Source organism: Aquitalea sp. FG25 (assembly GCF_057809375.1).
Genome location: NZ_JBMDJV010000006.1, coordinates 114,992 through 171,666, shown reverse-complemented (window position 1 = coordinate 171,666; position 56,675 = coordinate 114,992). Strand labels below are relative to the sequence as shown.

Sequence of the window (56,675 nt, the reverse complement as noted above, 5' to 3'; positions counted from 1 at the left end):
GGCCGCTTTGTGCGGTAAAGACGGCATCGGATAGTAAAAAAAGCTTGATGCGGCTGGGCTGCGCATGGCTGGCAAGCGCAAGTGTCAGTCGCAATGCGCTCAGGCTGCGCTCGCTGCCATAGGGGCTGGCATTCAGTATCAATAAAATATTCTGCACGGATATCCTGTCTCTACTACAAAGTGGATTGGCCTGTCAGGGGCGATGGTCTGCAGCGGCGGCAGGCCGGTACGTTGTGGCAATGCAACAGCTACAGGCTGTTGCGATGTGCCGAATAATAGGACAAGTCGCTTGATTTGCCTTGCTCTGCCGTTACCGCCAGGGTGTAAAACTTCAAGAATATTTTATATTGTCGAACAAAGAAAAATGCAATTGTATACAATAGGCAAATCTTAACCGGTATAAACCGGGCTGCGAACAAAATCGGGAGTTTTCCATGCAATTCGAGGTGTTTGCCCTAAACCAGAGCGCCCTGCGCGATGCCATTACATCCGCATACCGTCGCGATGAACAGGAATGTGTACAGGCCTTGTTGCCGCAAGCGGCTTTGCAGCCGGCACAGGTAACCGCTACCCAGGACCTGGCGCGCCGCCTGGTCAGCCAGGTGCGGCATGAGCGTACGCGCTCCAGCGGGGTGGATGCCCTGATGCATGAATTCTCGCTAGACAGTGCCGAAGGTATTGCGCTGATGTGTCTGGCGGAAGCCTTGCTGCGCATTCCGGACAAGGAAACTGCCGACAAGCTGATCCGCGACAAGATTTCCCGTGGTGACTGGAAAGCCCACCTGGGCAATAGTTCTTCTTTGTTTGTGAATGCCGCAGCCTGGGGCCTGGTGGTGACTGGCAAGCTGGTTTCCTCGCACAGTGAGCAAGGTCTGTCCTCTGCCATGACCCGCCTGATCGCCAAGGGTGGCGAGCCGCTGATCCGCAAGGGTGTGGACATGTCCATGCGCATGCTGGGCAAGCAGTTCGTGACCGGTGAAACCATCGAACAGGCACTCGAAAACGGCCGCGAGCGCGAAGCACGTGGCTATCGCTTCTCCTACGACATGCTGGGTGAAGCCGCCATGACCGAGGATGATGCCCAGCGTTACATGAAAGACTATGTGATGGCGATTCACGCCATCGGCAAGGAATCTGCCGGGCGTGGCGTTTACGATGGCCCGGGCATTTCGGTAAAACTGTCCGCCATTCACCCGCGTTACAGCCGTGCCAAGCGCGAACGCGTGATGACCGAGCTGTATGCCCGCCTGAAGGAACTGCTGGTTCTGGCCAAGCAATACAATATCGGCCTGAACATTGACGCCGAAGAAGCAGACCGCATGGAGCTGTCGCTGGACCTGCTGGAACAGCTGGCCTTCGACAAGGACCTGGCAGGCTGGAATGGTATTGGCCTGGTGGTGCAGGCTTACCAGAAGCGTTGCCCGTTCATCATTGATTATCTGGTGGATCTGGCGCGCCGCTCCGGCCACCGCTTTATGGTGCGTCTGGTGAAGGGCGCTTATTGGGATGCCGAAATCAAGCGCGCCCAGGTGGATGGCCTGCCGGGCTATCCGGTGTATACCCGCAAGGTGTATACCGATATTTCCTATCTGGCTTGCGCCAAGCGCCTGCTGGCGGCTCAAGATGCTATTTACCCGCAGTTTGCCACCCACAATGCCTACAGCCTGTCGGCCATCTATCAGCTGGGTCAGGGCCTGGATTACGAATTCCAGTGCCTGCACGGCATGGGTGAAACCCTGTACGACCAGGTGGTGGGCAAGGACAATCTGGGCAAGGCCTGCCGTATCTATGCGCCGGTGGGTTCGCACGAAACCCTGCTGGCCTACTTGGTACGCCGCCTGCTGGAAAACGGTGCTAACAGTTCCTTCGTCAACCGCATTGTCGACGAAAACGTGTCCATCGACGAATTGGTGACCGATCAGGTGGCTGAAGCCGCCAGCCATGCGGGCCTGCCGCATCACAAGATTGCCCTGCCGGTTTCCTTGTATGGCAGCGAGCGTCAGAATTCCAAAGGCCTGGACCTGTCCAGCGAGCATGTACTGGCTGCATTGCAAATTGGCCTGCAAGGCTCCGAGCAACAGCAATGGGCAGCCTTCCCGCTGTTGGGCGATGCCGATATCAGCGAAGGCGACAAGCTGCCGGTACGTAACCCGGCCGACCATGCCGACATCGTCGGTGAGGTGATTGAAGCCACAGCGGCGCATGTGGAACGTGCGCTGCAGCTGGCTGAATCCGCCGCTGCACGCTGGGCCAATACCCCGGTGGTGGACCGTGCGGCCTGCCTGAACCGCATGGCCGACCTGATGGAAGACCACATGCCTGCGCTGATGGGCCTGGCTGTGCGCGAAGCCGGCAAGACCCTGAGCAATGCCATTGCCGAAGTGCGTGAAGCGGTGGACTTCTGCCGTTATTACGCTGCCCAGATCGTGGCCAACTTTGACAATGCCACCCACCTGCCGCTGGGCCCGGTGGTGTGTATCAGCCCGTGGAACTTCCCGCTGGCCATTTTCATTGGCGAAGTGACTGCCTCGCTGGCCGCCGGTAACCCGGTACTGGCCAAACCGGCCGAGCAGACCAACCTGATTGCTGCCTATGCCGTGCGCCTGCTGCACGAAGCCGGTGTGCCGCGTGATGTGCTGCAACTGCTGCCGGGCCGTGGCGAGATTGTCGGCGCTGCGCTTACCAGCGATCCGCGCATCCAGGGCGTGATCTTTACCGGCTCCACCGAAGTGGCGCAAATCATCAACCGCACCCTGGCCAAGCGTGGCGAGGACGTGGTGCTGGTGGCCGAAACCGGTGGCCAGAACGCCATGATCGTGGACAGCTCGGCGCTGCCGGAACAAGTGGTGACCGATGTACTGAGCTCGGCTTTCGACTCTGCCGGTCAGCGCTGCTCCGCACTGCGCGTGCTGTATCTGCAAAGCGATATCGCCGACAAGGTGATCGCCATGATCAAGGGCGCGATGGCCGAACTGACCGTGGGTAACCCGGCCAAGCTGAATACCGATGTTGGCCCGGTGATTGATGCCGAAGCGCAGGCTGGCCTGCTGGCACACATCGACAAGATGAAGTCCCGCGCGCGCTGGAACTATCAGACCCCCTTGTCTGCTGAATGCCAACAAGGCACATTCGTCGCCCCGACGCTGTTTGAAATCGATAACCTGTCCGACCTGACCCGTGAAGTATTCGGCCCGGTATTGCATGTGCTGCGCTTTGAAGCCAACCAGCTGGACAAGGTGGTGGCCGAGATCAACAGCACCGGCTATGGTCTGACGCACGGCATTCACAGCCGTATCGACGAAACCATCAACAACATCGTCGACAAGATCAAAGTGGGCAATGTCTACGTCAACCGCAACATCGTGGGCGCGGTAGTGGGTGTGCAGCCTTTTGGTGGCGAAGGCAAGTCCGGTACCGGCCCCAAGGCTGGTGGCCCGTTCTACCTGTACCGTCTGACGCGTGCAGCCTGGGAACCGAAGCTGGCACTACAGCCGGTAGCCGCTAATCTGGCCGGGCTGTCCAAGCTGGCTGCCGTGGCGGACAGCCTGGGCGTGAGTGGCCTGAATGCACGTATCGATGCCGCACGTCGTGTCTCGCCGCTGACCCATCAGGTGAGCCTGCCCGGCCCGACCGGTGAAAAGAACACGCTCTGCTTTGCCGCACGCGGCAAGGTAGGGTGCGTGGCCAGCAGCAATGCCATGCTGGCCGAACAACTGGTGGCCGTACTGGCCACCGGTAATGTGGCAGTGCTGGCGGATTCGCCGGCCAATCGCCAGTTGGCCAGCACGCTGGGCAGCCATGTCGAGCTGACGCAAGATGTGCTGACCGCGTCGCTGGATGCTGTGCTGTACGAAGGGAATGATGCCGCCAAGGTGCGCCAGCAACTGGCGCAACGTGACGGCGCGCTGATTCCCCTGGTACTGGCCGGTAAAGATGGCTACAACCTGCATCGTCTGGTGGTGGAGCGCGCAGTCAGCGTTAACACCACGGCGGCAGGCGGTAATGCCAGCCTGATGAGTATTGGCGACTGATCATGGTCAGCCCCGGAGACTTCCTGCCGATTGGCGGGAATGGTCACAAACCGGGGCTGAACGATGTTATCTGTGCCAAGCTACTTGTCATGAGCTGGCGGCATTGGAATAATGCCGCCAGCGTTTTAACTTACAACAAGCTCGCTGCATGAGATCTGTCCGTCACAAGCGGACAGGAGAGACCGAAAGATAGAGGATTCAAGATGCAATTCACCAAGCTGACTACCGTTACCATCGCTGTAGCTGCCGCTCTGGCACTGTCCGCATGTGGCAAGAAAGACGACGCTGCTGCTCCGGCTGGCGCATCCGCACCGGCTGCTGCCGCTGCTGGCGACACCGTGAAAATCGGCTTTGCCGCTCCGCTGACCGGCCCGCAAGCCCACTATGGCGAAGAATACAAAAACGGCGTGACCCTGGCCATTGAAGATGCCAACGCCGAGAAGCCGACCATCGGTGGCAAGCCGGTAACTTTCGAACTGGAAGCCCAGGATGACCAGGCCGACCCGAAAACGGCTACCCAACTGGCCCAGAAGCTGGTGGACGACAAGGTTTCCGGCATCATCGGTCACTTCAACTCCGGTTGCGCCATCCCGGCCTCCAAGATCTACTCTGACGCCGGTATCCCGATGATCGCCATGGCGACTTCCCCGGTATTCACTGCGCAGGGCTTCAAGAACACCTTCCGCTCCATGACCTCCGATACCCAGCAAGGTAGCGTGATGGGCAAGTTTGTGGTGGACACCCTGAAGGCCAAGAAAATCGTCATCGTTGACGACCGTACCGCTTACGGCCAAGGCTTGGCTGACGAATTCGAAAAAGCCGTCAAGGCTTCCGGTGGCGAAGTGGCCAAGCGCGAATTCACCAATGACAAGGCAACCGATTTTGCTGCCATCCTGACCTCCATCAAGGGTGTGAACCCGGATGTGGTGTTCTACGGTGGTGCTGACGCCCAGTCCGCCCCGATGGCCAAGCAGATGAAGCGTCTGGGCCTGAAGGCACCGCTGATTTCCGGCGAAATGACCAAGACCCCGAACTTCCTGCAACTGGCTGGCAAGGACGCCGAAGGCTCTATCGCTTCGCTGGCTGGCCTGCCGCTGGAACAAATGCCCAAGGGCAAGGAATACGCCGACAAGTACAAGGCACGTTTCAAGGCCGACGTAGCCACTTACTCGCCGTACGGCTATGACGCTACCCGCGCCATGATCCAGGCCATGAAGGATGCCAACTCCACCGATCCCAAGGCTTATCTGCCGGTTCTGGCCAAGATCAAGTACTCCGGTGTGACTTCTGCCAACTGGACTTACGACGACAAGGGTGACCTGAAAGACGGCGGCATTACCGTTTACAAGGTTGAAGGCGGCCAATGGAAAGTGATGCAGACCATCGGTGGCGGTGCTGCTGCTCCGGCTGCTGCATCTGCAGCACAGTAATTCAGGCAGTAGTTGATACAGAAACGGCGCAGAGTCTGCGCCGTTTTTTCATACCTGCCGTTAGACAAATTCCCGCAGTAGCGGGACAGATGTGCATAATAATGCGGTAAATCGATAAAACCTTTGTGATTGTGTATGACTGAGTTGTTTGCCAGCCTGCCCGCCAACCAGAACGGACGGGATTTTGTCGTGGGTGATGTCCACGGCTGTTTTACCGAATTGCGCCAGTTACTGGAAAACGTGGTGTTCGATGGAAGTCGCGATCGCCTGTTTTCAGTGGGTGACCTGGTGGACCGGGGGCCGGAGTCCCGTCAGGTACTGGAGTGGCTGGCCAAGCCCTGGTTTTATGCCGTGCGTGGAAATCACGAGCAGATGGCGCTGGATTTCGATCTGGCGCAAACCGATGCCTGCGAGCGTTATCTGAATAATGGCGGTGGCTGGTTTATCTGTCTGGCGGAACGGGACAAGCAGGCCTACCGTACCGCATTCAAGCAACTGCCCTTGGCCATTGAAGTGGCATGCGAACACGGCCTGATCGGGCTGCTGCATGCTGACTGTCCGCTCGATGACTGGAATGGCCTGCGCGAACAGCTGGCCCTGCCTCAGCCCTGGGGGGAAGAAGGCGGCAAGCTGCTGCGGCAAATTACCTGGTGCCGTTTGCGCGCCAAGGGCATGGTACGCAAGCCGGTGGTGGGCGTTTTCATGCTCTGTGTCGGGCATACCCCCCAGGCCGGGGTGCGCAGCATTGATAATGTCTGGTATCTGGATACCGGTGGCGTGTATGGCCGCAGCCTGAGCATGCTGCAGCTTGATACCTTGCAGACGCATAGCGTCAAGGTAGGCGACAAAGGATATAGCAGTGATGTGATGGAAGGGTGAACTGCCGGCATGATGACGCTGGGTTTTATTTGCGCATGGACAAGTAAAATGCTTGTATCTGCATGCCATTTAACTGTCTTGTTATCATGCCGTATGATTTTTGGTATCTGGTCCCGCGTGCCGGGTTAGTACTATTCCCCTTGTAGCAGGTTGTCTATGTATCAAACGTGTCACATTTTTTGCAGGCCGGGATTGAGTCGCAGCACAATTGCGCAGTTCTTGTGCTCTGCGCCATCGGCTTTTTTCATGGTCGGGCCTGCAGTATGAAGCCGCCCATTCCATCACCATGCCAGCAGCGTTGCCAACTGGATGCCACCGGTGAGCATTGCCTTAGTTGCCGACGCTCCATCAAAGAAATTGCCAGCTGGCCTGGTTTCAGTGATTTCGAGAAAAAAGCGGTGTGGGATCGCCTGCTTGCCTTGCCAGCACAGGCCACAGCCAAGCAGTGCCAGCGTTGCGGCGACAGCTTTGGTTGCGGAGCCAATGGGCCGGCCAACAGCTGCTGGTGCACAAAGCTGCCTAATATCATGCCGTTGGGCGAGAATGGCACGGATTGCCTCTGTCCATCCTGCTTGCTGCTGGCCATTGCCAAGGCCGGGTCTAATGCGGCATCAGACCCGGATTAACCAGTCTTCAGGCTGACAGTAGTTTGCCAGTCTTGAATGCCTGCGCCGTGGCAACTTTGGCCACGGTCATTCCGGCTGTGGCATAGGGGTGCAGCTCATGGGCATACAGCATGCCGCCGTATGCGGAGCTGAGCACCGCCACCTTGTCTTGCAAGGGGTCGATGACTTCGGCCACCGGCTGCCCCGCCGTCACCACGCTGCCCGGCGGCAGTAAAAAGCTGATCACACCCGGATGGGGAGCGACCAGATTTTCCGACCCGGCCAGAGGCGTTGCCGGGTAGAGCAGTGCTGGTAAGGCTGCGGGCGCATCGCCCGTGATCAGCCCGCGCCAGCGCAGGAAATTCAGAATGGCCGCTGCATCCTGCGTGGCCAGTTGCCGGTTTACCTGATGCTGGCCACGCAATTCCACCGTTACCGACAGGCAGGCCATTTCGATGGGAACTTCCAGTCCATCTTGCTTGCACAGGGCCTGCAGTTCCCACCAGGTCTGGCTGCAGGCTTCGTCAAAGGGATAATCACCCGACTCGGTAGCCAGCAGCTGCGCATGCGATTGCAGATAGCGCGCCAGGGGTTCGCACTGCTCCCATAGCGGGGTGCCGGTATAGATATGCAGCGCTGCATGGCTGTCGCAATGCAGGTCCAACACGATGTCGGCATCGGCAGCCAGCAACATAAGTGTCTTGCGCAGGCTGACCAGCTCGGTCGGCTCGGTCAACTGACGCAGGTGCTGACGCATGGCCTGCCTGATACGGGCGGTATTGCTTTTTGCATCTGCACCCAGTTGGGTTTTTACGGCGGCATAAACCGCACTGGTGAGCTGCGGATAGTGGCGGTTAAAATTTTGTCCGCTGGCCAGATCGAAACGGCCCAACTGATAACCCTGTATCGATTGGGCATGCCCGATGGGGTTGGCTTGCGGAACCAGAATGATTTCCCCGGCAATCTTGCCTTGTTGTTCCAGTTCCTGCAGCCGCTGCTTCAGTTCCCAGGCGGTCAGCATGCCGGGGAGTTCATCCGCATGCAGCGAGGCCTGGATATAGGCTTTGCCAGCAGGGCTGCCCGGCTGACCAAAGTGAAAGCTGGATAGCTGGCGCTGTGTTCCCAGGCAGCTGGAAGTAAGAGGGTGGTGGTGGTGGATCATGCATGCTCCGTCTCTGGCCACTGCATTGTTCTGGCCTTATTGCCATCAGACTGCAATGTAACGCGTTGTGCCTGGGATGTCTCTGCAATGTTTATGTGTGCTGTCTGCAGCCCGGATGCGACACATCTGCGGCATTTACCGTGTCGATTGGCGAGCTATGCGTTGACCTTTTGCATGATCAGAAATTTCTTATTGTTTGTTGAGAAATAACCCGGATAGTGATGCCGTTCCCCTTTCTAAGCTTAAAGAGCTTCTTGCATAAGCCCGACAAGTGGATGAAGAGGTGGGAGTGTCCGGATAATCAAAACAGGTGTCAGTGTCATGTCAAACAATCAGTTTTTTTCAATGATGCAACGCATCAGCAGCAGGCCGCAGAGCGCTGTGTCTGAATCTGGTCCCGGTGCATATGGCGCACCGGACAGCCAGGTGCAGCCTGCAGCCGGCCTCTGGGCCGAAGGCCTGCAGCCACGGGTATTGGTGGCTGAGGACAATCTGGCCAATCTGTTTTTGCTCAACAGCCAGTTGCAACGGCTGGGGTGCGAGGTGGTTGGTGTCGGCAACGGACTGGAGGCGCTGAATCAATGGCGGCAGCAGCAGTTTGACTGCCTGCTGACCGACTTGGGCATGCCACAGCTGGATGGTTTTTGCCTGGTGCGGCAACTGCGCAGCGATGGCGATATGCGTCCGGTCATTGGCATATCCGCAGACCCCGGTGAGAAAGAGCGGCAACGGGCAGAGGAGGCCGGTTTCAATATCCTGCTGAGCAAGCCGGTGACCTTGCCGGTGCTGCATACCACCTTGTTGCGCTTCAGCTTGGCAGGCAGCATGCAGCGACTGCCGGTTTATGTGAATGACAGCCTGTCCACCCTGTTTGATGGCGATGTGGTGTTGATGAAGAAATTTGTGTGCAAGTTGCTGGACAGCAACCGGCAGGACCTGGCGGAGGCATTTGCCTTGTATGGCCGGCAGCAGTGGGTGGATCTGGCGCAGGTGCTGCACAAGATCAAGGGCGCTGCCCGCTTGATTGATGCGCAGCAAGTAGCGCGGGATTGCGAACAGATGGAAAAAGCCTGCAAGGCGGGTCATGCCGAGCAGGTGGGTATTCTGCTGGAGGATCTGCGTCATCGCCTGCAAACGCTGGAGCAGCAGCTGCAAGCCATAGCGTGATGGTCTTGGAGTGCTTCAGGGGCGGCGTGGCCGCGCCTGAAGCCGTTGAGGCACTTGACGCTGGCTAGTGCTGGCGGATGATGCCCTGCAGTATGTTTTTCAGTGCCGATACCTGTTCTGCATCGAAGCTTCCCAGTAGTTCTTCCTGTTGCTGTTCTGCCAGATCGTGCAAGGCTTCTGCTTGCAAACGGCCCTGTTCGGTCAGCCTGTAGTGTTGCTCCTGCAGGCAGATCAGCTCCTTGCGCAGCAGTATTGCCACGGCCTGCTCCACCTCCCGCTCCGGCATGTTGACTGCGCCATGCAGTGCCGCCAGATCAAGCCCGTCTTCCAGCACCAGCAGCATGCGTGCTTCGCTGGTGCGCAGCCCGGTGGCCAGTTGGCGTGGCAGGTAGTGGTTTTGGTAAGTGCGCACGGCCTGGGTCAACAGATAATAGATATTGCCGTCCAGGCGCTTTTGCAGGCGGCTGCATGCCTGCGTCGGCAGCGCCTTTTTCTGCTGCAGGTTGTGCGGCAGGGCCATGGCGTAGCTGCCCTGGTGGTAGATCAGCGGGGCGCGGCCAAAGTCGTCCAGTGCCACTACCTTGCCCAGCATGATCCAGTGGTCGCCACCGTCATGGATAGCATGACGTTCGCACTGGAAGCGTGCGGCGCAGTCCTCCAGCAGCGGCGCGCCACCGGCACCCTGGGTGTGTGGCACCCCGGCAAAGCGGTCGTCACTGGGGCGGGCAAAGCGGTTGGACAGGCTGACCTGGTCTGCCGCCAGAATGTTGACGGCAAAATGGCTGGCAGCGGCAAATACTGGGTAGCTGCCGGAGCGCTTGTCTATGCTCCACAAAATCAGTGGTGGGTCCAGCGATACCGAGTTGAAGCTGTTGGCAGTAACGCCTACGTGCTGCCCGTCCGGACTGCAAGCCGTCATTACGGTAACCCCGGTGGCAAAATTGCCCAGCGCGCGGCGGAACAGGCGCGGGTCGTCCACGCCGCTGGATGGCTTGGTATTCATCCTTGTCTCCTTGGTTCTTGTCGTTCTGGCAGATGGGCTCAGACCATGCTCGGGTCGGGTTCCAGCCCCATCAACTCGCGGCCAAGGATCTGGGCGCAGACATCGTAATCGGTATAAGCGTGGGCACCGGTCATGTGCGAGTCTCGGAACAGGCGTTGCAACTCGTTGCCCTCCATCCAGCTGGTGGCACCGGCGGCGCTGAACAGGCGGTCCACCGCTTCGATGCACATCTTGACCGCGTATGCCTGATTGGTACGCCAGTAGGCCAGGGTCAGGCGGTCCGGGTAGGCACGGCGGCGTCCGTGATCGGCATGATCCTGCCAGGTTTTTTCCAGTAGGGCGTGGGCAGCGGCTACCTGGTGGGTGGATTCGGCCAGGCGCATCAGGGCAGGCGTGGCGGTGCCGACGCTGGCACCGGTGTAGGCCCGCACGCGATTGGCGGTTTTGTCCTTGAAGGCCTGCAACATGCGCTCGGCAATACCCAGGCTGATGGCAGCAAAGCCACTGGCAAAGTAGGGGCGATACGGCGTGGTGAAAATATCGCTGTCCGGGTACAGACCAAAGCCGCTGGAGCGGCCTTCCATCATGTCCTTGGCCGCTTCGATGCGGTGGTTGGGGGTGAAGGCATTGCGAATCACCAGAGTTTTGGAGCCGCTGCCCTTCATGCCCATGGCAAACCAGTTGTCGCGGATTTCATAGTCGCTGCGTGGCAGCACGCCAAAGCTGTAGACCAGTTCGCCTTCAGCATTTTTGCGGCGCATGCCGACAATGGCCCATTCGGCGTGATCGCAACCGCTGCTCCAGCCCATTTCGCCGCTCAGGTAAACACCACCCTCGGCTTCTTCGATCTGGCTGAACGGGGCAATGCTGCTGCTGGCGGTGGCATCGGGATTGTCGCCCCAGATTTCGTCCTGCAATTGCGGTGAGAACATCGCCAGCTGGTGGCTGTGGGTGCACAGCAGGCTGAACGCCCAGGCGGTGCCGCCACAGGCACCGGCCAGCGCGGCCACGCAGTCAGCAAATTCAGGCAGGGAAATCTCCAGCCCGCCGTATTTCTTCGGCTGGAAGGCGCGGTGCATGCCAATGCCTTTGAGCAGGCGGATGTTTTGTTCCGGCACCTGGCGCATGGCTTCGGCCTTGTCCGCATTGGCAGCGATTTCCGGCAGGATTTGCTGTAGCCGGGTCAGCAGGGTGTTCTCGCTCATGAATGTCTCCTGTTGCATGTGTTTATTAACAAGTTAAGTATTTGTGCCGTGACCAAGCAAACGCGGTGGTACTTCGGCACTGCATATTGTTATTGTTGGACGGGCATGCAGCCCTTACTGCTGACTGCATTATGTGATCCATTTTATGGTCATGAAATACAAGTTTCAGGTTGATTACTGTACTTTCCATGGATTGATTCGGCTCTGCATCAAAAGACAGATGGCGGCAAAAAAATAGCCACTCCGGGAGGGGAGTGGCCGACAAGGATGGTGCAGCGAAAAGGAGAATCTGCCTATCAGAGAGGGCGGGGCGTCAGAAGCTGTGGCGCAATCCCATGGCGACACCGTGCACCGTACTGCCTGCTGGCACGCTGCCAACACTGCTGAAGCCGAAATCGTAGGCGGCACTGCCATGATTCCAGATTTGCGCATAAATGGCCTTCAGGGTGGTGCGACGCGACAGGTCGTATTCGTAGCCCAGCTCGGCATGGCGTGCACGCCCGCTATCACTGGTGGCAATGCCCTGCAGCTTGCCGGATTCACCATACTGGCTGATCAGCCTGCCATGGTCGCCGACGCCGATGACTGCCTGGGCATACCACACATTCTGGCGGATGCTGCTGCCCTGATAACTGGCGGCGGCAGTGGGCGTGAGCTTGCCATCGGTGTGGTCAAGCAGCAGGCCGATACGGCTGACATCGCCAAAACGGTAATAGCCGCCCGCGCGCAGGTTCCATACCTGGCGGAACTGGGTGGTGCTGCTGACAGCATCATCCACGCCGGTGTCGATGCGCTCATAGGCTGAAGTCAGCAGCCACGGCCCGCCGCGATAAGTCAGCCCCAGGTCGAACACGCTGGCAGCATGACTGGCGGCGGTGGCGCGCGTTTCCACTGCGTCATAGCCCACAGTTGCCGTCAGCCCTTGCCAACTGGGGCTGGTGTATTGCACGGCGTTCTTGCGGCGGGTGTCGAAGGGGCCGGTGCGTACCAGGGTGTTGCCATTGCCATCAGCCGGGGTGGCGCTGCCATAACTTTTCAACAGGCCGTCGGCGGAGAGAATGTTACCCAGCTTGCCCAGCAGCGCGCCGGACATGCCAATGCCGGTATTGCCCTGATTGACATCCAGCATGCCAGCCACCACGCGGGTGGGTGGGCTGATCAGGCCCGCCTGCACGCTACCGGCGGGTGTGGAGAGGCCGACAAAGCTGTCGCGGGTGCCAAAGGTGGCATAGGACGGTGCGCTATCCAGCCAGAGATTGCTTTCCAGCTGCCAGTAGGCACTGAGTCCGTTGCCCAGCTCTTCACGGCCCTTGAAGCCGATCAGCGAACTGTCCGAGCTGATGCGGCGCACGCTATTACTGGCCTGACCGTTGGCTGCGCCACGGGTGCCAACGGATTCGATGGTTTCGTCCAGCGTGCCGTACAGGGTGACGTCGGCATGGGCCAGCAGCGGCAGCAGGAACAGGGCTGCCCAAAGATGTTTGCCTTGCATGATATGGCTCCGGTTTTGGCCTGCGTTGGCGATGGTCAGGCGCAGGCCGTCGCGGTGTGCGGCCTGGTTGCCGGACACCGTGCAGGTAAAAATGGGAAGGGTTAATGGCTCAGTTGCGTGCTGGCTTTTGCAGCGGAATCAGCAGAAACACCAGGGCACCAATCAGCAAGGCGGCTACCGCATACAGCAGGCCGCTGGTGAAGCTGTGCGACATGTCCTTCAGCCAGCCCACCACAAAGGAGCTAAGTGCCGAGCCGATATTGCCGGTGGCGTTGATCAGCGCAATGCCCACCGCCTTGGCCTTGTTCGACAGCGTGGTGTCGGGTGTAGTCCAGAAAATGGTCATGGCGGTAAAGGAACCAGCCGAGGCCATCACGATACCCGCCAGCCGTACCACCGGGTCACCGGCATAGGCGGTCAGCAGCCAGCCAGCAGCGGCAAACAGCATGGGCAGCACGGTGTGCCATTTGCGCTCCTGGGTGCGGTCGGAACGTGCGCCCCACCACAGCATTAGCAAAATGGTGCCCAGCTGCGGAATGGCGGCCAGGATGCCGATGGTGATATTGCTGCTGCCGGTATTAAAGCTTTTGACGATTTGCGGCACCCAGATATTCACCATGCTCAGGGTGTTGACCAGACAGAAATAGGCAAAGGCGAATTTCAGCACCGTGGGCTGCAGCAACTCGTGCATTACCCCGTGATGTGCTTGTGCTGGCTGGTGTGCTTCGGCGTCCAGCATGTGTTGCAGACAGCGCTTTTCCTCTGCGCTAAGCCATGTTGCCTTGGCGGGGGAGTCGTCCAGATAGAACCACACCGCGATGCCCAGCACGGCCGAAGGCAGGCCTTCCACCAGAAACAGCCATTGCCAGCCGGCCAGTTGCCAGATGCCGTCCATTTCCAGCAGATAGCCGGATACCACCGAACCCAGCGCTGCCGTCACCGGCATGGCAATCATGAACAAGGCATTGGCGCGGGCACGATACACACGGGGAAACCACAGCGTGAGGTAGAGCAGCATGCCGGGCAGGAAACCGGCTTCGGTAATGCCCACCAGCGCGCGCAGGATGTACAGGCTGGTGGCGTCATGGGCAAACATGGTGGCGGTGGAGGCAATACCCCAGGCCACCATGATGCCGGCCATCCAGCGCCGGGCACCGATGCGGCTGAGCATGATGTTGCTGGGGATGCCGCACAGCACGTAGGTAATGTAAAAAATGGTGGCGGCAAAGCCGAACATGGTGGCCGTCAGGTTCAGGCTTTTGGCCATGGTGAGGCCGGCAAAGCCGATATTGATGCGGTCCAGAAAGGAAAATACGAACAGGATGAACAGAAACCAGATCAGGCGTCCGGAGACTTTGCGGATTACCTGCTGTTCTTGCTGTGTGTCGTGCTTGAGCGCCTGATCCATCAGTTCGGGCGCGGTGTGGCAGGTCGTGGTTTTGTCCAGACTCATGCACATCTCCTCTATATGGTGCCGGGAGCGTTCCGGCGTGTTGTCCTTTGTCGTGGTGCCTGCTCTTGTTGGCAGATCACCTTGTTGCCTTGCTGCGTTGAGCTGTGTGGCGGTGTGGTCCTTTCGGTAATGGTTAATTGAATATATTAATTATCGGGTGGCTGCATGCAGTGTCAGAGGACGACCCTGCGGGCCGTCCATTGCTGATTCAGTACACCCCACTGGCACCGGCCTGCTGGCCGCCGGTCTTGAAGCGTCCGGCCAGTGCTTCGGCACTGCGCGCCAGCACCGTGCTGTCCACGCCCACGGCGACAAATTGCGCGCCCAGCTCAATGTAGTGGCGCGCCAGTTTTTCGTCGGCCATCAGGATGCCAGCCGCCTTGCCCTGGGCGCGGGTGCGGGCGATGGCCTGTTCGATGGCGGCTTGTACTTCCGGGTGGGCGGGCTGGCCGAGATAACCCATGTCGGCGGACAAATCCGCCGGGCCGATGAACACACCATCCACGCCGGGGGTGGCGGCAATGGCATCCAGATTGGCCAGGCCCTGACGGGTTTCGATCTGCACCAGCACGCACAGCTCTTGTTCAGCCTGCGTGAGGTAGCCCTCGATGCGATTCCAGCGCGAGGCACGGGCAATGGCGCTGCCCACGCCACGGATGCCATGCGGCGGATAGCGGGTGGCAGCCACTGCCAGCGCCGCTTCCTCGGCGGTCTGCACCATGGGTAGCAGCAGGGTTTGCGCGCCAATGTCCAGAATCTGCTTGATGCGCACCGGGTCGTTCCATACCGGCCGCACCACCGGGTGGCTGGGGTAAGGGGCGATGGCTTGCAGCTGGCCCAGCATGTCGTTCAATTCATTGGGTGCGTGTTCGCCGTCGATCAGCAGCCAGTCGAAACCAGCACCGGCCAGCAGCTCGGCGCTATAGGGGCTGGCCAGGCTCAGCCACAGGCCGATCTGCACTTCGCCATTCTTCAGCGCCGCCTTGAAGCGGTTGGGTGGGTTCTGCATGGAATTTTCCTTAAAAAACAAGAGCAGCTAACAAAATAGCGCAGCGCCCCTGATGCAAGGCGCGCCGACGCAGACAGTACAAGGTGTACGGCCAGGAGGCGCAACGCAGCAGCAGGGTTTTTGTTCGCTGATCTAAACAAAGCGGCAGCTGATGGCACCCAGCGGCCCATAGTCCACATGGAAGGTATCACCCGCACGCGCCGGTACCGGACGGGTGAAGGAGCCACCCAGAATCACCTGACCGGGCTTGAGGCTGACATCAAACGGCGCCAGCTTGTTGGCCAGCCAGGCCACGCCATTGGCCGGGTGGTTCAGCACTGCTGCGGCCACGCCGGACTCCTCGATTACCCCGTTGCGGTACATCAGCGCGGACACCCAGCGCAGGTCCAGCTCGGACGGCTTCACCGGGCGGCCCCCCATTACCACCCCGGCATTGGCGGCGTTGTCGGAAATGGTGTCGAACACCTTGCGCGGGCGGCCGGAGGCCGGGTCGATGGACTGGCTGCGCGCGTCGATGATTTCCAGTGCCGGAATGACAAAATCGGTGGCCTGATACACATCAAACAGGGTGATGTTCGGGCCCTTGAGCTCCTTGCCCAGAATGAAGGCCAGTTCCACTTCCACTCGCGGCACGATGAAGCGGTCGGTAGGGATGTCGCTGCCATCCTGGAAGAACATGTCGTCCAGCAAGGTGCCGTAGTCCGGTTCGTTGATTTGCGAGGACATCTGCATGGCGCGCGAGGTGAGGCCGATCTTGTGGCCCTTGATGGTTCTGCCTTCGGCCAGCTTCATCTCCACCCAGCAGCGCTGGATGGCATAGGCGTCCTCGATGGTGATGTCCGGGTAGTCCAGGGAAATCTGGCGGATCTGCTCGCGTTGCTGCTCGGCCTGATGCAGGCGGCGGGCGGTAGTCTGGATGATGTCTTGCGTCAGCATGTGGTCTCCTCAGTTGGCGATGCCGCCAAAGCACAGGTATTTGGTTTCCATGAATTCTTCCAACCCCAGACGGCCGCCTTCACGACCCAGCCCGGACTGCTTGATACCGCCAAACGGCGCGACGGCGGTGGAGATGGCCCCTTCGTTGATGCCTACCATGCCGGCCTCGATGGCTTCGGCCACCCGCCAGCAGCGGCCAACGTCACGGCTGTAAAAGTAGGCGGCCAGGCCGGATTCGCCGCTATTGGCCAGACGGATGGCTGCGGCCTCGTCGTGAAAGCGCAGCAGCGGTGCCAGCGGGCCAAAGGTTTCTTCCTGCGCCACCAGCATCTGTTCGGTGACATCGGCCAGCACGGTGGGTTGGAAGAAATTGCCGCCGCGTGCATGCGGCGCACCGCCGGTCAGCACCCTTGCCCCCAGGCTGACGGCGTTGGCGATGTGGCGCTGCACCTTGGCCACGGCGGCCTGGCTGATCAGCGGGCCTTGCTGCATGCCCGCCTCACTGGCCGGACCGACTTGCAAGGCCGCCACCGCGCTGGCGAGTTTGGCGGCAAAGGCGTCGTAGATGCCGTCCTGCACCAGCAGGCGGTTGGCGCAGACACAGGTTTGGCCGCTGTTGCGGAACTTGGCAAACAGCGCGCCCTGTACGGCGGCATCCAGGTCGGCATCGTCAAACACGATGAAGGGCGCATTACCGCCCAGCTCCAGCCCCAGTTTTTTCACCGTGTCGGCGCACTGACGCATCAGCAATTTGCCGACAGGGGTGGAGCCGGTGAAGCTGAGCGCACGCACCAGCGGGCTGCCGGTCAGCTCGCCGCCGATGGCCACGGCATCGGTGCCGGTTACCACATTGAATACACCGGGCGGCAGGCCAGCCTGTTCGGCCAGCGCCGCCAGCGCCAGTGCGGACAAGGGCGTTTCGGCGGCGGGTTTCAATACCACGGTACAGCCGGCGGCCAGCGCCGGGGCCACCTTGCGGGTGATCATGGCGTGCGGGAAATTCCACGGCGTGATGGCCGCCACCACGCCCACGCCCTGGCGCACGGTGAGCAGCCGCTTGTCAGTAAAAGGGCTGGGAATCACCTCGCCATAAACCCGTTTTCCTTCTTCGGCAAACCACTCGATATAGCTGGCACCGTAGGCGATTTCGCCCAGGCTTTCTGCCTGCGGTTTGCCTTGTTCCTGGCTGATCAGCGCGGCCAGTTCGGCTTGGTGTTGCAGGATCAGCGCATGCCAGCGCAACAGCATGGCAGCGCGCTGTTGTGCGGTCTGCGCCCGCCAGCCGGGCAGGGCGGCACTGGCGGCGGCAATGGCGGCGCGAGTTTCAACAGCGCCCAGGTCGGCCACCTGAGCCAGCAATGCGCCGCTGGCCAGGTTGTGCACGGCAAACTGCTGTGCGCCAGTCAGCCATTGGCCGTTGATATAGGCCTGTTGGCGCAGCAAGGACAGGGCGGGGCTAGTCATGGAGTTCATCAGGGTTTCCGGGAAAAACGGATCAATTGCAGACTCAGCCAGGCGGATACGCCACAAGCCATCACCAGCAGGCACATGGCGCGCGGGCTGCCATCAAACAGGCTGGCCACCAGCGCACTGGCCAGCATGCCGCAGCCAAACTGGCCGGATACCGCCAGCGCCATCACCGCACCGGCACGGTCGGCATGCAGTTGCAAGAGCCGCGCCATGGCATTGGGGCCGATGCTGCCGGTCATGCCCACGCTGAACAGCAGCGGCAACACAGTCAGCCACAGGCTGTGCCCGGCCAGCAGCCACAGTGCCAGCCCGGCCACGGCCACCACGCCGCATTGCCATTGCAACAGGGTGTCGATGCCGTAGGTGTGCAGCAGTTGGCGGTTAAGCAGGCTGAACAGCACGATGGCGACGATATTCAGCCCAAACAGATAGCCGTAATGCTGGGGGGCCACACCAAAGTACTGGATGTAAACAAAGGGCGAGCCGGTGATGTAGGCAAACATCGCGCCAAAACTGAGGCCCAGCGCCAGGCTGTAGCCCATGGTGGGCAAGTCCAGCAGCAGGTGGCCATAGGCACGAAAGGCCTTGCCCAGCGTGATGTCGTTGCGGCCGCTGGGCGGATGGCTTTCCGGCAGGCGCAAGGCCACCACGGCCAGGCAGATGGCACCCATCACCGCCAGCAGCAGAAACAGGCTGCGCCAGCCCGCCAGCAGCAACAGCCAGCCGCCCAGCAGCGGGGCCAGCAAGGGGGCAATCATGGTGATCTGCTGCATCAGCGTCAGCACATGGCTGGCTTCGCTCAGCGGGAAGGCATCGCGCACGATGGCGCGCGCCATCACCGTGGCGGCACCGCCGCCCATGGCTTGCAGCACGCGCAGGACAATCAGCTGTTCTGCCGTTTGCGCCACGGTACAGGCCAGGCTGGCCAGCACATACAGGCTGAGGCCGGTCAGCAGTACCGGGCGGCGGCCATAGCGGTCGGACAGCGGGCCGTATAGCAGCATGCCGCCGCAAAACCCGGCCAGAAAACTGCCGATGGTCAGCTGGATGCGTGCCACCGGCGCGGCCAGATCCGCCGCAATGGTGGGCAGAGCAGGCAAATACATGTCGATGGACAGCGGGCCGAAGGCCACCAGTACCCCCAGCAGCACGATCAGCCGCACCTGTTGCTGTGCGTGACTTACGGTATGCATGGTGGCTTATCTGAAGCGTTGATGGACGTTGTTGTGCTTGTAGCTGAGCTTGGCGTCCAGCTCGCTCAGCTCGAATGTCAGCGCCAGATAGCGGGCATCAAACAGCGGGGCAAAGTGTTGTTTTATCAGCGCAAACAGTCCTTGCGCGGTGCGTTCGCGTTCTTCAAAGGTGCGGCCATGGCCGATTTTCAGGCTCATGTGGACAAAGGCGTAGTCAGCCTCGCCATCGGCCATGCGCCAGGTGTCCAGCCAGATGGCCCGGCTGCGGATGCCCGCTACCGGATACAGACCGGTGCCAATCAGGTAGGCATGGGCTTTTTCGAACAGGCCGGGCAGGTCGGCCTGCTCACGGATATTGTCGGTACATTCGACGATGAAATGCGGCATGGAGTCCTCCGGGGAAATACCGCCAGCCCTTTCCATCGCGGGCTGGCCGGAATCAGCAACAAATCAGACCGGCAGCACTACGTTGATCTGCCCGGTGCCGGAGCTGCCAAAATAAGGCGTGATCACCTCGGCCTTGCCCTGGTATTCGTCCCAGCCCAGTGCGCCCAGCAGCATGGCGGTGTCGTGCATGAAGCCTTCGCCATGACACTTTTCCGCATACTCCGGCAGCATGGCGCAGAAGGTTTTCCAGTCGCCGCGCTGCCACATGGCTACCACTTCGTGGTCGAAGGTTTCGAGGAAGGGGCTCCACACCTTGTGCAGGTATTGTTCGGCCACGCCGTTCTGGGCAAAGCGGTGCGACAGCGAACCGCTGGCCAGAAAGGCCACCTTACCGTCGTACTGTTGTTCCACCGCCTGACGCATGGCCATGCCCAGGCACGCGCTATCGGCCAGGTTGTGCACCGTGCACATGGCGGACACCGACACCACCTTGAAATGCTGATCGGGATTCATGTAGCGCATTGGCACCAGCGTGCCGTATTCCAGTGCCAGCGTGGTGGCGTCATGGGCGCGGGTGTGTACCCCGGCCTTGGTGGCGGCATCGGCCAGCAACTGACCCAGCCCCGGATTGCCCGGATAGGCATAGGGCAGGTTCTTGATGAAGTGCGGCAGCTCGTTGGAGGTGTAGACCCCTTCAAACGCCGGGGCGCAGTTGATGTGGTAGCCGGAATTTACCAGCCAGTGGGTATCGAACACCACGATGGTGTCCACGCCCAGTTCGCGACAGCGGCGGCCGATCTCCTTGTGGCCGTCAATGGCGGCCTGACGGCAGCCCTGATGCTGGCCGGGCAATTCGGATAAATACATCGACGGCACGTGTGTAATCTTGGCCGCCAGGGCGAGTTGTCCCATTTTGTCTCCTTTGTAGTCGTGAGGGCGGTGGGCGAATGATGTGTCACAGCCAACTGGCCGGGCGTTCTGTGCCGCCCTGACCATCTGTTGTCTCAAGCGCTGCGCTTACAGGCCCCAGCGCGGAATGTGATGCCCACCCATCGAGATGCACACGTTCTTGATCTCGGCAAATACCTCGAAGCTGTATTCACCACCTTCGCGTCCGGTGCCGGAGGCCTTCACGCCACCAAACGGTTGGCGCAGGTCGCGCACGTTCTGGCTGTTGATGAACACCATGCCCGCCTCGATGCCACGCGCCAGACGGTGGGCCTTGCCGATGTCCTGGGTCCAGATATACGAGGCCAGGCCGTATTCCACATCGTTGGCCAGCCGCAGCGCATCGGCTTCGTCGTCAAACGGCATCAGGCAGACGACCGGGCCGAAGATTTCTTCCTGCGCAATGCGCATGCGGTTGTCCACGTCAGCAAATACCGTGGGCTGGATAAAGTTGCCACGCGCCAGATGGGCGGGCAGACCGGCCGGGCGTTCCAGACCACCGGCCACCAGCCGGGCGCCTTCTTCCATGCCGATACGGATATAGCCAGTTACCTTGTCGTAGTGCTGCGGGGTGATCATGGAACCGACCTGGGTTTTCGGGTCTTGCGGGTCGCCGACAATCAGGCGCTTGGCGCGGGCGGCAAATTCTTCCACGAACTTGTCGTACACCGGGCGCTGGATGAAGATGCGGCTGCCTGCGGTGCAACGTTCGCCATTGAGCGAGAAGATGGTGAACAGCGCGGCATCCAGCGCGCGGTCCAAGTCGGCATCGGCAAAAATCAGGACTGGTGATTTGCCACCTAGCTCCATGGAAAACTTCTTCAGCCCGGCATTCTGCATGATGCGCTTGCCGGTGGCGGTACCGCCGGTAAACGACACGGCGCGTACATCCGGATGGCGCACCAGCGCATCCCCTGCGGTAGCGCCATAGCCCTGCACCACGTTGAACACGCCGGGCGGCACGCCTGCTTCCAGTGCCAGTCGGCCCAGTTCGTTGGCGGTAAGCGGGGACAGCTCGGACATCTTCAGCACTGCGGTATTGCCCAGCGCCAGGCAGGGTGCGGTTTTCCAGGTGGCGGTCATGAACGGTACGTTCCACGGCGACACCAGGCCGCACACACCCACCGGCTGGTACAGCGTGTAGTTGAGCATGCTGTCGTCCACCGGGTAGCTGTGGCCGTTCATGCGGGTACACACTTCGGCGAAGAAGTCGAAATTGTGCGAGGCTCGCGGAATCAGCACGTTCTTGGTCTGGTGAATCGGCAGGCCGGTGTCCAGTGTTTCCAGCTCGGCCAGCATGGGCACGTTCTGGTCGATCAGCTCGCCCAGACGGCGCATGATCTTGGCGCGCTCCTTGGCCGGGGTGCCCGCCCACTTGGGAAAGGCTTCCTTGGCGGCGGCCACGGCGGCGTTGATTTCATCGGCACCGCCAGAGGCCACTTCGGTAATCACCTCGCCGGTGGCCGGGTTGACGGTTTCAAAGACTTGCTTGCTGTCGACCTCGCGGCCGTTGATCCAGTGCTTGATCATCTTGTGTTCTCCTGTGCAGGCGCGCCGTCTACCGGGCTGCGCCGGGTAATGGTTCAGACGGTTTGCGCCTGGCTGGCGGTGTACTGCGCCTCGCTGACAATGTGGTTGACCAGACGGCCCACGCCTTCCACCTCGACAATCACCTCATCGCCCGGCACCACATCGGCCAGCCCTTCCGGTGTGCCGGTGGCGATCATGTCGCCGGGGGACAGGGTCATGAAGCTGCTGAGGTATTCGATCAGGAAGGGAATGTCGAACACCATGTCGCTGGTGTTGCCCTGCTGGCGCAGCTCGCCATTCACCCAGGTGCGCAGGGTGAGTGCTGCCGGGTTGACCACGTTGTCGCGGTCCACCCACCACGGGCCTATCGGGGTGAGGGTGTCGCGGTTTTTCACCCGCAGATTGGGCCGGTAGTAGTTCTCCAGGTAGTCGCGCACGGCGTAGTCGTTGCACACGCTGTAGCCCGCCACGTAGTCCATCGCCTGTGCGCGGCTGACGTTCTTGGCGGTCTTGCCGATGATCACCACCAGTTCGCACTCGTAATGCATGTAAGCGATGTTGTCCGGTCGTACCGATACCTGACGATGGCCGGTGAGGGTGGCCGGTGACTTGAGGAAAACCAGCGGTTCGGTCGGGGCCTTGAACGCCAGTTCGGCGGCGTGGTCGGCATAGTTCAGCCCCAGCGCGAATACTGTGCCTTCAGCCGGCGGCAGCCATTCCACTGCGTCTTCGGCCAAGCGGCGGCCATCGGCCAGTAGTACCGAATGGTCGTCATTCACCAGAACTGCGTGGATGTCTGCCTCACCGGGCAGGCGGATGCGGGCATGTTTCATTGGGCGCTCTCCTCGGCGATCAGGCAGTTTTCCAGGCGGCCAATGCCGTCGATTTCCACGGCTACAGTGTCGCCGGGGCAGATTTCCAGTTGGCGTAGCGGGGTGGCGGGGATGATCACGTCGCCCGGCTGCAAGGTCATGAACTGGCTGAGGGCAGCAATCAGCTGCGGCACGGAGCGCAGCCAGTCGCGGCTGTGATTGGTTTCGGCCAGCTGGCCGTTGAGGTAGCTGCGGATTTCCACGTTCAGCGGGTCGATGGCAGCGGCATCCACCAGCCACGGGCCCATCGGGCAGAAGCCGTCACGACATTTGGCCTTGACCGCCGGGCGGTAAAAGCTGGTTTCTTCCAGGCTGATTTCATTTGCCACCGTGTAGCCAGCCACGACATCCAGTGCCTGCTCGACCGCCACCTTGCTGGCCACCTTGCCAATCACCACGCCCAGCGCACCACCGGCAAACACCTTGCCCGCCTGGGTGGGCAGGGCGATGGTGCTGCCATGCCCGGTGTGGGTATTGCGCGGCTTGATGAACAGCACCGGCGTGGCCGGGGCTTTCTGGTAGGGCGGCTGCTGGAAATCGGCTTCCAGCTGCTCCAGCAGGCTGCGGTGGTTCAGCGCCACGCCATACACAGTGCCGGTGACGGGAGCCAGCCATTGCGGGCTGTCCGCCAGTGGATTGCCGTTGTCCAGCAGCAGCTTGCCATCGGCCAGCGCTGTTACGCGGCGGGCTTGCTGGTTCAGCACGATGCGGCCTTGCTTCATCGGTCTCTTCCTTGTTTTGGGCATGGCCTGCGGCTGCTGACCATTTATTTAATATGTTAACTTTATACGTTTTCGCTGGCGGGTTTGTCAACGCGCTCTGCGCTCATTGTCCGAAGCTGCTGCTTAACATAGCGCCACCGGCGCTGTTATTTCAGTTGCTTTGACTGTACTTTTCATGGAAATTGATATCGTCAATTTTGCTGGGTGTGACTTGGCATGATCAGTTTAATTTTTTTATCTGTTTGAAAATAAACAGTAATTGTTTTGTTTGCTGGATCGGCTTTGATAGAGTGCTGTACAAAAGACGCATCTTGATTTGCCTGTCGCATTTATGCACAAGCCATGAGGAGGACGCTGGAGATGAAGCCGAATCGCCAAACACCCATTCCCAATATCGACATCGGCAAGGTGTACGACAGCCGCTATGGCGAGTCGGACATCAATGTGGAGGCCTTTGGCAAACTGGCGGAATTCTTTGGCCGTAATATGCCGGTGCATCGGCACGACCGCTTTTTCCAGCTGCATTACCTGGCCAGCGGGCAGATTCGTCTGTATCTGGAAGATCAGCACTACGTGGCACAGGCGCCGCTGTTTTTCTTTACTCCGCCCACGGTGCCGCACGCCTTTATTACCGAGGCCGATGCCGAGGGCTTTGTGCTGACCGTACGGCAGGAGCTGGTGCGCAGCCTGTTGCAGACCATGCCGGCAGCGCAGCTGGAACAGCGGCTGATGCAGCCGGTGTGTGTGGAACTGCGGGACGAAGCGGCCGCACAGCGCTTGCCGCTGCTGCTGACCATGCTGGCGGAGGAATTCATGGCAGAAGCGGATGGGCGCGATGCGGCGATGCACGGGCTGACCCAATTGGTGCTGGTGGCGGCATTGCGGCTGTCGGAGCACAGCGAGCACAGCGCGCATTGCCGACGGGAGGATCTGCAGATTTTCCACCGCTTCAACGCCCTGATCGAAGCGCATTACCTCGAGCACTGGCCGCTATGGCGTTATGGTGAAGTCATGGGGGTGACTGAGTCCCGCCTCAACGATATCTGCCGTCGCATGGCGGATTTGCCTTCCAAGCGGCTGATTCATGACCGGCTATTGCAAGAGGCCCGGCGCTTGCTGATCTATTCGGCTTCTTCGGTCAACGAGACGGCCTATCACCTGGGTTTCAAGGACCCGGCCTATTTTTCCCGCTTTTTTCTGCGCGAGGCAGGCTGCAAGCCCACCGAATACCGGCGGCGTAATCGTTGAACCAGCATGGCGTTGATTACAGCGACACGGCCTGTTGCAGCAGGCCACGGCTACGGGTTTCCGATGGCAGCTCGCAAAACAGCTTGCGGTAGTCGCGGGCAAAATGCCCCAGATGATAAAAGCCCCAGTGACCAGCGGCATCGCGCACGCCAAACCCGGCATGGCGAGACGACAGCAGCATGCGGCGCACGGCGTTCAGCCGGATGGAACGCAGATAATCCACCGGCGTGGTGTTGGCAATCAGCTGAAAACTGTTTTGCAGGGTGCGGCGGCTGATGCGCAGCTGCTGGCACAGATCCAGCACGGTTACCGGCTCGTCGCTGCTGTCCATCACGATAGCTTGGCTGCGCCGTACGATATCGCAATGTGTGGCATGGGTCAGGTTGACACTCTGTTCCGGCACGCTGTCGTGCAGCATGTCCAGCAATAGGCTGATCAACTGGTGCTGCACCAGTTTCTGACTGCCGGCAAAGGCCAGCAGGTCGGGGTTTTCCACGGCCTGCTCGAATACGCCGAGCAGCAGGCTGCGCGTATACGTCAGCAGGGCAGGGCGAATCTGGATAACCGGCTGCCAGTGACGCTGATTGTTCAGGCGCTGGTACAGCTCGGGGGCCAGCGCTGCCAGGTCGTCATTGCGCACAGATAACTGGATGGAGTCCATTTCCGGCGGCACATGCATGGTGAACTCTTCATTGCTGCGCAAGGCAGTAATGGCATGATGGCCAACCGCACGCCCCTGCAGCGTCAGTGGCAGCGGGGCATGGATGGGAATGGCAAAGTGCACCATGCCGGCCGGGGCGCGGCCGTATTGCACCACGCGCTGGTTGAACGCCTCGCGGAACACTTCCAGCTGGCCGGTATTCAGCCGCGACAGCGCACTGCGAAATTGCCCGCCGCTGATCTGGTCATATACCTGTCGCCAGCCAGGCAGATATGCGGCATGACATTGGGCATCATCGAAATGGCGAACTTCAGCCAGCATGGTGGACCTCCTGATGCATTTCTCCGGTGGCGGCCTGTGGCCGGTCACCCTCTGTTTCTGACGTGGTCGATGTCAATCTGATGCGATGGTGTGTGCTATCGCTCGGCCTCTGCGGGCCATCTGCTCAGTCATGACTATATTGGGTCATTTGCCAGCGCGGTGCAAAAAATACTTAATATATTATCTATTTGCTTGACACCCTTGCAGGGTAAGGCTTGCCACAGCCTTGTCCGGCCATCGTTCTGCCGTATCCGCCGCTGTTTCTTGATTGCAACAAAGCAGTCCGGGAAGCGCCGCTTTTGCACTTGGCTGTCCAGCCGTTCAGGCCATGCAGGATTTGCCGATTTGGGATAAGGCCGTCAAAAACTGACGCGTATATTGATCTGCAACAAATCGCGTTGCTGCTGTTGCTGCTTGTCGGTAACGGACGGCAACAAGGCAAATCAGGCGGCCTGCCTTCGGGTAAGGCCGCCCTGCAAGGAGTGGAGAACCAATGGATCACAATCGGGTGGATGTACTGGATGCGGTGAATGCTTTCCTGCTGCGCGAGCATGGCTTGCTGCTGGATGGCAAGACGGTGGCTGCCCAGTCAGGCCAGCGTAGCGAGGTGCGTAATCCGGCCACCGGCCAGGTGATTGCCAGCGTGGCCGATGGCAACGAACAGGATGTCGATGTGGTGGTGCAAAGTGCCCATCGTGCCTTTACCTCTGGCGTGTGGTCCGGCCTGCGTCCGGCCGATCGCGAGCGCATTTTGCTGAAGCTGGCCGATGTGCTGGAAGCGCACGCCGAGGAGCTGGCGCAGCTGGAAACGCTGAACCAGGGCAAGTCCATTCATATTTCCCGTGCCATTGAAGTGGGCGCGTCCATTGAATTTGTCCGCTACATGGCGGGCTGGGCCACCAAGCTGGGTGGCGAAACCATGGATGTGTCGATTCCGGTACCACCCGGCACCCGCTACACCGCCTACACCCGCCGCCAGCCGGTGGGCGTGGTGGCTGGCATCGTGCCGTGGAATTTCCCGCTGATGATTGCCATCTGGAAGATGGTGCCAGCACTGGCCGCAGGCTGCACCGTGGTGCTCAAGCCTTCCACCGAAACCCCGCTTACTGCGCTGCGGCTGGGTGAGCTGGCACTGGAAGCCGGTATTCCGCCCGGCGTGGTGAATGTGCTGACCGGGCGTGGTTCCCGCGCCGGTCAGGCTTTGGCTGGCCACCCGCTGGTGAGCAAGGTGTCGTTTACCGGCTCCACCGAAATCGGCAAGACCATCGGCCATACCGCCATCGACAACATGACCCGCTTCTCGCTGGAACTGGGCGGCAAGAACCCGATGATCATGCTGGGTGATGTGGATGTGGACAAGGCCATCCAGGGGGCGCTGATGGGCGGCTTCCTCAATCAGGGACAGGTGTGTGCTGCCGCTTCCCGCCTGTATATCCAGCGCAGCAAGTTCGACCAGGTTGTCGAAGGGCTGGCCGCCGCCGCCAACAGCATGTCGCTGGGTAGCGGCATGGACCTCAACGCCCAGGTCAACCCGCTGGTGTCGGCCCGTCAGCAGCAGTCGGTGTGCCGCCTGATCGACACCGCCCGCAGCGAAGGGGCCAGCCTTCTGGCTGGTGGCGGTGTGGCTGATCTGCCCGGCTACTTCGTCAAGCCCACCATTATTGTCAACGCCGCCCAGCACAGCACCATCGTGCGCGAAGAAGTATTCGGCCCGGTGCTGGTGGCCTTGCCGTTCGACCACGCCGACGAGGCGATTGCCATGGCCAATGACTCGCGCTACGGCCTGGCCGCCAGCCTGTGGACCAACGACCTGTCCGCCGCCATGAACCTGGTGCCGCGCATCGAGGCGGGCACGGTGTGGGTTAACAGTCATATTCCGCTCGACCCCAGCCTGCCGTTTGGCGGCTTCAAGCAATCCGGCATCGGCCGCGAGTTTGGTCGCGGTGCGGTGGAAAACTTTACCGAGACCAAGTCGGTCTGCATCGCGCACTGAGTTAGCAGGCGAGGTTTGCTTGCCGCACTTGACCCGCACATTTGTCTGCAAAGGAGTAACCCATGTCTTACGACAAGTCCCGTTTCTGGCACCCCATGCTGCACCCGAATGAAATGAAGCAGCGCGAGCCCATCCGCATCGTGCGTGGCGATGGCTGTCATGTGTTCGACGACCAGGGCCGCAAGCTGGTGGATGGCGTGGCTGGTTTGTGGAACGTCAACGTCGGCCACAACCGCCCGGAAATCAAGCAAGCTATCGTGTCCCAGCTGGACGAACTGGAATACTTCCAGCTGTTTGACGGCATCTCCCACCCACGTGCCGAAGAGCTGTCCGCCACCATCATCGATATGCTGAAGCAGGAAGACATGGCACGCGTCAGCTTCAGCTCTGGTGGTTCTGATGCGGTGGAAACCGCACTCAAGCTGGCCCGTCAGTACTGGCGTGTTTGCGGTCAGCCCGACCGTACCAAGTTCATCTCGCTCAAGCAGGGTTACCACGGTGTGCACTTTGGTGGTGCTTCGGTCAACGGCAATACCGTGTTCCGCCGCAACTACGAGCCGCTACTGCCGGGCTGCTTCCACGTGGAAACGCCGTGGCTGTACCGCAACCCGTTTACTGATGATCCGGAAGAACTGGCGCAGATGTGCGCGCAGATGCTGGAGCGGGAAATCCAGTTCCAGAGCCCGGACACCGTGGCCGCCTTCATTGCCGAGCCCATCCAGGGGGCCGGTGGTGTCATCGTGCCGCCTGCCAGCTACTGGCCGCTGATCCGCGCCGTGTGCGACAAGTACGGCGTATTGCTGATTGCCGATGAAATCGTCACCGGTTTTGGCCGTTCCGGCTCCATGTTTGGCAGCCGCCTGTGGGGGGTGAAGCCGGACATCATGTGTCTGGCCAAGGGTATTTCTTCCGGTTACGTACCGCTGGGCGCTACCGTGGTGAATCAGCGTATTGCTGATGCCTTTGCCAAAAACCAGGATTTTGGTGGCGTGGTAATGCATGGCTATACCTATGCCGGCCACCCGGTAGCCTGCGCGGCGGCTCTTGCCAACCTCAAGATCGTGCGCGAGGAAAACCTGCCGGCCCAGGCGGCAGCCCAGGGTGAATACTTGCTGAACAAGCTCAAACCGTTTGCCCAGCAGTACGCGGCGGTGGGGGAAGTGCGCGGCAAGGGCCTGATGATTGCGCTGGATCTGGTGCAGGACAAGCTCACCCGCGAGCCCATCGACCCGATGAGCGGCTATGCCAATAAGGTGGCCGAAATCGCCCGCGAAAACGGCGTGCTGGTGCGCCCGGTGGGCACCAAGATCATCCTGTCGCCGCCGCTGGTGATTGGCCAGGCCGAGTGTGATGCCATTGTGACTGCGCTGGCCGCTGGTTTCGAGGCAGCCTGAACCACGTGACCGGAAGGGGGCAGTGTCTGCTCCCTCCCATTTCCAGGACAACACCATGGCCCATCTGCTTGCTGATACACCGGTGGCAAAGCCGTTGCAACGCTGTCTGGACGTGCTGCAGGATGTGCTGCCGCACAGCGCCACTGCCTTTTATCAGGTAGACCGGCAGCAGCAGCCGCATGATTTTGTGCTGCGCGACATGCCGCAGCGTGTGCATCAGCATTATGTTGCGCGTTACATGGGGCACGATCCGCTGCATCCGGCCCGGCTGGCCCGTCAGCCGCACAATGTGGTGGCACTGGCTACCGCCTTACCCACTGCGCAACGTGCTGCATCACGCTATGCACCGTTTCTGGCCAGCAACCAACTGGTGGACGTCGTGGAGATCCTGCTGCGGCGGCAGGGGCGGGTGGTGGCCGGTTTCTCGCTGTTGCGGCAGGGTGGCATGCCTGGCTTTGCTGCCGAGGAACTGCATCTGCTACATGGTTTGCATGGGCTGCTGGACATGGCGCTGGACTCCACCCTGAGTCAGCCTGCTGTCACCGCAGACGGCATTGTACTGACTGGCCGGGAGCAGGAGGTGGCCATGCTGTTAAGTGCCGGAGCCTGCAACAAAACCATCGCCCGTGAGCTGAATATGGGCCTGGCCACGGTCAAAACCCATTTATTGCACCTGTTTCGCAAGTTTGATGTGAGTAGTCGTACCGCGCTGGCGCATGCCTTGTTTGTCCGGCAACAGGCTGGTCAGACCTAGCGGCAGTGACGGTTTTATCCGGGAAAAGCCATAAAAATAAGCGCGCCCGGTTATCAGCATGACGGGGAAGGTGTACTGATGCGCCACAGACAGGTAGCAAGCCTGCTGCAGTGCCTCCCTGCCATGGTTCGCGAGTCTTCAGGAGGAAAACAGCATGTCAATAGAGAAGAAACTCAGCCAGCACCTGCAGCAAGGGGTGGTGGGCTTTCCGGTAGCGCTGGCCAGTTCGGTTGGCGTGGTGATGGCCAGCCCGGTCATCCTCACCGTCACCAGCGGTTTTGGCATGGCGGGCAGCACCTTTGCCCTGGCCATGCTGATTGCCTTCATCATGATGCAGGCGCAGGCCACGTCCTTTGCCGAAGCGGCATCGATGATGCCGACCTCCGGTGCGGTCTACGACTACATTTCCTGTGGCCTGGGACGTTTCTGGGCGATTACCGGCACCATCTCGGCTTATCTGCTGGTGCATGTGTTTGCCGGTACGGCAGAAACCATTTTGTCCGGCATCATGGCGCTGGTGAATTTTGAACACCTCAACACCATGATGGAACACAGCGGTACCTCCTGGATGGTGGGGGTGGGGCTGGTGGTGTTGTTTGGCATCCTCAACGCCTTGGGCGTCACCATTTTCGGCAAGGCCGAAATCGTGCTCACCTTCGTGATGTGGGCCACCCTGACCGTGTTCGGCATCATCGGCCTGCTCAAGGCACCGGCGGTATCGCTGAGCGGCTGGTTTGGCACGCCGCTGGATCTGTCAGATCCCAGCGGCGTACTGGGGCTGATCGGCATGGCCATGTTCATGTTTGTCGGCTTCGAGCTGGTGACGCCGCTGGCACCGGAGCTGAAAAACGCGGGCCGCAATATCCCGCGCGCCGCCAAGCTGGGCCTGAGCGGCGTTGCCGTCACCATGGCTCTGTATGGTGCGGCCATGGTGCATCAGGTGGCTAATGTGGCGATGGATCCGAAAACCCCTGCCGGCCCGCATTTGCTGGATACGCCGATGGCGATTCCGGCCTTTGCCGATCAGGTAATGGGCCCGTTTGGCAAGATCTGGCTGGGTATCGGCCTGCTGTTTGCCGGTGCCGCCACCATCAATACCCTGATTGCCGCGCTGCCGCGCATTTTGTATGGCATGGCGGTGGATGGTGCGCTGCCCAAGGCCTTTACCTATCTGCACCCACGCTTCAAAACCCCGCTGGTGGGCATTGTGGTGGCGGTGGTCATCCCCTGCGTCCATGCCTGGTTCATCCAGGGCGATCTGGACCGCATCATGCCGCTGGTACTGGCAGCAGTCTGCGCCTGGGGTGTGGCTTATCTGCTGGTTAACCTGGCCATTGTCCGGCTGCGCTTCACCCGGCCGGATTTCCCGCGCGCCTACCGTTCGCCGTGGTTTCCGCTACCGCAGATGGTTGCCTCGCTGGGCATTCTGATTGCCATCTGGTACATCACCCCGCCGGGCATGAACCCGCGTGACATCTATCTGCCCTTCGGCATCATGTTGGGTCTGACTGCCCTGTATGCGCTGGTGTGGACGGTATTCGTGCAAAAGGTGAACCCCTTCCATGCCGTGGCCATCGAGGACATTCTGGCCGAGGAGTTTGGCAAGGTGGGCGGTCATGCTTCGCTGATTGACGAGGAGCTGAAGCGTGTTGTCTCTGGTGCTTGAGCGGCTGTGGCAAGCGCGTCTGCCACGGGCTTACCGGCCAGGGGCAACCCTGGCCAGGCTGGCGCAAGACTTGCAGGCTCTGGATGTCGTCGGCGCGGAGGAGGGCTGTCCGGCCTACCGGCTGCCCGGTGCTGACTGGTGTTTCCGGGTGGAGGAGCGGGTGGAGTCGCAATGGCTGCTGCATACGGTGAGTTGCTGCTTCAGTGTGCCGCTGCCTGGCACGGCGCCATCCGGCCCGGCCCGGCTGGCGCTGCAACACCGGGGCAACTGGCAGCGTAACGGCTTTGCCTGCCTGTGCCGTGAGGGCAATGGGGCCGAGCTGGCGGCCATGATGGCCTTGTTGCAGCAAGACCGGGACGTGCACACCGCGTTGATGCCGCTGGATTTCAAGCGCTGTGAGCTGATTGCGGATGAAAACGGCTGGCGGCTGGAGATCGAGCATTTTGCTGCCAGTGAAGTGGTGGGCAGTTTCCCGCCTTTTCGCCGCTATATCCGCCTGATGTCCCGGCAGAGGCTGGCGCTGCTGGCGGTGATGGCAGCGGTGCGGCGGGTGGTGGCCAGCGCGGGCTGATTGACACGCGGTAAATCACAATGCAACAGGCCCCGGTACTATGCCGGGGCCTGTTGCATTCAATGCTTGGACCAACTTTGGATCTAGTCGTCCTGCTCTGTTGCCAGCGGCTTGTCTTCGGTCACCGCCACGGGTGCCGGTAGTTGTTCCAGCTCGTTCAGCAGGCCGATCAACAACGCCAGCTTCTCCTCGCCGAAGTGGGCTTTTATCTGCTGATAGCAGGCATTGGACAAGGGGGCGACTTCACGTGTTAGCTGGCGGCCTGCGTCAGACAAGGACACGATCAAGCGGCGGCTGTCCACCTTGTCGCGCCCACGGTGAACCAGTCCGGCCTTTTCCATGCGCACCAGAATGCCGGTCAGGCTGGGCGGCAGGATGCAGGCCAGATCGGCAATCATGCCAGCCTCCATTTCACCCCTGTCATCCAGCAGACGCAGGATGCGCCATTGCTGTTCAGTCAGGCCCACGCGGTTGAGCAGGGGACGGAAATAAGCCATGACGGCTTCACGGGCGCGCAGCAGGTGTTGTGGCAGGCGGTGCTGGTATTGGGTGCTGGTGGTCGGCATGAGTGAAGGTGAGGTAAATGTTTTTAACATCTTAACATTTCGCCCGGCCAGACCCAAGCCACCATGCCGGTTTCACCGGCAGAAACACGATATCAATGAGGCCGTCTGCTCCACCATCCGGTGGATGGGGAGGCCGTGCTGCCCTGACTACACTCTGCATTCATCTGCTTGAATTCATGAGGAGTGAGCATGTGCAAACAAGGTAAGACCGTGGTGATAACCGGCGCCGGCAGCGGTATTGGTGCGGCCTGCGCCGCCCTGCTGGCGGCTGATGGTGTGCAACTGGTACTGATAGGCCGCCGGGCCGCGCCTTTGCAGCAACTGGCCGCGCAGCACGGTGCACTGGTGCTGGTTGGTGATGCGGCGGACAGCCGCTGTTGGCCCGACTGGCTGGTGCACATCCGCCAGCGCTTTGGCTGCATTGACGGCCTGTTGTGCTGTGCCGGTGGCCTGGGCATGGGTAGTGCGCTGGATACGGATGATGCCGCCTGGCAGGCCGCCATGCGCGCCAATCTGGATACCGCTTTTGTTGCCGCCCGCGCCTGCCTGCCGGATTTGATGGCCAGCCGGGGGGCCATGGTGTTGCTGGCGTCAATTGCCTCGCTGGCAGCCGGGCCGGAAGTATGCGGCTACACCACCGCCAAGCATGCCTTGATCGGCCTGACCCGCTCGCTGGCGCGGGATTATGGCCCGCATGGGGTAAGGGTGAATGCGGTGTGTCCCGGCTGGGTGAAAACGCCGATGGCGGATGAAGAAATGCAGCTGCTGATGCAGCAGTATGGTGACAGCCTTGATGAGGCCTATGCCCGGGTGACGGCGGATGTCCCTTTGCGCCGGGCTGCCGAAGCGGTGGAAATTGCCCGGCTGTGCCGGTTTTTGCTGTCGGAACAGGCCAGCATCATCACCGGTGCTGCCATGGTGGCGGATGGCGGTTCCAGCATTGTCGATGTCCCGACACTGGCCTATGGCCGCACGTAGATGGCTGATGGAGCGCAACAAGACCGCCATGATGGCGGTCTTGTTGTTTTCTGTACTGGAGAGGCGTTTCAGTGCAGCGCCGCCGTGCTTTCCGGCAAGGTGGCACCGCCGTCTACGATGATGGTCTGGCCGGTGATGTAGGCTGCCGCATCCGATGCCAGAAATAGCATGGCGGCGGCAATATCTCCCGGCTCGCCCAACCGCCCCAGCGGGATGTTACGGGCGATGGCGGTGTTCAGGCTGTCATCCCCCAGATTGCCCATGGCCGGGGTGCGGATCATGCCTGGTTCCACACCGTTGACGGTAATGCCGTCCGCCGCCAGTTCCAGCGCCGCCGCGCGGATGAAGCCATTCACCCCGGCCTTGGAAGCCGCATAGTGTGCCAGCCCCGGATAGGCCACCCGTGGCCCGGTCACCGACGAGGTGGCCAGAATACGCCCGCCACCTTGCGCGCGCATGACGGGCAGGGCGGCCTGACTCAGCCAGAACAGCGCCTGCAGATTCACCGCCAGCGTGCGTTGCAGCAAGGATGGGGTGATGTCGGCAAACGCCGTGAGCGGAAAGTAGGCCGCATTGTGGATCAGCACATCCAGCCGGCCATGACGGCGGATAATGTCCTGCACCAACGCTTGCGTCTGCTCTGTCTCGGCCAGGTCCACCATGCAGGCATCCGCCAGCAGCCCTTGCTGACGCAAAGCGGCAGCAAGGGACTCAGCCGCCGTACTGTTTAAATCCGCCACCACCACACAGGCAGCATGGCGGGCAAACAGCTGGCTGATGGCGGCACCTATGCCTTGTGCGCCGCTGGTCACCAACACCACTTTGCCGGCAAAATCGAAGTTCAGCATGGGCAGTGCTCCGGCTTAGCCTGCGTGGCTGGTGTGGTTGAGAATCTGCGTAATTGCACCCACCGCGAAATTGGACAGCGCCGTAAAATCATTGCCCTGGTAGCCGAAGATCTTGCCATCGGTTTTCAGCCGTTGCAGATCGATCAGCACCACCCCCAGGGTGGGGACAATCTTTTCCCGCCAGACAAACAGGTAAAGCTGATCAGCCAGTTTGAAGTAATGGCAGCGGTCCACATCGGCCAGCCCTTGCTCCACCCCTTGCAGGCACTGCCAGGTGTAGAAGTGGCTATTCAGATAGATGTGTTCGTAGCATTCGGTGGGGCTGTAGCGGTACTGGTTGCGCAGGCCGATCAGCTCATCCGTACTGTGATGCAGCGCGCTGTCTGCCGTCACCGGCTGGTTGATGCAGCCATGGGCAAAGCGACACTGCACCCCAGTCAATTCTTCGCCGGACAGCACACGGCTGAAGGCTGAACGGGCCACGTCTTGCGCTGTGGGCAACTGGCCTGCCACCGCAGTGAATACCTGTTCTTGCAGATCCAGCACCAGGCTGAGCGAATGGCCGTGCTGACCTTCCGGCAGGAAATCCAGCAACACGATGCCGGGGCGTAGGCTGCTGGCACGGTACTTTCCTTGTCCGGTGAAGCTTGTTGCCGCGCCAGCGCTCAAGGCTGTCAGTTGGCAATCCGCGACATTCACTTGCAAGCTGGCGCTGCTGCCATCGGCAAAATGCAGCACCAATTGCTGGCCTTGCAGTGCCGGGCTGAAGGGCAGGATGTGGCTGTCGGGGGCAAAGCCGTCGGCCAGATCGCCAACCGGGATGAAAACGGGTTGAGTACTCATGCTGCGCTCCTGATGAGGGGGGATGTGGGCGCAGTGTGCAATGGGGCAGGGAGGACAACTATCCACCGTATGGTGGAGCCATGCATGCAAACAGGGCGCTGTCCCGGCAGGAGAGCGCCCTGTGATGCTTATCCCCTCAGTAAGCCTGAGGAGATGCGCGATGGAAAATGCGGGATCAAGCGTCCGGCACGTTCATCGAGTTGATGCTGAAACCGGCGTCCACATAGGTGATTTCGCCGGTGATGCCGGAGGACAGATCCGACAGCAGGAAGGCAGCGGTGTTGCCCACTTCTTCGGTGGTCACATTGCGGCGCAGACAGGATTGACCGGCAGCAATCGACAGCAGCTTGGAGAAGCCCGAAATACCAGCGGCAGCCAGGGTCTTGATCGGACCGGCGGACAGGCCGTTAACACGGATATTGTCCTTGCCCAGGCTGGCGGCCATGAAGCGTACCGATGCTTCCAGGCTGGCCTTGGCCAGACCCATCACATTGTAGTTGGGGATGGCACGCACCGCGCCCAGATAGGACAGGGTCAGCAGGGCAGCGTTACGGCCTTGCATCATCGGACGGGCGGCCTTGGCCAGTGCCGGGAAGCTGTAAGCCGATACATCATGTGCCGTCTGGAATGCTTCGCGGCTCAGTGCATCCAGGAAGTCGCCTTCCAGCGATTCGCGCGGGGCGAAGGCAATGGCGTGTACCAGGCCGTCCAGGCCGTCCCACTGTTTGCCCAGATCGACAAACAGCTGATTGATTTCATCGTCGCTTTGTACATCGCAGCGGAACACCAGTTCGCTGCCAAAATCCTTGGCCATCTCGCGTACACGATCTTCCAGCTTGTCCACCACATAGGTGAAGGCCAGCTCCGCACCTTGCTTGTGGCACGCCTGGGCGATGCCATAGGCGATGGAGCGGTTGGAGATCATGCCGGTAATCAGAATTTTTTTGCCTTGCAGAAAGCCCATTTGGAGTCCTTCTTGGTAGAAACAGGGGGGCATTATACCCAAGCCTGCGCTACGCTGTCGTGGGGATTGTCCTACAGCCTGCCATTACACTGCGGCAGGCACTCGGAAAAAGGTTTATATCGTGGTAACAAGCCGTAAAACGGTGTGGGTCAACATACCGCCACCATACGTAAACAGGCTATTCTAGCCACGATGTATCATAAAGCTTGTAATGGCAGAGTCTGACGCGCTGCGCCAGCCGGTCCGGACAAGAGTAAAAACCACAATGATAAGCTAGTCATGATTAATGCGTAAGCCGTAAAACAAGATGAAACATTTACATTGGCTAGGGGTTGCGCTGCTGCTGTGGGCGTGCGGCGGCATGGCTGCTCCGTCTCAGGCGCTGGGCTATGTGCCGAAATACGCGGCAGGCTTTACACATTTTGACTACGTCAACCCGATGGCCCCCAAGGGCGGGCGGCTGATGTTGTCGGCGCAGGGGGGCTTTGACACGCTCAATCCTTTCTCGCTCAAGGGGGATAAGGCGGACGGCATCGAAGCGCTGACACTGGAAACCCTGGGGGTCAGCAGCGAGGATGAGCCCTACAGCTGCTACGGCCTGCTGGCCGACGACATGCAACTGGCGGCGGACAAGTTGTCGATGCGCTTTCACCTCAATCCGCTGGCGCGCTTTGCCAATGGCAGCCCGGTGCAGGCTGCCGATGTGGTGGCTTCTTTCAATACCCTCACCCGCGACCGTAGTGCCGCCCCTCTATACCGGCTGTACTGGGCCGATGTTAAGCAGGTGGTGGCGCTGGATGCTGCAACGGTCCGTTTTGACTTCAAGCGCAGAAATTCCGAACTGCACATGATTTTGTGCCAGCTGCCGGTGTTTTCCCGGCCGTGGATTCCCGCTGGCAAGACGCTGGCCGACATGGTTCTGACCGCGCCTACAGGCTCCGGCCCTTATGTGCTGGGGGCTTATCAGCTGGGCAAGTCCATTCGCTTTCGGCGCAATCCGCATTATTGGGCAGCCAAACTGCCGGTACGGCGCGGCATGTTCAATTTTGATGAAATCGGTTACCGCTACTATCAGGACGAAACCGCCCGGCTGGAGGCGTTCAAGGCGGGTGAGTTTGATGTCTCGGCTGAAAACATGGCCAAGCAGTGGGCGCGTTCGTATATCGGCCCCAAGTTTGACGATGGCCGCATCGTCAAGAAAACCCTGCCGCATCAGCGCAGTGCCGGCATGCAGGGCTTTGTGTTCAATCTGCGGCGGCCACAGTTTGCCGACAAACGTCTGCGGCAGGCCATCAGTCTGGCCTTTGACTTCGAATGGGCCAATCGCAACCTGTTTTACGGCCAGTACCGGCGCAGCAACAGCTTTTTCACCAATAGCGAGATGGCTGCCAGCGGCTTGCCGGGGCCGGATGAGCTGAAACTGCTGGAACCGATCCGGGAAAAACTGGACCCGGCGGTATTCGGCCTGCCGGTAGAGCCGCCCTTCACCGATGGCCGCTATGGTATCCGGCGTAATCTGCGTCAGGCACGCCAGTTGTTGTTTGACGCTGGCTGGCGCTACGAGGGCGGTCAGTTGGTAGACCACATGGGCCGCCCCTTGCGTATCGAGTTGCTCACTTACTCCAAGGTATACGACCGGGTAGCCAGCGGCTGGCAGCAGAATCTGGCCAAGCTGGGTATTACCCTGAACGTGCGCGTAGTAGACCCGGCCATTTACCAGCGCCGGCTGAATGACTTTGACTACGACATGACGGTGGTGGTGTACGCCGCCGGTAACAGTCCGGGTAACGAGCAGCTGGATTTCCACAGCTGTCAGGCCGCGCAAACGCCGGGTTCGCAAAACTGGGCCGGTCTGTGTGACCCGGCGGTAGAGGCGCTGCTGCCAAATTTCCTGCACTTTGCCGATCGCCAGCAGCTGCTGGCTGCCAGCCATGCGCTGGACCGGGTGTTGCGCGCCGGTTATTACCTGGTGCCCAACTGGAATCTGCCGTATCACCGCATGGCCTGGTGGAACCGCTTTGGCCAACCTGCCAAGTTGCCGCTGTATTACAGCCCGACCACGTGGGCCATCGAAACCTGGTGGGAGAAAAAATAAGCATGTGGCGCTATATCCTGAAACGGCTGTTGCTGATGATTCCCACGCTGGTTGGCGTGCTGGCGCTTACCTTTGCCATCATCCAGTTTGTGCCGGGCGGGCCGGTGGAGCAGATGGTGCAGCAACTGAGCCATGGTGGCGTGGCCGGTGAAACCGTGGCGGCTGCTGGACCCATGCACAGCCGGGGTGGCTTGCAGCCAGAAGAGTTGCAGGCGCTGAAAAAGCTGTACGGTTTTGACCAGCCGCCCTTGCAGCGCTTTGGCCACATGCTGGCCGGCTTTGCCCGTTTTGATCTGGGCGACAGCTTTTTCCATCACCAGTCGGTGGCGCAGCTGATTTTGTCCCGTTTGCCGGTATCGATGAGCATCGGCCTGTGGACATTTTTCATTACCTATCTGCTGTGTATCCCGCTGGGTATTGCCAAGGCGGTGCGTGATGGCAGCTTGTTCGACCTGGCCAGCAGCACGGTGATTCTGCTGGGCTACGCCATTCCCGGTTTTGTGCTGGGGGTGGCCTTGCTGGTGCTGTTTGGCGGTGGCAGTTTCTGGCAGCTGTTTCCGTTGCGCGGGCTGGTGAGCGACAACTGGGACAGCCTCAGCCTGATCGACAAAGTGTTGGATTATCTGTGGCACATCGTGCTGCCGGTTACCGCCTCGGTGGTGGGCAATCTGGCGGTGATGACCATGCTCACCAAAAACGTGTTTCTGGAAGAAATCCGCCGCCAGTATGTGTACACCGCCCGTGCCAAGGGCTTGTCGGAGCGCACCATCCTCTATCGTCACGTATTCCGCAATGCGCTGATTCCGCTGATCACCGGTTTTCCGGCAGCGTTCATCGGGGCTTTCTTTACCGGCAGCCTGCTGATCGAAACCCTGTTTTCGCTGGACGGGTTGGGCCTGCTGTCCTACGAGTCCGTCATGCGGCGCGATTATCCGGTGGTGATGGGCAGCCTGTACGTATTCACCCTGCTGGGCCTGGTGGCCAAGCTGCTGTCTGATCTGAGCTATGTGCTGGTGGACCCGCGCGTCAGTTTTGACGGAGGGGAGCGATGAGCCACACCCCCAGCCTTACCCCTGGCCAACGTGCCTGGCGGCGCTTCCGTCAGCACAAGCGTGGCTTTTTCAGCCTGTGGTTGTTTCTGCTGCTGTTTGTGCTGTCGCTGGGGGCCGAGCTGCTGTCCAACGACAAACCGCTGGTGGTGCGTTATCACGACCAGCTGTATTTCCCGGTCCTGTTCGATTATCAGGAAACGGCATTTGGTGGCGATTTCGATACCGCTACCGATTACCTGGACCCCTTCATCCAGGACCAGTTTGCCCGGCCAGGCAATTTTGCGGTCTATGCGATGAATCCCTACAGCTACAACACGGTCAACTACTTTGCCGACAATCCCAACCCGGCCGCGCCGTCCAACGATAATGTGCTGGGTACCGATGACCGTGGGCGCGATGTGCTGGCGCGGCTGATCTACGGCTTTCGGGTATCGGTGCTGTTTGCGCTGGCGCTTACCCTGTCGGGCACTGTGCTGGGCGTGCTGTTTGGCGCGGTGCAGGGTTTCTTTGGTGGCAAGTTCGACCTGATGGTACAGCGTCTGCTGGAAGTCTGGGGCAGCCTGCCCGAGCTGTATTTGCTGATCATCCTGGCGTCAATATTCAAGCCCAGCCTGTTGCTGCTGCTGGTGTTGCTTACCCTGTTCGGCTGGATGGGCCTGGCTGATTACGTACGGGCCGAATTCCTGCGTAACCGCCAGATGGAATATGTCCTGGCAGCGCGGGCTACCGGCCTGAACAGCTGGCAGATCATGTGGCGGCACGTGCTGCCCAACAGCCTGACGCCGGTACTCGCCTTCCTGCCATTTCGGGTGAGCGGGGCGATTCTGGCGCTCACCAGCCTGGATTTTCTTGGCCTGGGTGTGCCATCTTCCACGCCCAGCCTGGGCGAGCTACTGGCGCAGGGCAAGGATAATCTGGATGCCTGGTGGATTGCCCTGCCAACCTTTGCTGTGCTGACCACCACCTTGCTGCTGCTGATTTTCATTGGCGAAGGCCTGCGTGCCGCGCTGGATACCCGGAAAGGCTGAGATGGAAACCCTGTTGACCGTTGCCGCGCTGAATGCCCACTTTGGCAGTCAGCAAGTGCTGTCCTCAGTAGGCTTCAGCGTGGCTGCCGGGGAAAAGGTGGCGCTGGTGGGCGAGTCGGGCTCCGGCAAAACCGTCACTGCCCAGGCCCTGTTGCAACTGAACCCGGATGTGCGGCTCAGCGGTTCCGTTCGCATGGCCGGCGAGGAGCTGTTGGGTGCCGGAGAGGCCCGTCTGCGCCAGATCCGTGGCCGCGATATCGCCATCATCTTTCAGGAGCCGATGCATGCGCTCAATCCGCTGTTTACCATTGGCCGCCAAATTGGTGAAACCCTCACTCTGCATCTGGGGCTGACAGCGCGTGCAGCACGCGCCGAGGCCATCCGCCTGCTGCTGCGCACCGGTATTACTGACGCGGCAGAAAAAGTGGATAGCTACCCCTTCCAGTTGTCCGGTGGTCAGCGCCAACGCGCCATGATTGCCATGGCGCTGGCCTGCCAGCCTCGCTTGCTGATTGCCGATGAACCCACCACTGCACTGGACGTGACGGTGCAGGCGCAAATCCTGCAACTGCTGGATGAACTGCAGCAGGAACTGGGTATGGCCGTGTTGTTCATCACCCACGATCTCAATCTGGTGCGGCGCTTTGCTGACAAGGTGGTGGTGATGCGCGGTGGCCTGGTGGTGGAAAGCGGTAAGGTGGCGCAAGTATTCAGCCATCCGGCCCATCCTTATACCGCCGAACTGCTGGCCAGCCGGCCAGATGTGCTGGACGACGACGGGCAGGAGATGGCCGGGGCCGCATTGCGGCTACAGGCGCGTAATGTCACGGTCAGCTATCGCCGTCAGGGCGGCTGGTTCAGCCGGCGGCTGTTGCCCGTGGTACAGCAGGTATCACTGGAAGTACCTGCCGGGCAGACGCTGGGTATTGTCGGCGAGTCCGGTTCCGGTAAAACCACACTGGGACACGCGCTGTTGCGGCTACTGCCTTGCGAAGGCGAGATCCAGCTGGATGAAATGGCCCTGCATGGCTTGCGAGGCCGTCGCCTGCGCCATGCACGCAAGGATTTCCAGGTGGTATTCCAGGACCCGTTCTCCTCGCTGTCGCCACGCATGACGGTGGCACAGATCGTGTCCGAAGGACTGGCGCTGCATCAACCCCAGCTGAGTGCAGAACAGGTGCGCCAGCAGGTGATCGCCACCTTGGCCGAAGTTGGCCTGCATCATGACTTTATGGATCGCTACCCGCACGAATTTTCTGGCGGTCAGCGTCAGCGCATTGCCATTGCCCGTGCCCTGGTGCTCAAGCCCCGGCTGATGCTGCTGGACGAGCCAACCAGTGCGCTGGATGCCACACTGCAAAAGCAGGTGCTGCAACTATTGCGCAGCCTGCAACGCAAGTACGGCCTGAGTTATCTGTTCATCAGCCATGACCTGGCCGTCATCCGTGCAGTGGCGCACCGGGTGCTGGTGTTGCAGGCTGGCAAAGTGGTGGAGCAGGGGCTGACGGCGCAGGTATTTGACCGTCCGCAGCAGCCCTATACCCGCCAATTGCTGGCGGCGGCTCTGCCTGCTACTTGAAAATGGCGGGGACTGATCCCATTCTCAGTTGACCAGCCGCATTTATGCAGCATTTCCTGACGTGCCGACCGCATTGCCAGCCATGGTGAGCGCGGTCGGTCTGTGCCTCCGTCGCAACCAGACGGCGGTTGCCCCGCGCTCAGTCAATTGTTACCATCAACGGCTAACGACACTGCAAACCACCCCGAATACTAGAGGAAGCCATGAGCGATCTTATCCTGCACGTAACCGACGACTCCTTTGAACAAGACGTCCTGAAGGCCGATGTGCCGGTTCTGGTCGACTACTGGGCTGAATGGTGCGGTCCTTGCAAGATGATCGCCCCCATCCTGGATGAAGTGGCCAAGGAATATGCTGGCCGCCTGAAAGTAGCCAAGCTGAACATCGACCAGAACGAGCTGACTCCGCCGAAATTCGGCATTCGCGGCATCCCGACCTTGATGATTTTCAAGGACGGCCAGGTTGCCGCCACCAAGGTGGGTGCACTGGCCAAGAGCCAGTTGGCCGCCTTCATTGACAGCCACATCTAAAGCGTCTATTCTCATCTGAACTTCTTCAAGCAGGCGGCGCATCAGCCGCCTGTTTCGTATCCGCATCTACACCCCACGAACAGCGTTCTGCTCAATCTTTACGAGTCGACCAACGGCCGCTATGCATTTATCTGATCTCAAACACCTTCATGTATCCCAGCTCGTGGAAATGGCTATTTCCAACGAGATCGAGGGCGCTAACCGCCTGCGCAAGCAAGATCTTATCTTTGCGCTTCTGAAAAACCAGGCCAAAAAAGGCGAAAGCATCTTCGGCGAGGGCACCCTGGAAGTGCTGCCGGACGGTTTCGGTTTCCTGCGTAGCCCGGATACCTCGTATCTGGCCGGCCCGGATGACATCTATGTCAGCCCGTCGCAGATTCGCCGCTTCAATCTGCACACCGGGGACTCCATCGAAGGCGAGATCCGCACCCCCAAGGATGGCGAACGCTACTTTGCGCTGGTGAAGGTGGACAAGGTCAACGGCGAGTCGCCGGAAAACTCCAAGCACAAGATTCTGTTTGAAAACCTCACGCCGCTGTTCCCGACCGAGCAATTCAAGCTTGAGCGCGACATCCGCAGCGAGGAAAACATCACCAGCCGCATCATCGATCTGATTGCCCCTATTGGCAAAGGTCAGCGTGCCTTGCTGGTGGCACCGCCCAAGTCCGGTAAAACGGTCATGCTGCAGCATATCGCGCACGCCATCACCACCAATCACCCGGAAGCGGTGATGATTGTGCTGCTGATTGATGAGCGTCCGGAAGAAGTGACCGAAATGCAGCGCTCGGTGAAGGGCGAGGTTGTGTCCTCCACCTTCGACGAGCCGGCAACCCGCCACGTGCAAGTTGCCGAAATGGTAATTGAAAAAGCCAAGCGTCTGGTTGAGCACAAAAAGGACGTGGTCATCCTGCTGGACTCGGTGACCCGTCTGGCGCGTGCCTACAACACCGTGGTGCCAGCCTCGGGCAAGGTGCTGACCGGTGGTGTGGATGCCAATGCCCTGCAACGCCCCAAGCGCTTTTTCGGTGCCGCACGTAATGTGGAAGAGGGCGGTAGCCTGACCATTATCGCCACCGCGCTGATTGATACCGGCAGCCGCATGGACGATGTGATCTACGAAGAATTCAAGGGTACCGGTAACTGCGAAATCCATCTGGATCGTCGCATGGCGGAAAAACGCATCTTCCCGGCCCTGAACATCAACCGTTCCGGTACCCGCCGCGAAGAGCTGCTGGTGCCGCAAGACCAGCTGCAGCGCATCTGGGTGCTGCGCAAGCTGCTGTACCCGATGGACGATATCGAAGCAATGGAATTCCTGCAGGACAAGATCAAGGCCACCAAGTCCAATCTGGCCTTCTTCGACTCTATGCGCCGCTGACAGATGGCAAGGACATGATCCCGCTTCAGGGATGTCATGGATGAACCCGACGCCGGACCTGTGCAGGTCTGGCGTTTTTTCTTGGTATTAGCTGCAAAATGGAATTCAGCAGTCGTTTCTTCCAGATGGAAGTCTTTTCAGCCATCGGCACGGTTGCCTTTGCCTTTTCCGGTTACCTGATCGGCGTACGCAAGCAGCTGGACTTGCTGGGCATCGTGGTGGTTGCGCTGCTTACCGCCATTGGTGGCGGTATTCTGCGTGATGTACTGGTGGCGCGGGTGCCGATGGTGTTTTTCAATTACACCAGTCTGGCCATTATTGCGGCCACGCTGCTGCTGTCGGCATTGCTGCGCTTGCACCGTCGCCAGAACCGTACGCTGGAGCGTTTGTTCATCATTGCCGATTCCTTGGGACTGGTGGCCTTCAGCATCACCGGTGCCCAGGTTGGTCTGATGTATGACCTGAATGCCTTCGGCGTGGTGTTGCTGGGTTTCATTACCGCAGTGGGCGGCGGTGTGGTACGCGATATGATGGTGAATGATATTCCCTTCATTTTGCACAAAGATTTTTACGGCACCGTGTCCATACTGGTAGCTGGTGGTCTGTTTGTGTTGGATCAGCTGACCTGGATCACCAGCTGGCAGTTGCAGCTGCTGTTTGTGCTTGGGCTGGCCGTGCGGCTGTTTGCGCACTGGAATGAATTGGCCTTGCCCAAGATTGGCCCGCAATCAAAACAAGGATGACAGCCATGTGGCCGGCTGAAATGGTGGAGGCCCAGGCCTGGATACGCCAGCGTCTGGCAGGGTTTGCTTTTGATGGTCGCGCCGGGGATATTCCCTGGCGGGTGGCCGGTGCGCAGCAGCGTCCGGCTGCGGTACTGGTGCCCTTGGTATGGCACGACAGCGGGCCGACGGTGTTGCTGACACGGCGTACCGAATCATTGTCCACCCATGCCGGGCAGGTGAGTTTTCCCGGCGGCAAGGTGGATGCCGAGGACAGCTCGGTGATTGCGGCGGCCTTGCGTGAAGCGCAGGAAGAAATCGGACTGTCGGCCGAGCAGGTGGTGGTGCTGGGTACGCTGCCGGAATACGTCACCATTACCGATTTTGTGGTTACGCCGGTGGTGGCCATGTTGCGGCCCCCCTTGCTGTTGCGCCCGGAGCCCGGTGAAGTGGCCGAGGTATTTGAGGTGCCGCTGTCACTGGCGCTGGATGGTAGCCAATACCAGAAGCACAGCTATGTGCGTGATGGGGTGAGCGGCCAGTTTCTGGCCATGCAATGGCAGCACTACACCATCTGGGGTGCAACGGCTGCCATGCTGCGGCTGCTGGCACAGGCCTTGTCTGCCAGGTGATGCCTGCCTGCTTTACTCGCTGTTGCCGTCGCTGAGCATCAGGTCGCGACCAGCCATCTTGGCTTGATACAACAGCTTGTCGGCACGGTTGAGCATGCTTGAAGGGCTGTCTCCCGGTCGCCAGTCGGTGATGCCGCCGCTGAAGGTAACCTTGTCATCGGTAAAGGGAAAGATGGTGCCGCCCAATACCTGCTGTACCCGGGCCATCACCTTTTCCGCATCCCGCAGGCGGGTGCAGGGGAAAATCACCAGGAATTCTTCGCCGCCGATACGCGCGCACACATCCATGCTGCGCGTGCAGTCTATCAGCGCATTGGCAACGGCCAGTAGGACGTTGTCCCCGGCCTGGTGGCCAAAGCTGTCATTGAATTGCTTGAAGTGGTCGATATCGAACACGGCCACTGACATCGGCTGGCTGTAGCGTTCACAGCGCTGCAGCTCTTCTTTCAGCACTTGATCGGCGTGGCGGCGATTGCACAGCCGGGTCAGCGGATCGGTAATGGCCATTTCGTTGAGCAGACGGTTTTTCTCTTCCAGCTCGTTTTCCAGTGCCTTGCGCTGGGAAATGTCATACAGGGCAATCAGCGCGGCGGGTATCTGCTGATGTGGCATCAGTTCTACCGACACAATTGCCCAGAAACTGCTTTGGTCTTCGCGTTGCAGCTCGGTTTCCCGGTTGGCCACTGCTTCTCCGTTGCGCAGCCATTCATTAACCGGCTCCAGATGCAAGGGTAGATCCAGCAGTGCGGGCTGGCCATCGCTGCGCCGTGGGGCGGTGGGTATCTGCAGCATTTCGCGGGCCGGTGCGTTGGCGCGCAGTATGCGCATGGTTTCGGTGGCTACCAAAATCAGGGCTACCGGGGCGGTGTCCAGGGTAAGCCTGGCCAGTTCTTCACTTTCGCGGATGCGTGCTGCGCTGGCCGATAGCAGACGATTCTGCCGGATATTGCCCAGGTGGCTGCGCAGGGCAATCAGCGTCAGTGCGGCGGTAAACAGCCAGGCCAGCACGGCCATGCTGGCTTTGTCATGATAGGCGCGGGTAAAGTCGCGTTCAGCAATACCCACCACCACGCGAAAAGGGAAGCCGCTCATCATGCGCGAGCTGTACAGCCTTGGCTCCTGGTCCAGAATCGAATTGGCACGAAACTGCAGATAGTTGTCGTGGCGCTCCAGCACTTCCGTGCTTTGCAGCTCATTAAGTGGTTGATCCGGATCGCTGGTTTGGGCCGGCCAGCTGGCCTGCAGAATCTGGCGCTGATCCAGCACCAGAATTTCACCAAAGCGTTCCACCGGCAGCTTGGCAACTTCGGCCTGAAAAAAGCGTTTGTCCAGCACGCCCACAACCATGCCGATGGTTTCATCATCCTGATTCAGCAGTTTTTGCACCAGTACGATGCCACCTTGGGCCTGCTCTTGCCGGGTAGAGGTGAAGCTGCTGTCCTGGCTGCCATTGCGGTGGTACCAGCGGCAGTAATCGGCCTTCAGTTGGGAAGACGGGCTGTGGTTCTGGCTGGAGTACAGGACATAGCAGGAGCCATCCAGGATATCGATCTGCTTAAGGTAGGGCATCTGGCGCAGCTTGCCGTGTATCAGCAGATCAATGCGTTGCTGTTGTTCGGTATTCAGCAGGTGCTTGTTGAGCAGCAGTTGCACCAGATTGCTGTCGCTGGCGCTTTTCAGGATCAGGCTGGTTTCGCGTAAGCCGGAGGACAGGCGTTCTTCCAGCAGTTCGGACAAACCGGCGGCCTGATTGCGTGCCTCGCTTTCACCTTGCTGGCGCGTGCCGGCAAGGTCGAGCACAACCATCAGCAGGGTGCTGACCAGAAAGATGGCCGCCAGCCATTTGGCAAGCTTGCCCTTGTCCTTGAATTGCCTGCGCAAGATGTGCTGTTCCCCTATCGCTCATATAAATGGCCTGTAGCGGTGGCCTCTGCCTTATCGGTATACCTTGTAAAACGGCAAAAGGACAATGCGCCTTGTCCGTGGCGGCATTGTCCCTGTGCGGATTAGTGCTGAAAACGCATGGACAGGTCGATGGCCTGGATGTCCTTGGTGAGCTTGCCGATGGAAATACGGTCGACACCGGTCTCGGCAATGGCACGCACGGTGTCCATGTCCACGCCGCCCGATGCCTCCAGCAAGGCCTTGCCGGCACTACGCTCAACGGCCTGGCGCATGTCGTCCAGCGACATATTGTCCAGCAGGATGAGTGTGGCCCCGGCATCCAGCGCCTGTTGCAGTTCATCCAGGTTTTCCACTTCAATCTGTAGCGTCACGCCGGGAGGGATGATGCGGAATGCCTGTTCCAGCGCCTGGCGGATACCGCCGGCAGCCATGATGTGGTTTTCCTTGATCAGGATGCCGTCATACAGGCCGATGCGCTGATTGTCGCCGCCGCCCACGGTGACGGCGTATTTCTGTGCCAGCCGCAGGCCAGGCAGGGTTTTGCGGGTGTCCAGGATGCGGGCGCGGGTACCAGCTACCACATCCACATAACGGCGGGTCTGGGTGGCAACGGCTGACAGGGTTTGCAGGAAATTCAGCGCGGAGCGTTCCGCTGTCAGCAAGGCGCGTGCCGGACCGGTGATTTCGCACAGTACGGTGCCGGCGGCAATCTTGCGGCCTTCGCGCACCTGCCACAGTACGCTGCAGCGCTCATCCACCTGGCGGAAGCATTCCTCAAACCAAGCCTTGCCACACAGCACGGCATCCTCGCGCAGCAGCACGGTGGCGCTGCATTCTTCTGCCTGGTCAATCAACTGGGCGGTCCAGTCGGCCTGACCAATATCCTCAGCCAGCGCAATGCTGACCTGTTGGGCAATAAGATGGTTGGCTGGCTGCTTGCTCATGTCGGAACCCTGGCGGCAAAAGCGCTATTGTACCCAGCCGTGCTTATGCTGTGGGGCTTATCGTCGTAGTGGTATCATGCGCAGCACCGTGTCCGGCTGGAGCATTCATGGATTTGCCTGCAGTGTTGTTTCCACCATGGCTGCTGATTGCAACCATGGTGCTGTCTGGCCTGCTGCTGGGTTTTGCCGCTTCCCGGGTGGCTTGGCGCACACTGAATGCTGCCGCCTGCAATGCGTGGATGGGGGCTTGCGTCTTGTTGCTGGGGCTGTGGCTGTTGAAGGGCGGGCTCAAGCCCGGGCTGTCTTTTCACATGCTGGGTGCTACCGTTCTGACTCTGCTGATGGGACCTTGGCTGGCCGTGCTGGCGATGGCCGTGGTGTTGCTGGCCCTGGTGGCTGGCGGGCATGGCGACTTGCTGTCCGTCGGGCTTAACTGGCTGTGCGGTGCCGCCCTTCCGGTGGCCTTCAGTGCCGGTTTGCTGCAACTGGCTCGTCGTCGCCTGCCTACCCAGCTATTTGTCTATGTGTTTATCAATGCCTTCATCGCCGGAGGGCTCAGCCTGTTTCTAAGCGGTATTGCCGGCATGCTGGCGCTGGGCATGAACGCAGCCTATGGCTGGGATTACCTGCTGGACGAGGCCTTGCCGTTTTATTTCCTGTTGTCGTGGTCGGAGGCGTTTACCAGCGGGCTGACCATCGCCATTCTGGTGGTGTACCGGCCGCAATGGGTCAGTACATTTGATGACCAGGCTTATTTGGGGTCGGGTCCGCGTTTCTAACCGGGCAGCCCTGTCGGTTTTTCCTTTGCCAAGGAGTTTCCATGCCGTTTGCGTTGTGGAGTATCTTGCTGGTTTCTTTCTTGCCCTTGTTATGGACGGCGCTAGCCAAGGCTGGTGCGCCGTATGACAACCATCAACCGCGTGTGGTGCTGGCGGCGGCAACCGGTTGGCGCCAGCGTGCCAACTGGGCGCAGCAAAATGCCTGGGAAGCCTTTCCCAGCTATGCCGCTGCCATGTTGCTGGCCTGGATGATGAAAGTGCCGACAGCCCGGCTGGACTTGCTGGCCGTGGTGTATGTGCTGCTGCGACTGGGCCATGGCCTGTGCTACATCAGCGACAAGGCCACACTGCGCTCGCTGTGCTGGATGGGTGGCTGCGCCATGGTGGTGTTGTTGTTTGTCAGTGCTGCCGGGTTGTTCTGAATGTTTCAGTCCAGCAGGCGGTGAGCCTGGACTGCCTGTCGCACCGCGTCAAAACCGACGGTGTGGCAGGCCTGCCAGCCGGCCTGGGCTGCCGCTGCAACACATTCGATGTTGTCATCGAAAAACAAGATATCGGCCGCTTTGACTTGCAATTGCTGCTGCACATGGTGGTAAACGGCGATGTCCGGTTTGCGCAGTCCAAGCTGGTGTGAGGCAAAACATGTTTCGAACAAGGGCAGGATGTCGAACTGGCGCGCAATCTTGTCCCAGTGCAGCGCATTGTTATTGCTCAGCACCGCCAGCCGGTAGCGTGCGCCCAGTTGTTGCAACAGCTCGCGCACGCCGGGGAAGGGGCCTTGCAGCCAGTCGTCCAGTGCCTGCAACATAGCTTCTGTTCCCAGCCCCAGTTGCAGCCTGTCGTCCATCAGACGGGCGAATTCTTCCGGTGCCACCCGGCCGGTATCCAGCAGCGCCACTTCTGGCGTATGCATCCAGAACTGCCTGGCTTGTTCGCGTTCCAGCCGACCTTGCGACACGGTCATCAAGGGGTCGATGCCGTTCCAGTCCACCAGCACCCCACCCAGATCAAAAACCAGCACTGGTCGGCGGGTGTGTTGTGTTGTCGCAGCTTGCATGTCTGTTTCCTGTGAAAAACCCGGTGTTACAAGACCAGCGGTTCGGCTTCCAGTTCCACGCCGTAACGCTGGCGTACCGTGTCCTGCACATGGCGTGCCAGTGCCCACATCTGGCTGCCGCTGGCGGTGCCGTGATTCACCAGCACCAGTGCCTGGCGGGCATGTACGGCGGCATCGCCCTGGCGATAGCCTTTCAGGCCTGCCTGATCAATCAGCCAGCCTGCGGCCAGTTTTACTTTGTCGGGGCCTGCCGGGTAGTGCGGCAGGGTAGGAAAACGCTGCAATAGTTCATCGGCCTGATCCTGACCGATCACCGGGTTTTTGAAGAAGCTGCCAGCATTGCCCAGTTCTGCCGGGTTCGGCAGCTTGCTGGCACGGATGGCCATCACTACATCGCTGACATCCAGTGGTGTGGGTTGGCTGATGCCGCGCTTGTCCAGCTCCTGCTGGATGTCGCCGTAAGCGGTTTTCAGTTGCGGCTGGCGTGACAGGCGAAAGCGCACTGCGGTCACCAGCAGCCGGCCAGCGGCTTCATGCTTGAAAATGCTGTCGCGGTAGGCAAAGCGGCAGTCGGCGTTGTCCAGCACTACCGGGCTGCCATTGGCCTGCAGATCGGCACACACCACCTGGGCAAGGCGATCCTTCACTTCCACGCCATAGGCACCGATATTCTGTACCGGGCTGGCACCTACGGTACCGGGAATCAGGCTGAGGTTTTCCAGCCCGTACCAGCCTTGTTGCAAGCAGTAGCGCACAAAGTCATGCCAGTTTTCCCCGGCGGCAGCTTCCACCAGCAGGCTGTCGCCATGGTCTTCCAGCAAATGGATGCCACGCAGGGCCAGTTTGACCACCAGGCCGGGGTAGTCTTGTGTCAGCAAAAGATTGCTGCCGCCGCCCAGCCACAGTACCGGGCCTTGCTGGAAGCGTTTATCCGCCAGCAGCGCAGGCAGCTGGGCCAAGTCATCCAGCTGGCAGAAATGGGCGGCGCTAACGTCCATGCCAAAGGTGTTATGGGGTTTGAGCGAAACTTGCGATTGAATGCACAGCGTCATCATCAGCTTTCTTGCAGGGTGTTGTGGCGCAGGCGCAGGCGGCTTTCGCGCGCCAGATAGCTCACCAGCATCAGGGCGGCAATGCTCAGGCTGATGACCAGTGCCAGCCAGAAACCGTAAATGCCCATCGGGGTGACCAGCCAGTCGGTGAGACCCAGCGTGATGCCCAGCCCCAGGCCGATGCCCCAGAAGGCGGTAATGTGGATCACCATGGGAATGGTGGTCAGCTTGTAGCCGCGCAGTGCGCCGGAGGCAATGGTCTGGGCGGCATCGGTCAGCTGGAACACCGCAGCAAACAGCAGCAGGCTGGAGCCCATGGCAATCACCTGCGGATCCGGCGAATAGATGGCCATGATGTCACTGCGCAGCCACAGCACCAGCAACATGGTGCCTACGGCGGTGGCCAAGCCCACCAGCAGGCCGACTCCGGCCACGAAACGGGCCTGGTGATAATTGCCGCCACCGGCGCGCTGGCCGACTCTGACGGTAAGGGCGGTGGAAATGCTTTGCGGCAGCATGTAGATGATGCTGGAAAAATTGAGTACCGACTGGTGGCTGGCCACCACCGTCATGCCCAGCTTGGCAATCAGCAGGGCAATAAAGGAAAACAGGCTGACTTCAACAAAGAAGGACAGGCCGATGGGCAGGCCCAGCTTGAGAAAGGCCCCGTAGCGCTTCCAGTCGGGCCAGCTCATCCGGCGCGTCAGGCCATAAGGGCGGAAATGGCGATGCCAGCAGATATAAGCCAGCAAGGTCAGGCAGTTGAACCAGAACACAATGCCGGTGGCCCAGCCGCAACCGGCACCACCCAGCTTGGGCAGGCCGTACAGGCCGTGAATCAGCGCGTAATTGAGCGGAATATTAAGCGCCAGCGCAATCAGGCTGACCACCATGATCACCTTGGGCCGGTTCAGGCTGGAGGCATAAGCGTGCAGGGCGCGATGTACCATGGCGGCGGGCATGCCCACAGCGGTGCCGGTGATGAACAGCATCACCTTGTCTTCCACATCCGTGGGTAGTTGCAGCCACAGCCGCAAGGGGTGCTCGGCCAGCAACATGACGGCGGCCCCCAGCAGACCGACAAACAGGCCAAACCAGATGCCCTGGCGGCCGGTTTCGCCAATCTGCTCTTTTTCTCCAGCACCCAGTTGGTGACTCAACACCGGATTGAGCGCCGTCACCACGCCCATCAGCGTCACGTAGACAGTAATGAAAATGCTGGCCCCCAGCGAGACGGCTGCCAGATCGTCAGTACTGACCCGCCCGGCCATCACGGTATCGACAAAACCGGTAGCCACCTGGGCCACCTGGGCAATCATCATCGGCAAGGCAAGGCGGACGATCTGTCTGGCTTCGATGGCAATGGCACCGGGCGCAGCGCTTCTGAGTTCCTGCAGCATGGGGGCGGATCAATTCGACAAGGTGAGCAAGCGCTCCATTATAAGGAGCGGCTGCCCGGCCTGTCTTGTGCAATGGCGACACCGGTCTTGTCATCCAGCGCTGACAGGATGTGCGGCCCGATTGCAGGCACATACTCCCACTGGGCTCAGAAACGGACTGGCGTTTCGCGGCGCAAGTCGCAACTGATAATCAGATCCTTGCCAAAGCGACTGTTGATAGTCAGTGCATCCAGCAGGCCGACATCATGAATGGTCAGCAGGCCGCTTTCATCCAGCTGGCTGCTATAGCCCAACTGGTCGGCAAAGTTGACGAGATCCTGCAGCGGCAGCGAGGTGTCGGCACAGAGGGGTGTGGCAGTCAGGCTGCCTTGAAGGGGGCGTTTTCTTCCCACGGCATCGTATACGGCAAAGGAAAAGTCGCTACAGCTATCTTGCAGGCAATCGTACATGGTGAATCTCCATCGGGTATGGGTGGCGCTGTTGCGTGCCCGACCTTACCGTCAGGCGACGCTTTAGCAGGATTTTTGGGCGCCCTGCAAGTTGTCGATTAACTCGGCGCCGGTGTTCCGGACACAGCCCGGAACGGTAAAACGGTACTACCTTCAACATGCCCGATGTCGCACAGTGCGCGCACTATAAGACGGAAAAAGAAAAACCCGCCGGGCCAGAGAGCGCAGCGGGTTTTCCGACTCACGCTTTAGCTGGCATTTATAGTGCGCCCAGCAAGCTGTATCAAATCGGCGCATGGGAAAAGATTATTCCCGTCAGAAAAGCCTGTCAAGCCCTGTTGCATGCTGGCCACTGTTGCAGGAAATCCTGCCATTCCTCGCCTTGTTGACCCAGCAATTGGGCCAGTTTCTGCTCGTGCTGGCTGCGGGTGAGAGCGGAGATCTGACCTTGCAGCACCGCCAGCCGCAGCCACATCAGGTAGTGGCAGGCTGCGCGCTGGGCGCTGCAGGCCAGCAGGGAAGGCAGCTTGCCGGCAGCCGCTGCCGCCCAGGATTGCGGGGCGTCGTGCTCGGGGATGCGTGGCAGGCCGCACAAACCGGCCATTTCCTGTTGCGGCACACAGCCAGGCTGGGCGTTCTGGCACAGCAGGCGGCTCAGCTCCAGCGTCTGGCCAAACAAACCGTTGGCCCCACCGGGAAAGGCAATGCCATGCAGCATGGCGCGATGGCGCAAAACCGGTAACATCAACTGGGAACCATGCCAGCTGACAATTTGTGGCGTGTGCTCATTAAGCAGGGCAGACAGTGTCTGCAACATGGATGCCTCATCCTGCCCGACTGCCGAGCAATGCAGTTCCACCTCTTGGCGAATGTGCAGCACGGCGTGAATGCCGATAATGCGGTGCAGATGATAGGGCATGAATTCATCCGCCCGGCTGGCCCGGCTGCGCTGCAGGGCAAAGTAGACAACATCGGCATCGCTGATTTCGTCATCCAGCTGGTACAGCGTACGGATGCCGGCGACATCGGGCAGGGTCTGGATATCCAGGGCGAGTAAGGGAATCACGGGCGGTCTTTACACAGAAAAGGCGGCAGATGGAGTGCGATTCTAGGCTTGCTGTCGGTGGCGGGCAATCACGACAAAGCGGCTTCCCTATTGGCTACCGGGATTAAATGGGCCAGAGCGGTATATCTTGTCAGAAGATTCAGGCTATAATCTGCCGCTTGAATTCCTTTCTTGCGAATCCCTTCATTCCACGTCCTTATTCCTCTAAATGATCCGCAAGCTTATCCGTAAAGTACTGGAGCTGCCGTCTGGCATGGGCAAACGCCGTAGCAAACCACGCGTGATTCCGCTATCCCAGCATGGCGTACGCCGCGATCAGCTCAGCACTGCTGCGCTCAAGGTGACTTCCCGTTTACAGGAAGCCGGTTTCTCTGCCTTCGTGGTAGGGGGAGCCGTGCGCGACCTGTTGCTGGATGTGGCACCCAAAGATTTTGACATTGCCACCAATGCCACGCCGGAACAGGTGCATCATCTGTTTCGCCGCTCGCGCATCATTGGCCGACGCTTCCGCATCGTGCACGTGATGGTGGGGCCGGAAACCATTGAGGTGACGACCTTCCGTGGTGGCGGCATTGACGACCAGAACGAATCTGGCCGCATCATGGCCGACAATACGTTTGGCAGTCAGGAAGAAGACGCCCACCGACGTGACTTCACCGTCAATGCGCTGTTCTTTGATCCGTCCGACGAGTCCATCATCGACTATCACCACGGGGTGAAAGACCTGAAGGCCAAGAAGCTGGTGATGATTGGCCAGCCGGCACGGCGTTATCAGGAAGACCCGGTACGCATGCTGCGTGCGGTGCGTCTGGCGGCCAAGCTGGGTTTCGAGATTGACGACGACACCCGCAAGCCGATTCACGCCCATGCCCATCTGCTGAAGAAGGAACCACCGGCGCGTCTGTTTGACGAAATGCTCAAATTGCTGATGTCCGGCCACGCCTATGCCTGCCTGAAAAAGCTGCGCGAGGAAGGCCTGTCGCGCGGGGTGTTCCCGCTGTTGGACGCGGTGATGGGGGATGATGGCGACGATTTGTTCCTGCAATTGGGCTTGCAAAGCACGGATGCCCGTATCCGGGCGGAAAAGCCGGTTTCGGTGGGCTTCCTGCTGGCTACCTTGCTGTGGCAGCAGGTAAACCAGCATTGGCAGCAGCATATCGCTGCCGGCGAAAAATCCTTGCAGGCCTTGCAAATGGCTATTGCAGACGTGGAAAACGAGCAGGACAACGACTTTGCCATTCCGCGCCGTTTTGGCGTGACCATGCGTGAAATCTGGACACTGCAGGGCCGTTTCGACAGCCGCAGCGGTGCACGTCCTTACCGCTTCCTGGAACAGCCGCGTTTCCGTGCCGCCTTTGACTTCATGGCCTTGCGTGCCGAAGCAGGTGAGCTGCCCGCCAGTCTGGTGGAGTGGTGGGAAGCCTTCCAGCGTGGCGATCAGGCCGAGCGTGAAGCCTTGATCAATGAAGCCAAGAACAGCGGTGCGGACGAACCGGCCAAGAAGCGCCGTCGTCGTCGCACCAGCAACCGCCGTCGCACTGAGGCCGGTCCGGGAGGAGAGGCTGAGTGAGCCTGGCCTACGTCGCTCTAGGTAGCAATCTGGAGCAGCCGGCGGAGCAGATCAGGGCCGCACTTGCGGCCCTTGCCAATCTGGCTGGCACCACTGTGCTTGCGCACTCTTCTCTTTATCTCACCACGCCGGTGGGGTATCTGGACCAGCCCGACTTCATCAATGCCGTGGTGCTGCTGGATACCGCATTGACGCCGCATCAGCTGCTGGATGCCCTGATGCAGATTGAAGCCGGTTTTGGCCGCGAGCGCAGCTTCCGCAATGCGCCAAGGGTGCTGGATCTGGACATCCTGTTGTATCAAGACACCGTACTGGACGACCCGCGACTGTTGTTACCGCATCCGCGCATGCACCTGCGCGCCTTTGTCATGGTACCGTTGGCAGAAATAGCCCCTGAGCAGCAGGTGGGGGCGCATGGCCCGGCTGATGCCATTGCCGCCAAGCTCGACTGCAGCGGTGTGCACAAGCTGGTGTAGCCAGTCAGCTCAAGGAGCAAAAATGAGTCACAGCCATTTACGTTATGTGGTGGTAGAAGGCCCGATTGGCTCGGGTAAATCGGCACTGGCGCGCCGACTGGCCAGCTACTGGGGCGTACAGTTGCTGGCAGAGGATCCTGCGGCCAATCCCTTCCTGCCCCGTTTCTATCGCAATGTCGCCTCTCACGGCCTGGCCACCCAGTTGTCCTTTCTGATGCAGCGCGCCGATATGGCGCGTGGCATGTTGCTGGGCGACACCCTGGCCAGCCCGGTGGTGTCCGACTTTCTGTTTGAAAAGGACGCGCTGTTTGCCAAGGTAAATCTGGACGAACAGGAGCTGGCCTTGTATCAACGTCTGGCGCAGCAATTATTGTCACAATATCCGGTGCCGGATCTGGTGATTTACCTGCAAGCCTCGGAGCAGGTATTGCTGGATCGCAGCGCCGCCCGTGCCAGCCAGCTGGAACAGGATTTCCCCGCTGGCTACCTCAAGCGCGTGCATGCCGCGTACAGCGAATTTTTCCATCAGTACGAAGCAGCACCCTTGCTGATCGTCAATACCGACCATCTGGAGTTGGTTGATGGTAACGAGGATTTCGAGCTATTGTTGCGCTGCATCAGCGAGATGCGCGGACAGCGCAGCTATTTCAACAAGAGCGT

The 56,675-nt window shown here is 60.1% G+C and carries 53 protein-coding genes (2 of these 53 running past the window's edge); 26 read left to right on the top strand and 27 right to left on the bottom strand.

Translation table 11 applies throughout. The features are described from left to right. On the bottom strand, nt 1–157 hold the start of the coding sequence (locus ACODR9_RS07795; RefSeq protein WP_488808618.1) for a DsrE/DsrF/TusD sulfur relay family protein. The gene continues 197 nt to the left of window position 1, outside the view; the window shows 157 of its 354 coding nt (coding positions 1–157); the start codon lies at nt 155–157; its stop codon lies beyond the left edge, outside the window. 277 nt (nt 158–434) lie between these two features. Here ACODR9_RS07795 and putA point away from each other — a divergent pair, with 277 nt between their 5' ends. The 5 genes from putA to ACODR9_RS07770 all read left to right on the top strand — a co-directional run bounded on the left by putA (nt 435) and on the right by ACODR9_RS07770 (nt 6,966). Beyond that, nucleotides 435–4,031: a trifunctional transcriptional regulator/proline dehydrogenase/L-glutamate gamma-semialdehyde dehydrogenase gene (putA, locus tag ACODR9_RS07790; RefSeq protein WP_488808617.1), complete on the top strand. Its 3,597-nt coding sequence runs from the start codon at nt 435–437 to the stop codon at nt 4,029–4,031. A gap of 2 nt (nt 4,032–4,033) precedes the next feature. Next, nucleotides 4,034–4,183: a hypothetical protein gene (locus ACODR9_RS07785; RefSeq protein ID WP_488808616.1), complete on the top strand. Its 150-nt coding sequence runs from the start codon at nt 4,034–4,036 to the stop codon at nt 4,181–4,183. Between the two features lie 51 nt (nt 4,184–4,234). Beyond that, a complete protein-coding gene (locus tag ACODR9_RS07780; RefSeq protein ID WP_488808615.1) occupies nt 4,235–5,461 on the top strand; it encodes a branched-chain amino acid ABC transporter substrate-binding protein in 1,227 nt (408 codons plus the stop codon). A gap of 135 nt (nt 5,462–5,596) precedes the next feature. Further along, nucleotides 5,597–6,340, top strand: a complete 744-nt coding sequence (locus tag ACODR9_RS07775) for a metallophosphoesterase (RefSeq protein WP_488808614.1) — start codon at nt 5,597–5,599, stop codon at nt 6,338–6,340. Between the two features lie 263 nt (nt 6,341–6,603). Beyond that, complete coding sequence (locus ACODR9_RS07770) at nt 6,604–6,966, top strand: cysteine-rich CWC family protein (protein ID WP_488808613.1); 363 nt, start codon at nt 6,604–6,606, stop codon at nt 6,964–6,966. Between the two features lie 7 nt (nt 6,967–6,973). Here the strand turns inward: ACODR9_RS07770 and ACODR9_RS07765 are convergent, their stop codons facing one another. After that, nucleotides 6,974–8,107 (bottom strand): M14 family metallopeptidase, encoded by a 1,134-nt coding sequence (locus ACODR9_RS07765; protein ID WP_488808612.1) that lies wholly within the window; start codon nt 8,105–8,107, stop codon nt 6,974–6,976. 381 nt (nt 8,108–8,488) lie between these two features. Here ACODR9_RS07765 and ACODR9_RS07760 point away from each other — a divergent pair, with 381 nt between their 5' ends. After that, on the top strand, nt 8,489–9,274 hold the full coding sequence (locus ACODR9_RS07760) for a response regulator (RefSeq protein ID WP_488808611.1): 786 nt from the start codon (nt 8,489–8,491) through the stop codon (nt 9,272–9,274). Between the two features lie 64 nt (nt 9,275–9,338). Here the strand turns inward: ACODR9_RS07760 and ACODR9_RS07755 are convergent, their stop codons facing one another. From ACODR9_RS07755 to ACODR9_RS07695, 13 genes are all read right to left on the bottom strand, one after another. Then, nucleotides 9,339–10,277 (bottom strand): p-hydroxyphenylacetate 3-hydroxylase reductase component, encoded by a 939-nt coding sequence (locus ACODR9_RS07755; RefSeq protein ID WP_488808610.1) that lies wholly within the window; start codon nt 10,275–10,277, stop codon nt 9,339–9,341. A gap of 38 nt (nt 10,278–10,315) precedes the next feature. Next, nucleotides 10,316–11,482, bottom strand: coding sequence for a p-hydroxyphenylacetate 3-hydroxylase oxygenase component (locus ACODR9_RS07750; protein WP_488808609.1), 1,167 nt, complete (start codon nt 11,480–11,482; stop codon nt 10,316–10,318). Nucleotides 11,483–11,795: 313 nt separating this feature from the next. Then, nucleotides 11,796–12,974 (bottom strand): porin, encoded by a 1,179-nt coding sequence (locus tag ACODR9_RS07745; protein WP_488808608.1) that lies wholly within the window; start codon nt 12,972–12,974, stop codon nt 11,796–11,798. A gap of 109 nt (nt 12,975–13,083) precedes the next feature. Then, nucleotides 13,084–14,427 carry a 4-hydroxyphenylacetate permease gene (gene hpaX / locus ACODR9_RS07740; RefSeq protein ID WP_488808607.1) on the bottom strand — a complete coding sequence of 448 codons (1,344 nt, stop codon included), beginning with the start codon at nt 14,425–14,427 and terminating at the stop codon, nt 13,084–13,086. Nucleotides 14,428–14,635: 208 nt separating this feature from the next. Further along, nucleotides 14,636–15,436: a 4-hydroxy-2-oxoheptanedioate aldolase gene (gene hpaI, locus ACODR9_RS07735; RefSeq protein WP_488808606.1), complete on the bottom strand. Its 801-nt coding sequence runs from the start codon at nt 15,434–15,436 to the stop codon at nt 14,636–14,638. A 132-nt stretch (nt 15,437–15,568) separates the two neighbouring features. Further along, a complete protein-coding gene (hpaH, locus tag ACODR9_RS07730) occupies nt 15,569–16,372 on the bottom strand; it encodes a 2-oxo-hept-4-ene-1,7-dioate hydratase (protein WP_488808605.1) in 804 nt (267 codons plus the stop codon). A 9-nt stretch (nt 16,373–16,381) separates the two neighbouring features. Further along, the gene (locus tag ACODR9_RS07725) at nt 16,382–17,845 is read right to left on the bottom strand and encodes an NAD-dependent succinate-semialdehyde dehydrogenase (protein WP_488808604.1); all 1,464 of its coding nucleotides are present in this window, start codon (nt 17,843–17,845) and stop codon (nt 16,382–16,384) included. Next, nucleotides 17,845–19,035 (bottom strand): Bcr/CflA family multidrug efflux MFS transporter, encoded by a 1,191-nt coding sequence (locus ACODR9_RS07720; RefSeq protein ID WP_488808603.1) that lies wholly within the window; start codon nt 19,033–19,035, stop codon nt 17,845–17,847. Before ACODR9_RS07720 ends, ACODR9_RS07725 begins: the two co-directional genes overlap by 1 nt. 6 nt (nt 19,036–19,041) lie before the next feature. Beyond that, nucleotides 19,042–19,422, bottom strand: a complete 381-nt coding sequence (locus tag ACODR9_RS07715; protein ID WP_488808602.1) for a 5-carboxymethyl-2-hydroxymuconate Delta-isomerase — start codon at nt 19,420–19,422, stop codon at nt 19,042–19,044. Nucleotides 19,423–19,485: 63 nt separating this feature from the next. Further along, nucleotides 19,486–20,334 carry a 3,4-dihydroxyphenylacetate 2,3-dioxygenase gene (gene hpaD / locus ACODR9_RS07710; protein ID WP_488808601.1) on the bottom strand — a complete coding sequence of 283 codons (849 nt, stop codon included), beginning with the start codon at nt 20,332–20,334 and terminating at the stop codon, nt 19,486–19,488. Nucleotides 20,335–20,439: 105 nt separating this feature from the next. Next, the gene (gene hpaE, locus ACODR9_RS07705) at nt 20,440–21,900 is read right to left on the bottom strand and encodes a 5-carboxymethyl-2-hydroxymuconate semialdehyde dehydrogenase (protein WP_488808600.1); all 1,461 of its coding nucleotides are present in this window, start codon (nt 21,898–21,900) and stop codon (nt 20,440–20,442) included. 53 nt (nt 21,901–21,953) lie between these two features. Next, on the bottom strand, nt 21,954–22,733 hold the full coding sequence (locus ACODR9_RS07700) for a fumarylacetoacetate hydrolase family protein (RefSeq protein ID WP_488808598.1): 780 nt from the start codon (nt 22,731–22,733) through the stop codon (nt 21,954–21,956). Continuing rightward, on the bottom strand, nt 22,730–23,494 hold the full coding sequence (locus ACODR9_RS07695) for a fumarylacetoacetate hydrolase family protein (protein ID WP_488808597.1): 765 nt from the start codon (nt 23,492–23,494) through the stop codon (nt 22,730–22,732). Before ACODR9_RS07695 ends, ACODR9_RS07700 begins: the two co-directional genes overlap by 4 nt. Before the next feature lie 360 nt (nt 23,495–23,854). On the opposite strand from ACODR9_RS07695, the gene hpaA reads away from it, so the two are divergent. Beyond that, complete coding sequence (gene hpaA / locus ACODR9_RS07690) at nt 23,855–24,742, top strand: 4-hydroxyphenylacetate catabolism regulatory protein HpaA (RefSeq protein WP_488808596.1); 888 nt, start codon at nt 23,855–23,857, stop codon at nt 24,740–24,742. 16 nt (nt 24,743–24,758) lie between these two features. Here hpaA and ACODR9_RS07685 read toward each other — a convergent pair whose 3' ends face one another. Beyond that, on the bottom strand, nt 24,759–25,724 hold the full coding sequence (locus tag ACODR9_RS07685) for a helix-turn-helix domain-containing protein (RefSeq protein ID WP_488808594.1): 966 nt from the start codon (nt 25,722–25,724) through the stop codon (nt 24,759–24,761). 493 nt (nt 25,725–26,217) lie between these two features. On the opposite strand from ACODR9_RS07685, the gene ACODR9_RS07680 reads away from it, so the two are divergent. The 5 genes from ACODR9_RS07680 (at nt 26,218) to ACODR9_RS07660 (ending at nt 32,102) form a co-directional block, all read left to right on the top strand. Further along, the gene (locus ACODR9_RS07680) at nt 26,218–27,717 is read left to right on the top strand and encodes an aldehyde dehydrogenase family protein (protein WP_488808592.1); all 1,500 of its coding nucleotides are present in this window, start codon (nt 26,218–26,220) and stop codon (nt 27,715–27,717) included. 62 nt (nt 27,718–27,779) lie between these two features. After that, nucleotides 27,780–29,111 (top strand): aspartate aminotransferase family protein, encoded by a 1,332-nt coding sequence (locus ACODR9_RS07675; RefSeq protein WP_488808591.1) that lies wholly within the window; start codon nt 27,780–27,782, stop codon nt 29,109–29,111. A 55-nt stretch (nt 29,112–29,166) separates the two neighbouring features. After that, entirely contained in the window at nt 29,167–29,865 is a 699-nt protein-coding gene (locus tag ACODR9_RS07670; protein ID WP_488808590.1) for a helix-turn-helix transcriptional regulator, read from the top strand. 154 nt (nt 29,866–30,019) lie between these two features. Further along, nucleotides 30,020–31,531: an APC family permease gene (locus tag ACODR9_RS07665; protein ID WP_488808589.1), complete on the top strand. Its 1,512-nt coding sequence runs from the start codon at nt 30,020–30,022 to the stop codon at nt 31,529–31,531. After that, the gene (locus ACODR9_RS07660) at nt 31,512–32,102 is read left to right on the top strand and encodes a DUF3156 family protein (RefSeq protein WP_488808587.1); all 591 of its coding nucleotides are present in this window, start codon (nt 31,512–31,514) and stop codon (nt 32,100–32,102) included. Before ACODR9_RS07665 ends, ACODR9_RS07660 begins: the two co-directional genes overlap by 20 nt. 83 nt (nt 32,103–32,185) lie before the next feature. Here the strand turns inward: ACODR9_RS07660 and hpaR are convergent, their stop codons facing one another. Then, entirely contained in the window at nt 32,186–32,698 is a 513-nt protein-coding gene (gene hpaR / locus ACODR9_RS07655) for a homoprotocatechuate degradation operon regulator HpaR (protein ID WP_488808586.1), read from the bottom strand. A gap of 159 nt (nt 32,699–32,857) precedes the next feature. On the opposite strand from hpaR, the gene ACODR9_RS07650 reads away from it, so the two are divergent. Then, nucleotides 32,858–33,646 carry an SDR family NAD(P)-dependent oxidoreductase gene (locus ACODR9_RS07650; RefSeq protein ID WP_488808584.1) on the top strand — a complete coding sequence of 263 codons (789 nt, stop codon included), beginning with the start codon at nt 32,858–32,860 and terminating at the stop codon, nt 33,644–33,646. A gap of 68 nt (nt 33,647–33,714) precedes the next feature. Here ACODR9_RS07650 and ACODR9_RS07645 read toward each other — a convergent pair whose 3' ends face one another. The 3 genes from ACODR9_RS07645 to fabI all read right to left on the bottom strand — a co-directional run bounded on the left by ACODR9_RS07645 (nt 33,715) and on the right by fabI (nt 36,301). Beyond that, nucleotides 33,715–34,494: an SDR family oxidoreductase gene (locus ACODR9_RS07645; protein WP_488808583.1), complete on the bottom strand. Its 780-nt coding sequence runs from the start codon at nt 34,492–34,494 to the stop codon at nt 33,715–33,717. Between the two features lie 15 nt (nt 34,495–34,509). Beyond that, nucleotides 34,510–35,337 carry a MoaF C-terminal domain-containing protein gene (locus tag ACODR9_RS07640; RefSeq protein WP_488808581.1) on the bottom strand — a complete coding sequence of 276 codons (828 nt, stop codon included), beginning with the start codon at nt 35,335–35,337 and terminating at the stop codon, nt 34,510–34,512. A gap of 175 nt (nt 35,338–35,512) precedes the next feature. Next, nucleotides 35,513–36,301 carry an enoyl-ACP reductase FabI gene (fabI, locus tag ACODR9_RS07635; protein WP_488808579.1) on the bottom strand — a complete coding sequence of 263 codons (789 nt, stop codon included), beginning with the start codon at nt 36,299–36,301 and terminating at the stop codon, nt 35,513–35,515. 307 nt (nt 36,302–36,608) lie between these two features. Here fabI and ACODR9_RS07630 point away from each other — a divergent pair, with 307 nt between their 5' ends. The 8 genes from ACODR9_RS07630 (at nt 36,609) to ACODR9_RS07595 (ending at nt 45,317) form a co-directional block, all read left to right on the top strand. After that, the gene (locus ACODR9_RS07630; RefSeq protein WP_488808578.1) at nt 36,609–38,396 is read left to right on the top strand and encodes an extracellular solute-binding protein; all 1,788 of its coding nucleotides are present in this window, start codon (nt 36,609–36,611) and stop codon (nt 38,394–38,396) included. A gap of 2 nt (nt 38,397–38,398) precedes the next feature. After that, nucleotides 38,399–39,448, top strand: a complete 1,050-nt coding sequence (locus ACODR9_RS07625; protein WP_488808577.1) for a microcin C ABC transporter permease YejB — start codon at nt 38,399–38,401, stop codon at nt 39,446–39,448. Then, nucleotides 39,445–40,476: an ABC transporter permease gene (locus ACODR9_RS07620; RefSeq protein WP_488808576.1), complete on the top strand. Its 1,032-nt coding sequence runs from the start codon at nt 39,445–39,447 to the stop codon at nt 40,474–40,476. Before ACODR9_RS07625 ends, ACODR9_RS07620 begins: the two co-directional genes overlap by 4 nt. A 1-nt stretch (nt 40,477) precedes the next feature. Continuing rightward, nucleotides 40,478–42,055, top strand: a complete 1,578-nt coding sequence (locus ACODR9_RS07615; protein WP_488808574.1) for an ABC transporter ATP-binding protein — start codon at nt 40,478–40,480, stop codon at nt 42,053–42,055. Between the two features lie 203 nt (nt 42,056–42,258). After that, nucleotides 42,259–42,585 (top strand): thioredoxin TrxA, encoded by a 327-nt coding sequence (trxA, locus tag ACODR9_RS07610; protein ID WP_045847065.1) that lies wholly within the window; start codon nt 42,259–42,261, stop codon nt 42,583–42,585. 121 nt (nt 42,586–42,706) lie between these two features. Continuing rightward, entirely contained in the window at nt 42,707–43,963 is a 1,257-nt protein-coding gene (rho, locus tag ACODR9_RS07605; protein ID WP_488808572.1) for a transcription termination factor Rho, read from the top strand. 98 nt (nt 43,964–44,061) lie between these two features. After that, a complete protein-coding gene (locus ACODR9_RS07600) occupies nt 44,062–44,706 on the top strand; it encodes a trimeric intracellular cation channel family protein (RefSeq protein ID WP_488808571.1) in 645 nt (214 codons plus the stop codon). A 5-nt stretch (nt 44,707–44,711) separates the two neighbouring features. After that, entirely contained in the window at nt 44,712–45,317 is a 606-nt protein-coding gene (locus ACODR9_RS07595; protein ID WP_488808569.1) for a CoA pyrophosphatase, read from the top strand. Between the two features lie 12 nt (nt 45,318–45,329). Here the strand turns inward: ACODR9_RS07595 and ACODR9_RS07590 are convergent, their stop codons facing one another. Together ACODR9_RS07590 and nadC are read right to left on the bottom strand one after the other, a co-directional pair. Further along, complete coding sequence (locus tag ACODR9_RS07590; RefSeq protein ID WP_488808567.1) at nt 45,330–47,198, bottom strand: sensor domain-containing diguanylate cyclase; 1,869 nt, start codon at nt 47,196–47,198, stop codon at nt 45,330–45,332. Between the two features lie 125 nt (nt 47,199–47,323). Beyond that, nucleotides 47,324–48,166 (bottom strand): carboxylating nicotinate-nucleotide diphosphorylase, encoded by an 843-nt coding sequence (gene nadC, locus ACODR9_RS07585; protein ID WP_488808566.1) that lies wholly within the window; start codon nt 48,164–48,166, stop codon nt 47,324–47,326. Nucleotides 48,167–48,273: 107 nt separating this feature from the next. Here nadC and ACODR9_RS07580 point away from each other — a divergent pair, with 107 nt between their 5' ends. Both ACODR9_RS07580 and ACODR9_RS07575 read left to right on the top strand, forming a co-directional pair. Further along, the gene (locus ACODR9_RS07580; RefSeq protein WP_488808564.1) at nt 48,274–48,945 is read left to right on the top strand and encodes an energy-coupling factor ABC transporter permease; all 672 of its coding nucleotides are present in this window, start codon (nt 48,274–48,276) and stop codon (nt 48,943–48,945) included. Nucleotides 48,946–48,986: 41 nt separating this feature from the next. Beyond that, nucleotides 48,987–49,367 carry an MAPEG family protein gene (locus ACODR9_RS07575; RefSeq protein WP_488808562.1) on the top strand — a complete coding sequence of 127 codons (381 nt, stop codon included), beginning with the start codon at nt 48,987–48,989 and terminating at the stop codon, nt 49,365–49,367. A 5-nt stretch (nt 49,368–49,372) separates the two neighbouring features. Here the strand turns inward: ACODR9_RS07575 and ACODR9_RS07570 are convergent, their stop codons facing one another. The 5 genes from ACODR9_RS07570 to ACODR9_RS07550 form a co-directional block, all read right to left on the bottom strand. Continuing rightward, nucleotides 49,373–50,002: an HAD family hydrolase gene (locus ACODR9_RS07570; protein WP_488808560.1), complete on the bottom strand. Its 630-nt coding sequence runs from the start codon at nt 50,000–50,002 to the stop codon at nt 49,373–49,375. Between the two features lie 26 nt (nt 50,003–50,028). Continuing rightward, nucleotides 50,029–51,054 carry a UDP-N-acetylmuramate dehydrogenase gene (gene murB / locus ACODR9_RS07565; protein ID WP_488808628.1) on the bottom strand — a complete coding sequence of 342 codons (1,026 nt, stop codon included), beginning with the start codon at nt 51,052–51,054 and terminating at the stop codon, nt 50,029–50,031. 2 nt (nt 51,055–51,056) lie between these two features. Then, nucleotides 51,057–52,454, bottom strand: coding sequence for an MATE family efflux transporter (locus tag ACODR9_RS07560; protein WP_488808559.1), 1,398 nt, complete (start codon nt 52,452–52,454; stop codon nt 51,057–51,059). Nucleotides 52,455–52,600: 146 nt separating this feature from the next. Beyond that, entirely contained in the window at nt 52,601–52,903 is a 303-nt protein-coding gene (locus ACODR9_RS07555; RefSeq protein WP_488808558.1) for a hypothetical protein, read from the bottom strand. 328 nt (nt 52,904–53,231) lie between these two features. Beyond that, complete coding sequence (locus ACODR9_RS07550) at nt 53,232–53,969, bottom strand: hypothetical protein (RefSeq protein WP_488808557.1); 738 nt, start codon at nt 53,967–53,969, stop codon at nt 53,232–53,234. 208 nt (nt 53,970–54,177) lie between these two features. Here ACODR9_RS07550 and pcnB point away from each other — a divergent pair, with 208 nt between their 5' ends. The 3 genes in view from pcnB to ACODR9_RS07535 are tightly spaced (at most 22 nt apart) and all read left to right on the top strand, a layout consistent with a single transcriptional unit that may run on beyond the window. Next, complete coding sequence (gene pcnB / locus ACODR9_RS07545) at nt 54,178–55,539, top strand: polynucleotide adenylyltransferase PcnB (RefSeq protein WP_488808556.1); 1,362 nt, start codon at nt 54,178–54,180, stop codon at nt 55,537–55,539. Then, the gene (gene folK, locus ACODR9_RS07540) at nt 55,536–56,015 is read left to right on the top strand and encodes a 2-amino-4-hydroxy-6-hydroxymethyldihydropteridine diphosphokinase (protein WP_488808555.1); all 480 of its coding nucleotides are present in this window, start codon (nt 55,536–55,538) and stop codon (nt 56,013–56,015) included. Before pcnB ends, folK begins: the two co-directional genes overlap by 4 nt. A 22-nt stretch (nt 56,016–56,037) precedes the next feature. Continuing rightward, nucleotides 56,038–56,675, top strand: partial view of a deoxynucleoside kinase gene (locus ACODR9_RS07535; protein WP_488808554.1) — the 5' portion only. It continues 4 nt past the right edge of the window; 638 of the gene's 642 nt are visible here — the first part of the coding sequence; its start codon is at nt 56,038–56,040; its stop codon lies beyond the right edge, outside the window.

Bases quoted from the DNA above. Each gene is read 5' to 3' on its own strand.
- ACODR9_RS07745 (WP_488808608.1), bottom strand. From the start codon at position 12,974: ATGCAAGGCAAACATCTTTGGGCAGCCCTGTTCCTGCTGCCGCTGCTG.
- ACODR9_RS07750 (WP_488808609.1), bottom strand. From the start codon at position 11,482: ATGAGCGAGAACACCCTGCTGACCCGGCTACAGCAAATCCTGCCGGAA.
- ACODR9_RS07780 (WP_488808615.1), top strand. From the start codon at position 4,235: ATGCAATTCACCAAGCTGACTACCGTTACCATCGCTGTAGCTGCCGCT.
- hpaD (WP_488808601.1), bottom strand. From the start codon at position 20,334: ATGGGACAACTCGCCCTGGCGGCCAAGATTACACACGTGCCGTCGATG.
- ACODR9_RS07640 (WP_488808581.1), bottom strand. From the start codon at position 35,337: ATGAGTACTCAACCCGTTTTCATCCCGGTTGGCGATCTGGCCGACGGC.
- ACODR9_RS07715 (WP_488808602.1), bottom strand. From the start codon at position 19,422: ATGCCGCATTTCATCGTCGAATGTACCGACAATATCCGTGAGCAGGCC.
- ACODR9_RS07555 (WP_488808558.1), bottom strand. From the start codon at position 52,903: ATGTACGATTGCCTGCAAGATAGCTGTAGCGACTTTTCCTTTGCCGTA.
- ACODR9_RS07625 (WP_488808577.1), top strand. From the start codon at position 38,399: ATGTGGCGCTATATCCTGAAACGGCTGTTGCTGATGATTCCCACGCTG.
- ACODR9_RS07725 (WP_488808604.1), bottom strand. From the start codon at position 17,845: ATGAACTCCATGACTAGCCCCGCCCTGTCCTTGCTGCGCCAACAGGCC.
- pcnB (WP_488808556.1), top strand. From the start codon at position 54,178: ATGATCCGCAAGCTTATCCGTAAAGTACTGGAGCTGCCGTCTGGCATG.
- ACODR9_RS07755 (WP_488808610.1), bottom strand. From the start codon at position 10,277: ATGAATACCAAGCCATCCAGCGGCGTGGACGACCCGCGCCTGTTCCGC.
- ACODR9_RS07630 (WP_488808578.1), top strand. From the start codon at position 36,609: ATGAAACATTTACATTGGCTAGGGGTTGCGCTGCTGCTGTGGGCGTGC.
- ACODR9_RS07720 (WP_488808603.1), bottom strand. From the start codon at position 19,035: ATGCATACCGTAAGTCACGCACAGCAACAGGTGCGGCTGATCGTGCTG.
- ACODR9_RS07570 (WP_488808560.1), bottom strand. From the start codon at position 50,002: ATGCAAGCTGCGACAACACAACACACCCGCCGACCAGTGCTGGTTTTT.
- ACODR9_RS07600 (WP_488808571.1), top strand. From the start codon at position 44,062: ATGGAATTCAGCAGTCGTTTCTTCCAGATGGAAGTCTTTTCAGCCATC.
- ACODR9_RS07665 (WP_488808589.1), top strand. From the start codon at position 30,020: ATGTCAATAGAGAAGAAACTCAGCCAGCACCTGCAGCAAGGGGTGGTG.
- ACODR9_RS07695 (WP_488808597.1), bottom strand. From the start codon at position 23,494: ATGAAGCAAGGCCGCATCGTGCTGAACCAGCAAGCCCGCCGCGTAACA.
- ACODR9_RS07580 (WP_488808564.1), top strand. From the start codon at position 48,274: ATGGATTTGCCTGCAGTGTTGTTTCCACCATGGCTGCTGATTGCAACC.
- ACODR9_RS07620 (WP_488808576.1), top strand. From the start codon at position 39,445: ATGAGCCACACCCCCAGCCTTACCCCTGGCCAACGTGCCTGGCGGCGC.
- ACODR9_RS07560 (WP_488808559.1), bottom strand. From the start codon at position 52,454: ATGCTGCAGGAACTCAGAAGCGCTGCGCCCGGTGCCATTGCCATCGAA.
- ACODR9_RS07680 (WP_488808592.1), top strand. From the start codon at position 26,218: ATGGATCACAATCGGGTGGATGTACTGGATGCGGTGAATGCTTTCCTG.
- ACODR9_RS07675 (WP_488808591.1), top strand. From the start codon at position 27,780: ATGTCTTACGACAAGTCCCGTTTCTGGCACCCCATGCTGCACCCGAAT.
- putA (WP_488808617.1), top strand. From the start codon at position 435: ATGCAATTCGAGGTGTTTGCCCTAAACCAGAGCGCCCTGCGCGATGCC.
- ACODR9_RS07575 (WP_488808562.1), top strand. From the start codon at position 48,987: ATGCCGTTTGCGTTGTGGAGTATCTTGCTGGTTTCTTTCTTGCCCTTG.
- ACODR9_RS07775 (WP_488808614.1), top strand. From the start codon at position 5,597: ATGACTGAGTTGTTTGCCAGCCTGCCCGCCAACCAGAACGGACGGGAT.
- hpaR (WP_488808586.1), bottom strand. From the start codon at position 32,698: ATGTTAAAAACATTTACCTCACCTTCACTCATGCCGACCACCAGCACC.
- fabI (WP_488808579.1), bottom strand. From the start codon at position 36,301: ATGGGCTTTCTGCAAGGCAAAAAAATTCTGATTACCGGCATGATCTCC.
- hpaI (WP_488808606.1), bottom strand. From the start codon at position 15,436: ATGCAGAACCCACCCAACCGCTTCAAGGCGGCGCTGAAGAATGGCGAA.
- ACODR9_RS07645 (WP_488808583.1), bottom strand. From the start codon at position 34,494: ATGCTGAACTTCGATTTTGCCGGCAAAGTGGTGTTGGTGACCAGCGGC.
- ACODR9_RS07770 (WP_488808613.1), top strand. From the start codon at position 6,604: ATGAAGCCGCCCATTCCATCACCATGCCAGCAGCGTTGCCAACTGGAT.
- trxA (WP_045847065.1), top strand. From the start codon at position 42,259: ATGAGCGATCTTATCCTGCACGTAACCGACGACTCCTTTGAACAAGAC.
- hpaE (WP_488808600.1), bottom strand. From the start codon at position 21,900: ATGATCAAGCACTGGATCAACGGCCGCGAGGTCGACAGCAAGCAAGTC.
- ACODR9_RS07615 (WP_488808574.1), top strand. From the start codon at position 40,478: ATGGAAACCCTGTTGACCGTTGCCGCGCTGAATGCCCACTTTGGCAGT.
- ACODR9_RS07670 (WP_488808590.1), top strand. From the start codon at position 29,167: ATGGCCCATCTGCTTGCTGATACACCGGTGGCAAAGCCGTTGCAACGC.
- murB (WP_488808628.1), bottom strand. From the start codon at position 51,054: ATGACGCTGTGCATTCAATCGCAAGTTTCGCTCAAACCCCATAACACC.
- ACODR9_RS07785 (WP_488808616.1), top strand. From the start codon at position 4,034: ATGGTCAGCCCCGGAGACTTCCTGCCGATTGGCGGGAATGGTCACAAA.
- ACODR9_RS07650 (WP_488808584.1), top strand. From the start codon at position 32,858: ATGTGCAAACAAGGTAAGACCGTGGTGATAACCGGCGCCGGCAGCGGT.
- ACODR9_RS07595 (WP_488808569.1), top strand. From the start codon at position 44,712: ATGTGGCCGGCTGAAATGGTGGAGGCCCAGGCCTGGATACGCCAGCGT.
- hpaA (WP_488808596.1), top strand. From the start codon at position 23,855: ATGAAGCCGAATCGCCAAACACCCATTCCCAATATCGACATCGGCAAG.
- nadC (WP_488808566.1), bottom strand. From the start codon at position 48,166: ATGAGCAAGCAGCCAGCCAACCATCTTATTGCCCAACAGGTCAGCATT.
- ACODR9_RS07685 (WP_488808594.1), bottom strand. From the start codon at position 25,724: ATGCTGGCTGAAGTTCGCCATTTCGATGATGCCCAATGTCATGCCGCA.
- hpaH (WP_488808605.1), bottom strand. From the start codon at position 16,372: ATGCTGACGCAAGACATCATCCAGACTACCGCCCGCCGCCTGCATCAG.
- rho (WP_488808572.1), top strand. From the start codon at position 42,707: ATGCATTTATCTGATCTCAAACACCTTCATGTATCCCAGCTCGTGGAA.
- hpaX (WP_488808607.1), bottom strand. From the start codon at position 14,427: ATGAGTCTGGACAAAACCACGACCTGCCACACCGCGCCCGAACTGATG.
- ACODR9_RS07700 (WP_488808598.1), bottom strand. From the start codon at position 22,733: ATGAAACATGCCCGCATCCGCCTGCCCGGTGAGGCAGACATCCACGCA.
- ACODR9_RS07765 (WP_488808612.1), bottom strand. From the start codon at position 8,107: ATGATCCACCACCACCACCCTCTTACTTCCAGCTGCCTGGGAACACAG.